Source organism: Pseudomonas sp. IT-P12 (genome assembly GCF_949767465.1).
Taxonomy (GTDB): domain Bacteria; phylum Pseudomonadota; class Gammaproteobacteria; order Pseudomonadales; family Pseudomonadaceae; genus Aquipseudomonas.
Genome location: NZ_CATKPY010000025.1, coordinates 1 through 55,387 on the forward strand (window position 1 = coordinate 1; position 55,387 = coordinate 55,387).

A 55,387-nucleotide genomic window follows, 5' to 3' on the forward strand; every position below is an offset into this window, starting at 1 on the left:
TCCGGATTCGTCCTCTCACAAATTTGCACAGTTATTTTCGCCCCGTGACACTAGAATAGGTCGATATTTTTCGGAGTCAGAGCCTTTATGGCAGATCCAGTTCGCGCCCCGGGGCTGTCAGAATTACCGCTGGACGACTTGGTGGCGTGTCATGAGTGCGACTTGCTGATGCGCAAGCCCACGCTCGCCCACGGCGAGAAGGCCCTTTGTCCGCGCTGTGGTTACGAGCTCTACGCACATCGACACAATGTCGTGCAGCGAAGCCTCGCCCTGGTCCTCGCCGCGCTGTTGTTATATGTCCCGGCGAACTTTTTACCCATCATGCAGCTCAATCTTCTCGGGCAGGCGTCGCAAGACACTGTCTGGACGGGCGTTGTGGGCTTGTTCGATACCGGGATGCAAGGTGTTTCGGTGATTGTCTTTCTGTGCAGCATGGGCATCCCGTTACTCAAGTTGCTGTGCCAATTGGCCGTGCTGTTGAGTATTCGTTTTGATGTCGGACGTAGTTACGGATTGTTGCTCTACCGTATTTATCACCATTTGCGCGATTGGGGGATGCTCGAGGTCTACCTCATGGGCGTACTGGTGGCGATCGTCAAGCTGGCAGATATGGCAGCACTCACTGTCGGTCTTGGTTTGGCGTGCTTTATCGGATTGCTGTTGGTCCAGGTTTGGTTGGAAGTGGTGATGTCACCTCATCAGGTCTGGCAGGCCTTATCAGGAGAGGATGCCCATGCGGGCGATTGATGCGGGCATTTTGATTTGTGCCGAATGTCATGAGTTGAACCGGCAGGAAGCTGACACAAAGGAGCAAGCCTGCACCCGTTGTGGTGCGCAGGTCCATGCTCGCCGACCGAACAGCATCGTACGCACCTGGGCTTTGCTGATCACTGCCGCGATTCTCTACGTTCCGGCGAATGTCTTGCCGATCATGACAGTGCGATCTCTGGGGCAGGGCGATCCGAGCACCATCATGTCCGGTGTGATCCAGCTGGTTCAGCACGGCATGATTCCGATTGCCGCCGTGGTTTTCATCGCCAGCATCCTGGTACCGACCTTCAAACTGGTGGGCATCGCGTTGCTGTTGTTCTCGGTACAGCGCCATCAACCACTTTCCGCCCGGCAGCGCATCTGGATGTACCGCTTCATCGAGTTCATCGGCCGTTGGTCGATGCTCGATATCTTTGTGATTGCCATCCTGGTGGCTGTTGTGAATTTCGGACGGCTTGCCAGTGTCGAAGCCAATCTTGGCGCCATCGCTTTTGCCAGTGTGGTGATTCTGACGATGCTTGCCGCAGTAACTTTCGATCCCCGACTGATTTGGGATAACACGGAGTCGGACGACGACCATGACTGATTTGCCTACAGCGAAAACCCGACCGGCTTCGAACTGGTCTGCGATCTGGGTATTGCCTCTGATCGCCTTGATCATCGGTGGCTGGCTCGGCTGGCGTGCCTACAATGAAACCGGTATCGAGATTCAGGTGCGTTTCGAAAGTGGGGAAGGCATCCAGGCCAACAAGACGGAAGTGGTCTACAAAGGCATGCCGGTGGGCAAAGTGAAAACCCTCAAACTCGACGACGAAGGCGCCTCCAAAGCGGTGATCGCCACCGTTGAAATGAACAAGGACGTCGAGCAATACCTGCGCACCAGCACCCGTTTCTGGCTGGTCAAGCCGAGTGTGACCCTGGCCGGTATTTCCGGCCTGGAAACCCTGGTTTCGGGCAATTATGTGGCGATCAGCCCGGGGGAAGGTGAGCCCACGCGCAAGTTCAAGGCATTGGCCGAGGAGCCACCGCTTTCAGATGCGCAACCGGGCCTGCACCTGACCATCAAGGCTGACCGCCTCGGTTCGCTGAACCGGGGCAGTCCGGTGTTCTACAAGCAGATCAGGGTCGGCCAGATCAAAAGCTACGTGCTGTCCGATGATCAAAGCACCGTTGAACTCAAAGTGTTCATCGAGCCGACCTACGCCAAGCTGGTGCGTAAACACACGCGTTTCTGGAACGCCAGCGGCATCAGCATCGACGCCAACCTGTCCGGTGTGAAGGTGCGCAGTGAGTCCCTGGCCAGCATCGTTGCCGGCGGTATAGCCTTTGCCACGCCGGAAAACCGCAAGGACAGCCCTCCCACCGATCCGAGCCTGCCATTTCGTCTCTACGAAGACTTCGATGCGGCCGCCGCCGGGATTCGGGTCAAGGTCAAGCTCAGCGACTTCGAAGGGTTGCAGGCCGGCCGCACGCCAGTGATGTACAAGGGCATTCAGGTCGGCAACCTGAAAGCGTTGAAGATCGATCCTGATCTGTCCGGTGCTTCTGCCGAGCTGACCCTTGATCCACTGGCTGAGGATTATCTGGTCGAGGGCACGCAGTTCTGGGTGGTCAAACCATCGATCTCCCTGGCGGGTATCACTGGCCTGGAAGCCCTGGTCAAGGGTAACTACATCGCCGTGCGCCCCGGTGACAAAGGCGCTTCGCCACAACGTGAATTTGTGGCCCGGGCCAAGGCGCCGCCGCTTGATTTGCGCTCACCGGGCCTGCACCTGGTGTTGTTTACCGACACCCTGGGGTCGCTGGAAGTGGGCAGCCCGATTCTCTACAAACAGGTCAAGGTCGGTTCGGTACAAAGCTACCAATTCTCGCGCACCAAGAAGCAGTTGGTGATTGGCGTGCACATCGAGAAGGAATATGAAGGCCTGGTCAACGCCTCGACCCGTTTCTGGAACGCCAGTGGCGTCACACTCACGGGCGGGTTGACCGGGGGCATCCAGGTCAAGAGTGAGTCGCTGCAAAGCCTGATGGCAGGCGGAATCGCCTTCGAAACGCCTCTGGCGAAAGCGCCCCTGCAGAAACGTATTCCGCGCTTCCGCCTGTTCGCCAACCATGACGAAGCCAATCAGAAGGGCGAAGTGGTCACGATCAAAGTGGATCGCGCCGATGGTTTGCGCAGTGGCACGCCGATCCGGTTCAAGGGCCTGGATGTCGGCAAGGTCGAAGATGTCGATCTCAGCGATGACCTGCAATCGGTGCTGCTCACCGCCCGCATTACCGAAGTGCCGGAACGCATTGCCCGGGCTGGCAGCCAGTTCTGGGTGGTCAAGCCGGAGCTGGGCCTGATCAAGACGTCGAACCTGGAAACCCTGGTGACCGGTCAGTACATCGAAGTGCAGCCCGCGGCGAAGAACCTCGGCCCGCAGAAGAACTTCGTCGCCCTGGCCACGCCACCGGAGCTGGCCAAGTCGGAGGACGGCCTGAGCCTGGTATTGAGCGCGGCTCGCCGTGGTTCGTTGAAAACCGGGGTGCCGGTGACGTATCGCGAGGTGACCGTGGGCAAGGTGACGGGCTATGAGTTGGGCCAGACCGCGGATCGCGTGCTGGTGCATATCCTGATCGAGCCCAAATACGCGCCGCTGGTGCGCAGTGGCACGCGGTTCTGGAACACCAGTGGTTTCGGTTTCGACTACGGCTTGTTCAAGGGCGCGACGGTGCGCACCGAGTCGCTGGAGACGCTGCTTCAGGGTGGCATCGCGTTTGCCACGCCGGACGGTGACCGGATGGGCAGTCCGGCGCGTCCGGAGCAAACGTTCCCGTTGTTCGACAAGTTCGAGGATGAATGGCTGACCTGGGCGCCGAAGATTTCGCTCGGCAAGTAATTCGTCGAGACCTTCGCGGGCAGGTTCTGCCGGCAACGCCCAACCCTGTGGGAGCGAGCCGGCTCGCGATGAGGCCTGCAGGGCAGCCACAAAAAAGGCCGCGATCCATTGGATCGCGGCCTTTTTATTGCCTTGGATTCAACGCCGATCAGACCGCATCCAGCTCCGGTTCATCTGACTCCACGCGAACCACAGCCTTCACCTCGTCATGGCGACGGATGTACTTCCAGTCTGCCTCGTCGATGTAGATGCCGCTCGGCCCGCTGCCGCCTTCCAGGTCGATCGCCACACTGGCGCAGACCTGTGGCTTCACACTGGCCAGAATCGGCACGAAGCCCAGTTGCAGGCTGGTTTCCAGCAGCGCTGCCTGGTTCTTCTCATCGATGTCCGCCGCTTCGTCCAGGTAGTACGGCAAGCGCACGCGACCTGCCTGGTCGCGGTCCATCAAGTGCAGCAACAGGTACATGTTGGTCAGCGCCTTGATGGTCATCGTGGTGCCGTTGGACGCCGCGCCGTCGATGTCGGTGTGAATGACCGGCTGACCGTTGACCTTGGTGATTTCGAACGCCAGTTCGAACAGGTCCTTGAGCCCGAGCTGGTTGTGGTTCGCCGCCACCAGGCGTGCCAGGTATTCCTTGGCCTCCTCGTTCCGGTTGTCCTGCTCGGCACTCTGGCTCAGGTCGAACACGGAGAGGGTCTCGCCCTCTTCGTACTGGCCGGCGCTGTGGATGATCTGGTCGATGTGCTTGAGCGCTTCCTTGTTCGGCGCGAGCACGATGCGGAAGCTCTGCAGGTTGGACACCTGGCGCTTGTTGATCTCACGGTTGAACAGCGCCAGCTGATGCTCGAGGCTGTCGTAGTCGCTGCGAATGTTGCGCAGGGTCCGGGCGATGTCGGTGACGGCGGCACGACGCGCCTTGCCCAGGGTCAGGGCTTCGTCGGTGCGATGCGCATAAGCGTTGATCAGCAGTTGCAGGCGACGTTCCATATCGTCTTCGCTATCAAACTTGGCCACGCCCTTGAGGCGCACCTGGGCGTACAGCGCCTCGATTTGACCGTCGCTGCGTTGCAGGCCTTGCCAGCTGTCCTGATAGTCATTGAGCAGCGGCAGCAGGTTGTCCATGGAGTCGTCGATCGGGTCCATGAACGGTGTGCCGAACGGCATGTCCGCCGGCAGCAGCTGACGGCGACGCAGGGCATCGTCGAGGGTGCGTTGCTTGGCTTCCATGTCGCCGATCTGGCGGCCGACCAGTTGCAGCTTGGCCGACAGTTGCTGGACGCGCTCGGTAAACGCATCGCTGGAGCGCTTCAGCTCGTCCTGCGCGGCTTCCATCTGCGCCAGTTGTTCCAGCTTGTCGCCTTCTTCGGCGCTCAGGGTTTGCGAGCGACGGAAATCTTCCAGGGCCTTCTGAGCATCCAGCACTTGCTGATACAGCGCTTCGGTCTGGGTCTTGCTCGCCGCGCGGTCGGCGGCCACGGCTTGCTGGGTTTTCAGTTGCTTGAGTTCTTTTTCCAGACGCTCTTTCTGATCGCGCAACGCCGCACGGTCCGCCAGGGCTTGCAGCGCTGGAGGCTCGATGTGCGAGAGGTCGATGGACAGGCCCGGTACTTCAAAGCGTTCGCCCTTGAAGCCGTCGAGGATCAGCTCCATGGATTTGACCCACTGCCCGTCTTCGTCCAGCGCGATCCCGTGCTCGCCCAGCGGCAGGCTGAACAGCGCGCTGTTGAACAGGCGCATCAGGCGCTCGACGTCCTGCTGCGAGAACTCTTCGCGCAGGCGTGCATAGCTGTTGTTGTCGGCATGATCGAGTTGCTGCTTGACCGACTTCAGGCGTTTTTCCAGATCCCGCAGGCGCTCGTCCAGGTCTTCGGCAGAGAACTGTCGCGATTGTGCCAGCGCACCGGCCAGTTCGTCGTGCGCGTCCTTGGCCGCGAGCAGTTGTTGCTCCAGAACCTTGACGTCGTCGACCAGGGCGAAGCGATTCTTCAGTACCGAGAGCTCGCCCAGCCAACGCTGGATACCGCTGATTTCCCGCTCCAGGCGCATCAGTTCCTGGGTGCCACTGCGCTGATCGTTTTGCAGGGCGTCCTGCTCGTTGCGGTAATGCTCGGCCTGAATGGTCAGCTCTTCCTTGCGCGCACTGGCGTAGTCCGACCAAGTGCCCAGCAACGAGTCGAGGATCGGAGAAATCCGGTGCAGTTTGCCGCGCAGGATGTTGCGCTGGACTACGCCTGCCGACAGGGCTTCGACCAACGGGCCGGCGGTGACCAGCGAGTTGTAGTCCTGCTCCATGCGCCGGACATCGCGGAAGGCTTCCTCGCACGCGGCGATGTAATCGACGCTGCCGGAACGCAGGCTGTGTTCGAAGGCATCGAGAAACAACTGCTTGAGCTTGGCCGCGGTGATTTCGCGCATGTGCAGCAGGTTGATGAACAGCGCGCGGAAGGTCTTCAGGCTCTGTTCGCTGGTGGAGCGCAGCGGGATCAGGGTCAGGTCCAGGGGAATCGACGTGTGGCCACCGACCAGCAAGCGCCGCAGTTCATCCGGCTTGAGCTCGTAGGCTTTCAGGCCTTCGCGCTCAAGGTTGGTGAACAGTTCTTTCTGGCGCAGGCAGGTGTCGTTTTTCTGGTAATGCGCCAGGTCCAGCTTGCCGGCATAGGCAAAGAACTGGTGACCGAAACCACCGCCCGGGCCGCGACCGACCACGCCGATCACGTGCGGGCCGTGGGGCAGCGACACTTCGACGAGGATGTAGCTGGTGTCCGAGGCGAAGTAGAAGCGCCGGGATTGTTCCAGGCTGTACTTGCCGAAACTCATGTCCGACATGCGCGCCAGGATCGGGAACTGCAAGGCGTTGATCGACGCAGACTTACCGAGGTTGTTGGCGCCGTAGACCGACAGCGGTTCTTCCAGCGGGAAAAGCCCCAGGCTGTAACCGGCCGTGTTCAAAAGGGCAAAGCGGCGAATGCCGTAGCGTTCCTTGCTCATGCGTCGGTCTCCTGTTCTTCGGCAATGGCGCGAGCGAGGGCGTCTTCTTCGCTTTCCTCGACGTTCTCTGCGTCAAATTCGCTCAAATCCAGCGGATCATCGGTTTGCAGCAGTTTTTCATCGCTGTCTTCATCGATCAGCACCGGCGCCGGCAACGGCAGCACGCTGTGCAGGCTGGCCGCCAGGTCACGGTCCTGCTGGACCGACAGGCAGACGTCGAGGAAGCGGTGCATCGGCGGCAGGAAACGGTAGACACCGTTTTCTTCGCTGGCGAAACCGAGTTGAGTCATGCGACGCATGATTTTTTCTTCGAGTTCTTCCTGGGTCTGTACTTCGGCCTGGATGAACAGGTCGCGGTACTTTTCCAGCAGCGATGGCAGTTCGTCACGACCGAGGCTGCCGCCGTCGAGCACGGCAATCGGGTCACGGCCCTGGTCGGCCAGGTGCTCGACGAGGATGAAGGTGAACAGCGCCAGGCGTTGCGCGGTCTTGTTCACCGCTGCCGCGGCGAGGTCCGGCACGAAGTAGTAGAAACCCCGGGTGTCGCAGACCAGCTCGAAGCCCAGTGCCTTGAACAGGGTGCGGTACTGGTCCTGGAAGTTTGACAACTGGGCGTACAGCTCCGGATCGCGGCGACTGACGTGGTAACCCTTGAACAGCTCGCGAAAGATCGGCGCCAGCTGGGACAGTTCGGATAGATCAAGATGCATGGGGAGTGCTCGCAGAATCCTCGGCGGCGGTGTCGCTGGCCGAGAGCAGGGCGAAGGAGCGCAGGCTGACCTGGTGCTCGTGAGTGTGGTAGTCGCGGCGTTCCAGACGCTCGCGTTTGAAGCGTTTCTCCCGCGACAGGCGCGAGAACCAGTACAGCAACTCGTCGGTCGCGCCGTCCGGTTCCTGTTCCAGCAGCCAGGTCATCAGGTCCGGCATCGGCAGGGCGTCTTCGCAGCGCTCGAGCATTTCCCGGACGGTGCGTGGTGCGCGCGGCGCGCTGCCGCCCGTGTGGGATTTGTGGGCCTTGGGGAAGCGTGCCGGTTTCGGTTCGAAACGGGCCAGGGCATAAACGTAGGCTTCGACCTGGCTGGCGCTGCCGAGGAAGGTGCTTTGCGGCCGGGTGAACATCGGCATCGCCGCTTGCGGCACCGCGTCGATACCCTTGCGTCGGATGGCTGCCAGGGCCAGGGCGGCGCCTCGGGTCACGGCGTTGTGGCGACGGGCTTCCTCACGCAGTGGCAGCAACAGCTCGCGGGCGTGACGCAGGGTCAACTGGGCGCTGGTCTGCATTTCGAGGATGCGTGCGTGAGTACGCAGCAGCATGTCGTCATCGACCAGGTGTCCGAGGCGCTGCTGCTCGGTGAGCATTTTCAGCAGCACGGTCTCGACCTTGCGCACGCCTTGTTCGAAGGCGCCGTCGGCGTTCACCAGTTGAATCATCGGTTCGACGTATTCGTCCCAGGTCGCCAGCACCTCGGCGTAACGCTGGCGCAACGGGATCTGCCGGTCGCTGGTTTTCGCCCGTTCGGCGACGGCCACCAGGGCCTGTTCGTCGTTGGCGAGTTTCTTCAGCACATCGCGTACGCGCATGTCGAGCAGGCGCAGCTGGCGCGCCAGGTCGTGGCCGTCGCGCACGTCGAAGGCGTCCTGGATGTAACCGGCCAGGCGTTCGAGGTGACGCAGGTAGGCTTCGATTTCCAGGCACAGGCCCAGGCGGTGCTCGCGACGCAGGTAGGCGAGGAAATCATGGATCTGTGCGTTGAGTTCGAAACGGTTCGGGCTTTTCGCCACAGGAACCAGGATGTCGAGGCGGATCCACACGTCCAGCAGGTGGGTGATGTCCTGCGGCGTGCTGTCGATCTGCTGGGTGGCCAGTTGCGTGCGCAGTTCGTTGAGGCTCAGTGTGCCTTGGTCGAAGTGCTCGCACAGTGGCTCCAGAAGTGCCCAGTGTTCAGCGAGGGCGCGCAAGACGCGCTTGGGTTCGATCATCGGAATGGCCGGCTGGTTGGCGATTAAAAGCCGCGATTGTACTGCATCGCAGCCATGTCGATTCACTCTCGGGACGGGCTGTCGCCATTTTTCATCGGTGCAAAGGCTATCGGGTGCAGCCTGTCGATCAACAGCGCGGGCGATCTTGAGCGAAGGGCGGTAGAATCAGCGCACTTTAGTTATCCACAAGTGGCCGACCTTTGCTTATCGAGTCTCGTCGCCGTGCCTATCTGACCGCTATGCAGGTGGTCAACTGGCTGCCGCGCACTGAATTGCCCTTTGCCGCCCCATCGCGGCCCGAGCTGCTGGAGATGCCTGCGCCGCTGGCCGAGGCTCCGGTTGCGCCGGCGCCTGTGGCCGAAACGCACGTTGCACCCGTGGTCAAACCGGCCGAACGGGTGAAAATCGAGGTGCCCCGGCCAACGCTGGCCAGCACTCGCACCAACGCGAAGGTCGAGGAAGAGGAGGCCCCGGTCGCGGTCAAGGCCCCGGTCGTACCGCCGCCGCGATTCGCCCTGCAACTGCTGCGCGCCGGCCGTTGCCTGCTGCTGGTGGAGTTACCCACAGGGGAGTCCTTCCAGAGTCGCGATCCGGCCTACCTGCTGCTCAAGGACATGCTGCGCGCCGCCGGTTTGCCGGACAGCCCGCAGATTGTCGGTGAACCGGTGCGCTGGCCGTTGCTGGCCCGTGGCACGATGGATCAGGGGCCGGAAGCGGCGCGCGACTTCGTGCAGGGCTTTCTCGCGGCCCGGCTGGAAGATGCACCCTGTGTCTGCGTCTGGCTGATCGGTCTGCCGGCGGTACGTTTCGCCGGTGAGGCCAACGCCGAATCGTTCAACCGCGAACTCCAGGTCGACGGCCTGGGCTCGGTCTGGGCCCTGCCGGGCCTGGAGTTGTTAATGGAAGAGCCACAGCGTAAGGCTGATGTCTGGCAAGCCATGCGTCGGCTGATGGCGCGCTGGAAAGAATCGAATGAATGACGCTGTAACGTTTCGCCCGATGACCGAGGCTGACCTCGACGCTGTGCTGAAAATCGAATATGCGGCGTACAGCCATCCCTGGACTCGCGGCATTTTTCTCGACGGACTGGGCAAATACCAGATCTGGCTGATGTTCGAGGGCTCGCAGCAGGTCGGGCACGGCGTGGTGCAGATCATCCTGGATGAAGCGCACCTGCTGAACATTACCGTCAAGCCGGAAAACCAGGGCCGGGGCCTCGGTTTGACCCTGCTCGAACACCTGATGTCGATTGCCTGCGAAGCCGAGGCGCGGGAGTGTTTCCTGGAAGTGCGCGACAGCAACCGCTCGGCGTTTCGGCTCTACGAGCGTTTTGGCTTCAACGAGATCGGCCGACGCCGGGATTACTACCCGGCGGTGGGTGGGCGTGAGGATGCCGTGGTCATGGCCTGCACCCTGGTGCCATAGGCTTCACACAGCATTGCCAGCAGGCTCGCTGCCACAATGAAGTTCTGTGGCAGACAGAACCTGTGGGGGCGAGCCTGCTCGCGATGGGGGGCTATCGATTCCCATCCAGAGGGTCGCGCCGCGCCAGTTCCTCTTCATCCAGCCCGTTACCCCCGCCGATGTCATCCTCATCGACGATGCTCAAATCCCAGTCGGCGCGGCGGTCCTCACCCGCCTCATGCGCATCCCGCGCGCCATCTTCACGGATCAAGGTCTCCGGGCTCAGGTCGTCGTCGGTGGATTCATGGTCAGGCGTCGATGCGCCGGTCATGCCCGCTTCACGCCCCCGTTCCTCCGGCAGTTTTTGTCGGCGTTCCGTTTCCGGCAGTTCATCACCGATTCTGGCGCTGGGTTCTTCCTCGTCGAAATCCAGCTCATGCATCGAGCCCATGCGGTCTTCGTTGTCGTCGATGGGCTCCGGTTGCGCCGCATCGTACGGACGTCGTGAATCAGTCATGGCAATTCCTCATACTGTGGTCCTTACTTCGGTGGACCCACTGGGCTGCCCAGAATTCCACCGACTTGGAACACCGGTAAAATGCATCAGCGGCAATCTGCATCGGATGCGTGACCCCGACGGGCGGTTGTCTGTCAAACCAGCGCACCATTATCGAGGCTTCATGCATGAACGAATTACAAGATCTGATTGAAAACAACGCGCGCTGGGCTGACGCGATCACCAAGGAAGATCCTGATTTTTTCGCCAAACTGGCTCGTCAGCAGACACCTGAGTACCTGTGGATCGGCTGTTCCGATGCCCGTGTGCCGGCGAACGAGATCGTAGGCATGCTGCCCGGCGACCTGTTCGTCCACCGCAACGTGGCCAACGTGGTGCTGCACACCGATCTCAACTGCCTGTCGGTGATCCAGTACGCGGTTGACGTGCTCAAGGTCAAGCACATCCTCGTCACTGGCCACTATGGCTGCGGTGGCGTACGGGCCTCCATGCAGGATCGTCAGTTCGGCCTGATCGATGGCTGGTTGCGCTCCATTCGCGACCTTTATTACGAAAAGCGCGAAGAACTGGCCACCTTGGCGACCGAGGAAGAGCGGGTCGACCGTCTGTGCGAACTCAACGTGATCCAACAGGTGGCCAACGTCGGGCATACCAGCATCGTGCAGAACGCCTGGCACCGTGGGCAGAAGCTGTCGATTCACGGCTGCATCTACGGCATCAAGGACGGTCGATGGAAGAGCCTCAATGCCACCATTAGTGGCTTCGAGCAGTTGCCGCCGCAATACCGCCTGCGACCGCTCGAACCCCAGTAAGCCCCTTCAACCCAGGCGCGGGCGTCGCCAGTTGCGAAAAAACAGCTGGCCGTTGGCATTCGGCATTTCGTCGTAGCCGGTAATCCAGCCTCGGCAACACGGACAACCGCAGCGGCAGGCGAACTGCCGCTGCAGTTTGTCTTCCGTCGTGGCGAGATCCATCGTCAACCGGTCGCCTTTGCTGATGTCTTTCAGCGCCCATAACCATAACTCACCCATGTCGAGGAATACGCTGGGGTCGCAGCTGTGGTTGAGCAGGCTGCAGAAGAAAGGGTCGTAGACGTGGACTCCCGGCGCAAGCTGGCGCGTGTGCGAGCAACGGTAGGGGAGCAGTTGCCCGGAAACCCGGCAGATCCGGCTCAGGCGCAGGAAATCGCGAAGAGCGGTGACAGCGATCGGGAAGCCCCTGGCGTTGTAGACGATTTCGAAGTCATTCTTGGACGGGAAACCCCGGTGGACGGGCAATTTCCTGATGGGATAGATGCCGTCGGGTGGCGGTCTGGTCACCGGCTGCTGCGTTTGGGCTGTCATAACGGTCCCTGTTGGCTAAGTGCTGCGACCTCCTTCAGCTGACATCCTGTCAACCCTGCGGCACATGGGTGTGGCGAAAGCGTCTCGCAAAAAAGCCAGCGGGTCTACTGTCATAACTGACAGGAGAAATTGGCGCATTCCCATGTCAGCCTGGACTTACACGGGACTGCGCACGCGTTGCTTACAGGTGCGCTTCCACCGGGATCGCAGTGGCGGGCGCCGGAGCCTTGAGTTGTTTGAGTTGAACCTTGACCGGTGCCGATGCGCATTTGGCCGAGGCTTGCGCGGGCGTCAGGTTGCGAATCGAGGTGTAGAACAGCTGGCAGGTTTTTTCAGCCTGGGCCACTTGCCAGGTTTGCGTGCAGCTTTTCAATTCAAGGTCTGGATTGCTGTCGAGATCGCGCGCCATGGCGGCCTGCCAGCACGCCGCACTCAGGTCTTGACCCATGGTTTTCAGGCCCGCTGCGTCGGCCTGAGCCTGGGCATCCTTGCCGGTATAGCTGGCCGGATCGGCGGCATACCAGATATAGCTCGGGTGGTTGGCGCCCAGCACCGGCACCTTGAGCGCCCCCGTCGGATTGATGCTGACCAGGCCCAGTACGTTGACGGTCGGCCCATATTGTTGCTTTATCCAGGTGCGTACGGGCGAACCGAAGGCGACCATGGGCAACGCCGTGCCGCTGGCGTTCTGGCTGAGTTGCTTGACCATGGTGGTCTGGTAGTCCTTGAAATAGTCATAGACCCCTTCCAGATCCTTGCCGGCATTGGAGGGCGCGGCAATCGGCGCGATGTCGATGATGGTCTGGTAGGCCGGCGTCTGTTCGGCCGCGACGCCGTTGACCGTCAACAGTGAAGCCCAGCGATCGGTGGTGGCCGACTTCAGATAGTCCTGCGCCTGGGTCAACGAATAGTCCGGGGGGAAGTGCAGCAACTCGACGCTTCTACGGTTTTCCAGGGCCATGCCCAGCGGCAGGAACAAGTACCAGTTATAGGCCCACTTGCCATCGGCATTCAGTTTGCTGGCACCGGTGTAGGCCAGGTCGCCGGCCTCGAGCAGCGCTGCCAGGGGCTTTGCATAGCCGCTGGGCACGCCGGTTATTTCGGCGTGAAGCTGACCGTTATCGCTCTTGACCAGCACCTTCGCGTCGCCATAGCCATCGCGCTGCACACTTTGTGTCAGGTAGTGCTCGACGGTCTGTTCCAGCGTCCAGTTGCGAAAGCAGATCACGTTACAGTTATTGGGATAGGCGAACAGCCGGGTGACGCGTTCGGTGCTGCCCAGCTTCAGGTCGGTGGCGGCGTGAGCGGCGGTGCTCAGCGTGAGCGCGGCAAGAGTGAGTCCAGCGAGTTTCAACATGCTCAGATCCTTTTCAGCTCGATCCCGTTGGTAGGAGATGCACAGCATAGTGGATCAATTGCCTGATACAGAAGTGCGGGCGCAGGCTGCCTTTTGCAGGGTGTTCTCGTTGTCCCGGCTCGCCGCCAGGTGGCGGCGAGCCGGGCGAGGGTAAAAAGGTTACAGCAGCTTCAAGGCCAGGTGGGTGCCGGCGCGCAAGTACTCGACCTGGGCGAAGACGGCATCCTTGACGATCGCTTCTCCCGTGTCGGTCAGCTTGGCTTTCTTGGCATCGATGATGGCTGTCTGCGCCAGTTGCATCACCACGTCCATGGCTTTTTGAAGGGCGGTCAGGTTGTTGTGCTGGCCAAACTCACGAACGACAGCGTCCATTCGCCGGTCTGCTTCATCGCGCAGTTGTTTGTATTCGGTGAACGACACCCTGCCGTCCGCATAGGTTTCGTTGAGCAGCTCTTCCAGCGTTTTTGATAGTAAAGACATGTGCGAAATCATCCTGGGTCCGTGCTGTTGAGGCGTTGAAGGGTTGAGTTGTCGGAGTCTACTCAACGCGTCACGGGCAAGAGATAGGACCCGCCCGAGGTTGATGTCAGGCGTAATCGAACGGGTCTGTAGGACGAGTTGCACCCACACGGCGATGGGTGCAATCAACACCCTTTATGGCATCACGGGCGGCGTATACGTCAGTGTCGTGCCCAGCGCCCAGAGCAAAAACAGCACCAGTGGCGTGTGCACCAGCAGTTGCACGAAGGAGAAGCCGATCAGGTCCCGCGCCTTCAGACCCAGCACACCCAGCAACGGCAGCATGTAGAACGGGTTGATGAGGTTCGGCAGCGCCTCCGCCGCGTTGTAGATCTGCACGGCCCAGCCCAGGTGGTAGTTGAGGTCAGTGGCCACTTGCATCACATAGGGTGCCTCGATGATCCATTTACCGCCGCCCGACGGAATGAAGAACCCGAGGATCGCCGAGTACACACCCATCAGCAGCGCGTAGGTGTCGTGAGAGGCGATTTGCACGAAGAAGGTCGAGATGTGGTGCGCCAGGGTCTGCGCGTCGGTGCCTTTGACGGTGGTCATCAGCGCGGCGATCGATCCATACAACGGGAACTGGATCAGCACACCGGTGGTGGTCGGCACCGCGCGCGCCACCGCATCGAGGAAGCTGCGCGGGCGCCAGTGCAGCAGCGCGCCCAGCATGATGAACAGGAAGTTGTAGGTGTTCAGCCCGGAAATCGCGGTGATTGCCGGTTTGGTCGAGAACTCGTGGAACAGCCAGCCGGCGGCCAGCAGCACCAACACGATGGTCAGCAGCGGGCTGTGTTCCAGCCATTCGCCGGGACGGGTGCGCGGTTGCAGCGGCGGCAGGTTGAAGCTCGGGTCAACGCCACAGGCCTGGGCATCACGGGCCGATTTCGGTCCTGGCGCGGTCGCGTAGGCAATGATCAGCGAGATCACGATCAGCGCCAGCAACATCACACCGGACTGCCAGAGGAAGATCGTTTGCGTGAACGGGATGACCCCGGTAATCGACAGGATCGACGGCGGCAGGCTGCCCGGGTTGGCCTGCAATTGCGCGGCGGACGACGACAGGCCCAGGGCCCACACGGCACCAAGGCCCAGGTACGCGGCGGCACCGGCGGCGCGGTAATCCATTTTCAGGTCGGTACGGCGGGCGAGGGCACGCACCAGCAAGCCGCCGAACACCAGCGACAGGCCCCAGTTCAGCAGGGACGCGACCATGGAGATCAGGGCGACCCAGGCCACGGCAGAGCGGCCGTTCCTGGGGATTCGCGCCAGTCGATCAATCAGTTTCACGGCCGGTGGCGAGCTGGCCACCACATAACCGCCAATCACCACGAACGCCATCTGCATGGTGAACGGGATCAGGCTCCAGAACCCGTCACCGAAGGCCATCGCGGTGTCGGTGGGTCTGGCACCCATGAACAGGGTGGCGACGGCAACGATAATCACCGCCAGTGCGGCAAAGACCCAGGAGTCGGGGAACCAGCGTTCGGCAAAACTGGAGCAGCGCAGGGCAAAGCGGGCGGAGCGGGTATCTTCGATATCAGCGGCCACGGGAGTACCTCGATTTTTATGTTTGTCTTGGTCTTCAGGGCGTCAGGACCCCTCTGGACAGGTGTCCACATTAAATCAATCGCTCACATTTTGTGACGATGTTTCGGCGTGCCGGGACGATGGTCTAACGGGTTGTCCGCTGGCGCATTTGCGTAGACCATGGGCACCTTGGTTTTATGCCCATGCCTGAGTTCTTTTTGATGACTGCCCACAACGAATCGCGCCCGGCACCCTTCAGCCGCTCGGACTACAAGACCCTTGGCCTTGCAGCCCTCGGCGGTGCGCTGGAAATCTACGATTTCATCATCTTCGTCTTTTTCGCCCTGACCCTCAGCCAGTTGTTTTTCCCGCCGGAAATGCCTGAATGGCTGCGTCTGCTGCAGAGTTTCGGGATTTTTGTCACCGGTTACCTGGCCAGGCCCCTGGGCGGGATCCTGATGGCGCATTTCGCCGACCGGTTGGGGCGCAAAAAGGTGTTCAGCCTGAGCATCCTGATGATGGCGCTGCCCTGTCTGTTGATCGGCATCATGCCGACCTATGCCCAGATCGGCTATTTCGCGCCGCTGCTGCTGTTGGCCCTGCGTATTCTGCAGGGGGCCGCAGTGGGCGGCGAGGTGCCCAGTGCCTGGGTGTTCGTTGCCGAGCATGCACCGGCCGGGCATCGTGGCTATGCCCTGGGCTTTTTGCAGGCGGGGCTGACGTTCGGTTACCTGATCGGCGCATTGACCGCTTCGTTCCTGGCGCAGGCGTTTACCCCGGAACAAATCCTCGATTACGCCTGGCGCTACCCCTTCCTGCTGGGGGGCGTGTTTGGCGTGATTGGTGTGTGGCTGCGTCGCTGGCTCAGTGAAACCCCGGTGTTCATGGCGATGCAGGCCAAGCGCGAGGCCGCGGTCGAATTGCCGTTGCGCACGGTATTGCGTGAGCATCGCCTGGCGATTCTGCCGGGCATGATCCTCACCTGTGTCTTGACCTCCGCTGTGGTGGTGTTCGTGGTCATCACTCCGACCATGATGCAGAAAACCTTCGGCATGACCGCCAGCCACACCTTCGCGCTCAGTGCCCTGGGCATTGTGTTTCTGAACATCGGTTGCGTGCTGGCCGGTTTGCTCGTCGACCGCATCGGTGCCTGGCGCACGGTGATGCTGTACAGCCTGCTGTTGCCGCTGGGCATTGGCCTGCTTTACACCTGCCTGATCATCGGCGGTAACTGGGCCGGGCTGGCGTATGCGATCGCCGGCCTCGGCTGCGGGGTGGTCGGTGCGGTGCCGTCGGTGATGGTCAACCTGTTTCCGGCGCGGGTGCGTGTCTCGGGGATTTCCTTCACCTACAACATCGCCTACGCCGCGTGGGCGAGTGTCACGCCGCTGTTGTTGATCGGCCTGATGCCCTGGAGCCCGTGGATCTGCGTGATTTTCTGCACCGTGATGGGCGCGGTGGGCGTCAGCAGTGCAATGTATTTCGGGGCACGGGCGCCAAATAACGCGAGTTGCCCGGCGACTGGCGTCATCTGACGCCAGGTTGACGCTTGCCGCTGTAACACTCTTTCTGTCGGACAATCCTGAAATACGCTTCAGAAAATACTGTGAATGCCGATGGCTAAGCTGTAAGCCGCTTTCCATTACTGCCATCGGTGCTTTCCCATGTTCAACAAACGCTTGAAGCAAGAACTGTCGGATCTTCGCGAAGAACTTTCCTGCCTGAAGCAAGTGAAGGAAAGCCTGGAAAGCGAGATGCTTGTTTTCACGCTTGACGCCGATGCACGGATTCAATCGGTCAACCCGAATTTCATCAGTGAGATGCTCTATACGGAGCACGACCTGGTCGGCCGCCCGCTCGAGGACTTCGTGCCTGCCCACGTCAAGTCCAACGAGTTCCACCTGCGCTTCAAACAAGCGCTGACCCGTGGCGAGCATTTTGTCGGGGCGGTGCGCCTGTTGCGGGGCAATGGCCAGGAAGCCTGGTTGCGTTCGATCCTGCAACCTGTGCGGTCCTCGGATGGCAAGATCAGAAGTTTCTCGATTTTTTCCAGCGACCTCACCCGCACGATCGAGGCCTCACGTGAACACGAGAACCTGATCGGCGCACTGGTGCGTTCGACGGCCGTGATCGAGTTCGATCTGCAGGGCAACGTGCTGACGGCCAATGACCGGTTCCTCAATGCCATGGGTTACAGCCTGGCGCAGATCAAGGGCAAGCATCACCGCACCTTCTGTGAGGCGCAGGAATACAACAGCCCCGAGTACCAGGATTTCTGGCGTCGTCTGAACGCCGGCGAGTTCGTGGCCGGTCGCTTCAAGCGCGTCGACAACCATGGGCGTGCAGTGTGGCTGGAGGCGTCCTACAACCCGGTGATCGACGCCAACAACAAGCTCTATAAAGTGGTGAAGTTCGCCACGGTGATCACCGATCAGGTCAATCAGGAGCTGGCGGTCGCCGAGGCGGCCAACATTGCCTACGGCACCTCGCAACATACCGACCAGAGTGCGCAGCGTGGCACGACCGTAGTGACCCAGGCGGTCAATGTGATGCGCGACCTGGCCAAACACATGCAAACCGCCGGCGACGGCATCGAAGCGCTGAACGAGCAATCGTTGGTGATCGGCACCATCGTCAAGACCATCAGCGGTATCGCCGAACAGACCAACCTGCTGGCGTTGAACGCCGCCATCGAAGCCGCCCGTGCCGGTGAGCAGGGGCGCGGTTTCGCGGTGGTGGCGGACGAGGTCCGGCAACTGGCCTCGCGGACCAGCCAGGCCACGGATGAGATCGTCCTGGTGGTGCGTCAGAACCAGGACATGGCGCGCAACGCCGTGTCGCTCATGACCGAGGGCAAGCTCCAGGCCGAACAGGGCCTGGCGCTGGCGGCGGAAGCCGGCACAGTGATTGTCGAGATTCAGGACGGCGCGCAGAAAGTGGTGAACGCCGTCGGCCAGTTCGCCAATCAGCTATCGAGTTGATGCCTGCCGACCGGGCGGAAATCGCTACAATCGGCGCTTTTCCCAGGAGCAGATGCCCATGAGCGCTTCCCATCGCCGCCCGGTTCCCTTATCCAAGGCCTATCGCCTGCTCAATCATGGGCCAACCGTGCTGGTCAGTGCGGCCCATGGAGGGCAGCGCAACATCATGGCGGCAGCCTGGGCCATGCCACTGGATTTCGAACCTCCGAAGATTGCCGTGGTGCTCGACAAATCCACCTGGACCCGACAATTGCTGGAAGCGTCAGGCACGTTCGCGCTGAACGTGCCGTGCGCTGCACAGGCCGATATCGTGCAGACCGTCGGCTCGACGTCGGGTCTGGAGCTGACCCGGGAGCAGGGCCGGGACAAGTTTCAGGCCTACGACCTGCAGACGTTCGACGGCGCGTCGGTCGACGCACCGCTGCTCGAAGGCTGTGTGGCCTGGCTGGAGTGCCGACTGCTGCCGGAGCCCGGCAATCACCAGCGCTACGATCTGTTCCTGGCTGAAGTGATCGCCGCCCACGCGGACGATCGCGTGTTCAGCGACGGCCACTGGCATTTCGAGGGGCACGATGCCCTGCGCACCTTGCACCATGTGGCAGGCGGGCATTTCCTGACCATCGGCGATCCGGTGGACGGCAAGACGCTGACGCCGTAACGCCAGCGTCCTCAGATCCAGACGTCGTTCTGCGCGGTGCGCTCACCGCCTTCACCGCCTGTGTTCAAGACGCCCCTGGGTTCGATCAGCAGGAGTTTGACCTCCTGCTCGGCCGAGGGTTTGTGCTCGATTCCCCGGGGCACCACATGCATTTCGCCGGCGTTCACCAGGACGTGGCCATCGCGAAAATCGATGCGCAGCTGGCCTTCAAGCACGATGAAGGCCTCGTCGGTGTCGGCGTGGTCATGCCAGATGAAATCCCCCAGCAGCTTCACGACCTTGAATTGGTAGTCGTTCATCTCGGCGATGACTCGCGGGCTCCAGTGCAGGCCGATCCGGGAAATTTTCTCAGCGAAGTTCAGGCTGTGGTAAGTGTTCATGAAACGGCTCTCGTGATTGTTCGTGCAACCACGGTAGCCAGCCGGTCGGCGTGTTTCTTGAACGATTGTGCGTGGCTCAGCGACGGTGCATTTTCATCCAGCGCGCCGGCGATAACCCGAAGGCCTTGCTGAACTGGCGGGTCATGTGGCTCTGGTCGGTGAAGCCGGCGATCAGCGCTGCGTTGACCAGTGGCTGGCCCTGTATCAGCAACGAGCGGACCAGGTCCAGGCGGCGCATGGTCAGGTAGCGATAAGGGCTGGTGCCGAACAACAGGCGGAAATCCCGCGACAGGCTCCAGCGATCCCGTCCGCTATGGTGCGCCAGCTCTTCCAGCGTCACCGTGCGATCCAGTGCGCTGTGCATGTATTCCCGGGCGCGCTCGGCGGCCACGTAGTCGAAGTGATGGCGCGCGCCAGGGGCACCGCCAACGCTGTTCAGGGCCTGCGCCAGATCGAACAGCGCATCCTGCGCCTCCAGGGGCTCCAGTGGGCATTCGAGGCTGCGCAGCAGCACGGCACTGGCAGCGAACAAGCGAGGGTCGTTCGACATCCCGTTCCTGATGAAGGGCAGCGGCTGGCCGCCGAGCATCTGCTGGATCAGGGCCGGTTCGATGTACATCATCCGGTACTGGAAACCGTTGTCGGTCCCGGCTTCGCCATCGTGGGCTTCGTCCGGATGCAGCACAATCGTCCCGCCGGGCAGGCTGTGGCGCCAGCTACCGTGATACTGAAAACGCTGCACGCCGCTCAGGGTGTGACCGATGGCGTAGGTGTCGTGGCGGTGCATGTCGTAGCCGTGGCCGGCGAAAAAAGCCTCGAAGCGCTGCATCCCGGCGACATCGGGTGCGCGGTGGAACCAGTCATTGCGCGGGGAGGGGCTAGCCATGGGAAGCGGGGTCGTTGGGGTGATACGCACTACGTTAACCCACTGAGCGACCCACTGTCTTGCGACCGAAGCAAGGACTGCACCCGTAGAAAATCAAAGGTAAATGTTGCACTGTGTGACGCATCTTCTGAAGCCACGAAAGGAGTCCCGCCGCATGGAGCTTTCCTACCTGGGCTACGCCGCCCCCCTGTTGTCGCTAGCGCTGCTCTGGACGGTCGCCGTGGTGACGCCGGGACCCAACTTTTTCAACGTCGCGCAACTGGCGGCCAGTCATTCCAAGCGTCACGGCGTCGTCGCCGCCCTGGGCGTGGCCACCGGCACGGTGATGTGGGGATTGGCGGGAGGCCTGGGCATCAAGTCGCTGTTCAGCGCGGCACCGATGCTGTACCTGAGTTTCAAGATTGCCGGCGGCTGTTACCTGATCTACCTGGGGCTGAAACAGTTCAAGCGCAAACCGCCCATCGTTGCCGGCGATCCCCGCCTGATGGACGGAGCGGGGCGTACGCTGTGGTCGGTGTACGGCCAGGGTTTTCTCGGCAACATGACCAACCCGAAAGCGGCGCTGTTTGTCGCCACCATCTTCGCCACGGCCATGCCCGCCGTGGTGCCGCCGAGCTTGCTGGCGCTGGCGGTCCTGACCATGGCGACCTTGTCTTTCAGTTGGTATTGCAGCGTGGCGCTGCTGTTTTCCAGTCGCCGGATGGCGCGGGGCTACGAGCGTTCGCGCAAATGGCTGGATCGCTTCGCCGGCAGTTGCTACCTGTTGTTCGGTGCGCACCTGGTGGCCAATCGTTGAGGAACCGTGAATGAGCAAACTGCGGGTAGGCATTATTTTTGGCGGTCGTTCGGCTGAGCACGAAGTGTCGTTGCAATCGGCGAAAAACATTGTCGATGCGCTGGACCGATCGCGCTTCGAGCCGGTGCTGATCGGTATCGACAAGCAGGGTCACTGGCACCTCAACGATCCGTCGAACTTCCTGCTCAACCAGGAAAATCCGGCCCTGATCGCGCTCAACCAGTCCAATCGCGAACTCGCCGTGGTGCCGGGCAAGGCCAGCCAGCAACTGCTGGAGACCGCCAGCCAGGAATTGCTCGGCCATGTTGATGTGATCTTCCCGATCGTTCACGGCACCCTGGGTGAAGACGGCTGCCTGCAAGGGTTACTGCGCATGGCCGATCTGCCGTTTGTCGGCTCCGACGTGCTCGGATCGGCGGTGTGCATGGACAAGGACGTCAGCAAACGCCTGTTGCGCGATGCCGGGCTGGCGGTGACGCCGTTCGTGACCCTGACCCGCGCCACGGCCAGACGCCAAGGGTTTGCCGAGGTCCGGGGCAAACTCGGCCTGCCGTTGTTCGTCAAGCCGGCGAATCAGGGGTCTTCGGTGGGTGTGAGCAAGGTCACCGACGAAGCCGAGTACCTGGCGGCGGTTGAACTGGCCCTGGGTTTTGACGAAAAGGTGCTGGTCGAGTCCGCCGTCAGCGGCCGTGAGATCGAGTGTGCGGTACTCGGCAACGAAGACGCCATCGCCAGTGGCTGTGGCGAAATCGTGGTGCGCAGCGGCTTCTATTCCTACGACAGCAAGTACATCGACGCGCAGGCCGCGCAGGTGGTGGTCCCGGCGGATATCAGTCGCGAAGCCAGCGAACGCATTCGCTCCATGGCCGTCGAGGCGTTTCAGGTACTGGGCTGCTCAGGTTTGGCGCGGGTCGATGTGTTCCTGACCGACAGCGGCGAGGTACTGATCAACGAAATCAACTCGCTCCCCGGCTTCACCCGCATCAGCATGTACCCCAAGCTCTGGCAGGCCACGGGCATGACCTACAGCGAACTGGTCAGCCGCCTGATCGAGCTGGCGCTTGAGCGGCACAAGGCGCGGCAGGCGTTGAAGATTTCTCGCTAGGTGAGGATCAAGCCTGCGTGACAGGCTTGATCAGACGTTCGGCGGGTCGGCCGAACGGATCAGGTCTGCGTCAGCGTACGGTTGCCGTTGAGCACCTCGTAGACGCGGTTTGTCCGGCCAATGGCCCTTTCAAGGCTGCGCAGGACTCAATCCCCCAGCGCTTGCCCCTCCCGTCGCGGGTCGGCGCCACCCGCCAGCGACGCGTTGCCCTGGGCATCCTTGACCCGAACAATCGCCTGGGTCCCGCTGGTCATGTCGATTTCGTTGATGCTGTGCCCCTTGTCCTTCAGGGCCTGGATCAACCCTGGACTGAATTGCCCCTGTTCCAGTTCGGTCGGGCCGTTGCGGCTGCCGAAGTTGGGCAGGTTGATGGCGGTTTGCGGGTCGAGCTGCCAGTCGAGCAGGCCGATGGTGGATTTGGCGACGTATTCGATGATTTGTGAGCCACCGGGCGAGCCGAGGGTGGCGAGGAATTCGCCGCTCTGGCGATCGAAGATCAGGGTCGGCGCCATGGAGGAGCGCGGGCGTTTGCCGGGTTCGACGCGGTTGGCGACTTTTTGTCCGTTTTCTTCGGGGATGAACGAGAAGTCGGTCATCTGGTTGTTGAGCAGGAAACCCTGGACCATCAGGTGGGAGCCGAAGGCGGATTCGACCGTGGTGGTCATCGACACCGCGCCTCCCTCGTCATCGACCGCCACCACTTGCGAGGTGGAAATGCGCAAGGGCGAACGGTCCGGCGCGTAGGCGACCTGGATCCCGGGCGGGGTGCCGGGTCTGGCCGTGCCCATGCTGCGATCGCCAATCAGGGCGGCGCGGCTGGCGAGGTAGGTGGGGTCCACCAGGCCTTTGACCGGGACCGGTACGAAGTCGCTGTCGGCGACGTACAGGGCACGGTCGGCATAGGCGAGGCGCTCGGCTTCCGAGATCAGGTGCACGGCTTGCGGTGCCGGTTCGATGCCTGCGGGCTTCGTGCTCGCGAGCGGTTTCAGTGGCGCCAGTGCGAGGCGCGGGTCGCGGGTTTCCAGTGCTTGCAAGGTGCCGAGAATCTGCGCCACGGCGATGCCACCCGAGGAGGGCGGCGGCATGCCACAGACCTGCCAGCGCTTGTAGTCAGTGCACAGCGGCGCGCGTTCCCTGGCGGCGTAGCCCTTGAGATCGTTCAGCGACAGACTGCCGGGGTTGGCATGGCCTTGAACCTTGGCAACGATTTCCTCGGCGATGGGGCCTTTGTAGAACGCATCGGCACCTTCCTTGGCGATGCGCCTTAACACCGCCGCCAGTGCCGGGTTTTTCAGCGGCGTGCCGACGGCTTTCGGGCTGCCATCGGCGTTGCGGAAATACTCCATCATGTCCGGAGAGCGTGGCATTGACGAATCCGAGGCAATCAATTGATGCAGGCGTGGCGAAATGGGGAAGCCGTGTTCGGCAAGTCTGATCGCCGGTTCGAACAGCTGCGCCCAAGGCAGCCGACCGTGTTGCCGATGGGCCAGCTCCAGCGCGCGCAACACGCCCGGCGTGCCCACGGAACGACCGCCAATCTGCGCCTGGGTGAACGGCATCGGTTGCCCGTCCGCCTGCAGAAAAAGCTTTTCGGTGGCACCGGCCGGCGCGGTCTCGCGGCCGTCGAAGGTGCGTACCGCCTTGCCGTCCCAGAACACGATGAAGGCGCCGCCGCCGATGCCTGACGATTGCGGCTCGACCAGGGTCAGCACTGCTTGCATGGCAATGGCCGCATCGATCGCCGAACCGCCCTGGCGCAGCATCGCACGTCCGGCTTCGGCGGCTAGCGGGTTCGCGGCGGCGGCCATGTGCCTTGTGGAGTGGCGGGTTTGCAGGTCGGTGCGAAAGCCCGAGGCGGCTTCCGGTGCGACCGGCAAGGTCGAGGTCGGCGGGGCGTTGCATGCGACAAGTGCAGCCGCGATCAGTGAAAGGGCTGACAGGCGATAGCGATTCAGATGAAGGGCTGAGATCACGTTAAGGCACTCCGTCCTTGGGTAAGGTCAGGGGACTTTATCGGCCGACAGGAATGGACGCAAACCAGGGGTGGTACTTGTTCTTCGTCCATTGATCTGCACGCCTGCGCTCTGGCGGTTGGCGCAGGCAGTTTTCTTTGGGCATAAAAAAACGGCCTACCTTTCGGTAAGCCGTTTTTAGTACTTGGTGGCTACACAGGGACTTGAACCCCGGACCCCAGCATTATGAATGCTATGCTCTAACCAACTGAGCTATGTAGCCAAGTGGCGCGCATTATTCGCGGGAAACGAATAGGCGTCAAGCGCTTTTTTAAAAAATTTATCTACGCTATCAACCGTTTATCAAAATCCTCCTTCGATAACGTCACCGACCGCAGACCGCGACAACCTCAACTCAAGCGAAACCGTCCGGTGTTCTCGCTGAGCACCTGGCTGCCATGGCTCAAGGTGTCCGCCGCCAGGTTCACCGCCCGTGCGCCTTCGAGCAAGCGCACCGCTGCCTGGTCGACCTGTTGGATGTTGCCGCTGACTTCGTCGGCGGTGCTGGCTTGTTCGTCGACTGCCGTGGCGATCTGCGCGAGGGTGTCGGTGACGCTCTGCACGGCACTGGCAATTTCCCCCAGGCGTTCGCCGAGGCCGGTGACCGCTTGTGCATCGGATTGCGCCTGGCCGCAGGCGGCTTCCATCAGACTCACGGCTTCATCCACCGTGTTACGCAGGCTGTCGACGGTGCCGGCGATCTGCGCGGTGGACGACTGGGTGCGTTGCGACAGGCTGCGCACTTCATCGGCGACCACCGCAAAACCACGGCCCTGTTCACCGGCTCGCGCGGCTTCAATGGCGGCGTTGAGCGCGAGCAGGTTGGTCTGCTCGGCAACCCCGCGAATGGTATCGACCACCAGCTGAATCTGCTGGCCCTGTTCGCTGACGCGCCCGAGGGCCGCGGCCGTGTCGTTCAGACGCTGATTGAGCTGCTGGATGCTCGCGGTGGTGCGCTGGCTGTCGCGACTGCTGTCGGCGGCAATGCGTTGGGTGTGCTGGGCGCTGCCGGAGGCCTGTTCGCAACTCTGGGCGACGCCCTGGGACGTTGCCGCCAATTGCGTCGCGGCGGCGGCGATCTGGCTGATCTGCAGCTGCTGCGCTTCGACTTCGCTCAGGGCGCCGCTGGAATGGTGGTTGAGTGTGCGTACCGCGTTGCTCAGTTGCAGGGTCTCATGATCGACACCCAGCAGACTGTTGCGCAGTTGCACCACGGCGACGTTGAGCGCGGTGCTGATCGCCGCCAGCTCGTCGCGGCCTTCTACCGGCACTTGCAGGCTCAGGTTGCCATCGCGCAAGGCTTCGGCCAGCAGCGTGATGCCGCTGGCGCTGCGGCGGATCGAGGCTTGCAGGCAGACGAACAGGTACAGCGCGGCCAGCAGCAGGCAGCCAAAGATGATGGCGACTACGATGAACTGGCGGATCGCCGAACCGTGGTAGTAATCCAGGCGCTGATCGAGGGACACCAGCGAGTGCTGGCGCAACGCTGCGAGGTCGCCGAGCAGGGCGTCCAGGCCGCGCTCGAACTCGTCGGGCTTGAGCTGGATGCTGCCGCCAAACACGCCGTCATCAAGCACTTTGAGTTCGACATCGAGGTTTTTCAGGCTGTCATGGTATTGCCCGGCCCAGGCTTTCAGTTCGCTGGGCAGGCGCGCTTCCAGCAGGCCAGCAGTTTTAACAAGCTGTTCGCGGGCATCGCCGATACGGCTGCGCAGGTCGCGCAATTGCAGACGGCTTTGCAGGGTGAATTGCCCGGACACCACCGACGCCTGGCCGACGCTGGCCAGGCGGCCCACGCGCTCGATCAGGTCCGGCGCGTGCTGGGTGGAAATTTGCGTCAGCAGGTAGGTTTCCAGCCAGGGCGCGAGGGTCAGCCGATTGTCCATGGCGATCTGTTCGCGCAGGGCTTGCAGGGCGCTCAAGGCATTGGTGAACCGGTCGTAACCGTCCGGCCACCAGCCGACGCTGCTCAGGCTTTTCGAGTCGAGGCCGTTGAGCGCGGTTTGCAGGGCTTGATAACGGGCCAGGGTCTCGCCCTCGGCACCTTCGGTTTGCAGGGTATTGCCCAGGTCCGTGGTGGCCTGGGCGACGGCTGGCTGTACCGCATCGAACGCCGACATCGCCGCGAGGGTGGCCGGTGTCGGCTGGCGATTGGTCTCGGTGGCGCGCCAGCGGGCGGCGCGGTCACGCTGGGCGGACAGCAGGTTATCCAGCGTATCGAGTGCAAGCAGTTGCCGCACGCCGGCACGTTCGCCGGCAATCAGGCTCAATTTGGCGCGATAGTCCTGGCCGATCATCAGCAGGCTGCCCGCGAGCGGCAGAATGAACAGCAGGAACAACAACTGAAATTTGCGGGCGAAGCCGAAACGGCCCAGCAACCCGATCCCCGGAGATAAAAAAGCCTGCATGCCCCACGACTCCTGTGGGCACCACGCACCATTGGCGTGCGTCGAAGCCGTTGCGACCGCGACTAGTGCCCCTTTTAAAGGCCTCGGTAGTTCACCCTTGCCAGCTCTGTAGGCCGACTCTGTAGCGAAACTTCCCATTCTCGGTGCCCTTTGTAAGGGCGCCGCGTTGAAGTGAATAACAAGGCAAGATTCAGACCATGGCGATGCGCTATTACCGGGCTCGGCCCGGTAGGCGCGAGCTTGCTCGCAAAGGTCGAACGATTGCTGCGGGGTGTCGGACGTCCCGCATTGTCGTCGATGAACATCGCAAGCAAAGAAAGTCTATTTACTTCGTTAGCTGGCTAAGGGGATGGCGCTGCTGCACTGAAAAATGGCACATTGATGCACCTGCCTGTGTGCACCCATCTGTTGTACGGAATATCCCATGGCTATCAGTAACGCCCAGACCGGCACGACGCCGGCGTCCGCGACCCCGCAAAGCAGCCCCCTGGTCATGCACATCATCGGCGCCGTGGCGCTGGCGCATTTGATCAATGACCTGATCCAGGCCGTGCTGCCGTCGATTTACCCGATGCTCAAGGAAAACTACGGCCTGACTTTCACCCAGGTCGGCCTGATCACCCTGACGTTCCAACTGACCGCCTCGCTGTTGCAGCCATGGGTCGGATACCACACCGATCGTCATCCCAAGCCCTGGCTGCTGCCGGCCGGTACGGTGTGCACCCTGGTCGGTATCCTGATGATGTCGGTGGTCGCCAACTTCCCGTTGATCCTGTTGGCGGCGGCTTTGATCGGTATCGGCTCCTCGACCTTTCACCCGGAGGCCTCGCGCATCGCGCGGCTGGCTTCGGGCGGGCGGTTCGGCCTGGCGCAATCGACCTTCCAGGTGGGCGGTAATGCCGGGTCGGCATTCGGTCCGCTGCTGGCGGCGGCGATCATCATTCCGTTCGGCCAGGGGCATGTGGCGTGGTTCGGGCTGTTCGCGGTGTTTGCGCTGTTCGTGCTCTACCGGATCAGTCGCTGGTACGCCAACCACTTGAACCTGTTCAAGCTCAAGCAGGGCCATGCAGCGACCCACGGCCTGTCGAAGGGCAGGGTCATCAGTGCGTTGGTGGTGCTCGGCCTGCTGGTGTTCTCCAAGTACTTCTACATGGCCAGTTTCACCAGCTATTTCACCTTTTACCTGATCGAGAAGTTCGACCTCTCGGTGGCCAGTTCACAGCTGCATCTGTTCCTGTTCCTGGGCGCGGTGGCGGCCGGAACCTTCTTTGGCGGGCCGATTGGCGACAAGATCGGTCGCAAGGCAGTGATCTGGTTTTCGATCCTGGGCGTGGCACCGTTCACCCTGATCCTGCCGCACGTCGACCTGTTCTGGACCAGCGTCCTGAGCGTGGTGATCGGCTTCATCCTGGCCTCGGCGTTCTCGGCCATCGTGGTCTATGCCCAGGAGCTGGTGCCGGGCAACGTCGGGATGATTGCCGGGGTGTTCTTCGGCCTGATGTTCGGCTTCGGCGGGATTGGCGCGGCATTGCTGGGGCATCTGGCGGACATCCACGGCATCGAGTACGTGTACTTCCTGTGCTCGTTCCTGCCGTTGTTCGGGGTGCTGGCGATTTTCCTGCCAAGAACCCAAAAGGCCTGATCGGCTCCCTGCCTGTGAAAAACTCTGTGGGAGCGAGCTCCCACAGTGGTCAAATTTCAGGCATAAAAAAGCCGCGTATCGAACGCGGCTTTTTCATGGGTAAAGCGTTTAGACGTTGAAGCGGAAGTGCATCACGTCGCCGTCCTTGACGATGTAGTCCTTGCCTTCCAGGCGCCATTTGCCGGCTTCCTTGGCACCGGCTTCACCCTTGAACTGGATGAAGTCGTTGTAGGCGATGACTTCGGCACGGATGAAGCCTTTTTCGAAGTCGGTGTGGATCACGCCAGCGGCTTGTGGTGCGGTGGCACCGACACGCACGGTCCAGGCGCGGACCTCCTCGACACCGGCGGTGAAGTAGGTCTGCAGGTGCAGCATTTCGTAGCCGGCGCGGATCACGCGGTTCAGGCCAGGTTCTTCCAGGCCCAGGGCCTCGAGGAACATGTCTTTTTCTTCGCCATCATCCAGCTCGGCGATTTCCGCTTCGATCTTGTTGCACACCGGTACCACCATCGCGCCTTCTTCTTCGGCGATGGCCTTGACCACGTCCAGGTGCGGGTTGTTTTCGAAGCCGTCTTCAGCGACGTTGGCGATGTACATCACCGGCTTGGTGGTCAGCAGGTGGAAACCCTTGATGATCGCCTTTTCCTCGGCGCTCATGTTCTTCATCAGGCTGCGTGCAGGCTTGCCTTCGGTGAAGTGCGCGATCAATTGCTCGAGCAGGGCCTTTTGAGCGACTGCATCCTTGTCACCGCCCTTGGCGTTGCGCGCGACTTTCTGCAGTTGCTTCTCGCAACTGTCGAGGTCGGCGAAGATCAGTTCCAGGTCGATGATTTCGATGTCGCGTTTCGGGTCGACGCTGTTGGAGACGTGAATCACGTTCTCGTCTTCGAAGCAGCGGACCACGTGGGCGATGGCGTCGGTTTCACGGATGTTGGCCAGGAACTTGTTGCCCAGGCCTTCACCTTTCGAGGCGCCGGCGACCAGGCCCGCGATGTCGACGAATTCCATGGTGGTCGGCAGGATGCGTTTCGGATTGACGATGGCTGCCAGGGCATCCAGACGCGAATCCGGCATCGGTACGATCCCGCTGTTGGGCTCGATGGTGCAGAAGGGGAAGTTCTCGGCCGCGATCCCGGATTTGGTCAGGGCGTTGAAGAGGGTGGACTTGCCGACGTTAGGCAGGCCGACGATGCCGCAATTGAATCCCATGGTGTTTCCCCTCGGAAAAGAGTCAGGCCTTCTGGCTGTGCAGGTTTTTCATCGCGCGGTTCCATTCACCGGCGAGGATATCCGGCAGCACGCCGAGGGCAAAGTCGATGCTGGCATCGAGTTTTTCCTGTTCGGCGCGAGGCGCGCGACCCAGGACGAAATTTGAAACCATACTGGCTACGCCCGGATGGCCGATGCCAAGCCGCAAGCGGTAGAAGGTATTCTGATTACCGAGTTGCGCGATGATGTCGCGCAAGCCGTTGTGACCGCCATGGCCGCCGCCCTGCTTGAGTTTGGCGACGCCCGGAGGCAGGTCGAGTTCGTCGTGCGCCACCAGGATTTCTTCGGGTTTGATGCGGAAGAAACCGGCAAGTGCCGCGACGGCCTGGCCGCTGCGGTTCATGTAGGTGGTGGGAATCAGCAGACGAACATCCTGACCCTGATGCGAGTAACGCCCGGTCAGGCCGAAATACTTGCGATCGGCCACAAGATTCACACCTTGTGCGTTCGCGATGCGCTCAACAAAAAGGGCCCCTGCGTTGTGCCGGGTCTGTTCGTATTCAGCGCCTGGATTTCCCAGGCCAACGATCAGTTTGATGGCAGTCACGATAGGGGCCCTTCCTTGAAGTGGTGGATGACATCGCTGCAAACGGTGCAAGCGTTGAAAGTGGACGAAAAATGCTCATTTACCATGAATGTAAACTCCGCGTTCCCGCCCGCTTTCTCGCTACGTTCCAGTCCGCGATGTTTCCGTCACTCCGGCGAACAGAGTGAAATTACTCTGCAGCGCCTTCTTCGGTAGCTTCTGGAGCAACACGTGGAGCGTGGACGTTGGCAACAGCCTTGTCATCGCCGTGTGCCAGAGCAACGAACTCAACGCCTTTAGGGGCTTTGAGGTCGGACAGGTGAACGATCGAACCGACTTCGGCGTTGGCCAGGTCGACTTCGATGAACTCAGGCAGGTCCTTGGCTTCGCAGGAAACTTCGATCTCGTTCACAACGTGAGAGATTTCGCCGCCTTTCTTGACCGGGGCTTCTTCGTTGACGAAGTGAACCGGTACTTTGGCAGTCAGTTTCTGGCCAGCAACAACACGCACGAAGTCAGCGTGCATGATGAATTGCTTGGCTGGGTGACGCTGCATGGCTTTGACGATGACGTTTTGCTTGGTGCCGTCGACGTTCAGTTCGATCACGTGGCTGTAGGCCGCTTCGTTTTCGAACAGCTTGGCGATTTCCTTGGCCAGGATGGTCACGGATTCAGCAGGCTTGTTGCCACCGTATACAACGGCAGGGATGTTCAGAGCGTGACGCAGGCGGCGGCTCGCACCTTTCCCCAGGTCAGTACGCGCTTGAGCGTTCAGAGTAAAGTCAGTCATTTTGTATCTCCAAAATAGCCATTCCCGGTTGGCGTTTGCGACCAGCGCCAGACACGGTATGGGCAAAAAAGCCCCGCCCCGGCAGGAATGCCGGGGCGGGGCGCTTTTCGTCAACGGGACGTTCGAGAAGGGCAGGGCCCTTAGCGGAACATCGCGCTGATCGATTCTTCATTGCTGATGCGGCGGACCGCCTCGGCAACGACCGGTGCGATATCCAGTTGACGGATACGCGCACAGGCTTGTGCTGCAGCGGACAACGGGATGGTGTTGGTCACCACCAGTTCGTCCAGCACGGAATTTTCAATGTTCTCGATCGCCCGACCCGACAACACAGGGTGCGTGCAATAGGCGAAAACCTTGGCCGCGCCATGCTCTTTCAGGGCCTTGGCCGCGTGGCACAGGGTGCCGGCGGTATCGACCATGTCATCGACCAGAATGCAGGTACGCCCTTCGACGTCACCAATGATATGCATCACTTCGGAGTGATTGGCTTTCTCACGGCGTTTGTCGATGATCCCGAGGTCCACGCCCAGGGATTTGGCAACGGCACGTGCACGCACAACGCCGCCAATGTCCGGGGACACGATCATCAGGTTTTCGAAGCGCTGATCTTCAATGTCATCCACCAGAACCGGGGAGCCGTAGATGTTATCTACCGGAATATCGAAGAAACCCTGGATCTGGTCAGCGTGCAGGTCAACCGTGAGAACACGGTCGATGCCGACGACGGTCAGCATGTCAGCCACGACTTTCGCGCTGATAGCCACACGTGCGGAACGCGGACGGCGATCCTGACGGGCATAACCAAAGTAAGGAATAACAGCAGTGATACGAGTCGCCGAGGAGCGGCGGAAGGCATCAGCCATCACTACCAGTTCCATCAGGTTATCGTTGGTCGGAGCGCAAGTCGGCTGAATAATGAAGACATCTTTACCGCGGACGTTTTCATTGATCTCGGCAGTAATTTCGCCGTCGGAGAACTTACCGACAGAAATGTCACCGAGAGGGATATGCAGCTGACGTACGACACGCCGAGCCAGATCGGGGTTAGCGTTCCCCGTAAAGACCATCATCTTGGACACGCGCAGTACCTGAAGGCTGAGGGTATACCTGGATGAGTATAGGAAAATGGCAGGGGCGGCTGGATTCGAACCAACGCATGGCAGGATCAAAACCTGCTGCCTTACCGCTTGGCGACGCCCCTGTATCTGTTGCAACGAGTACCCAGTACTCGGTTCCTTTAGAGCAGACTTTGCAGCTTGCGATGCAACATCGAAACGTTGCTTCCTTTTGCTACAAACCCTGTAAGGGTCTCTGTAAGAAGGGCCGAGACTTTATCAGCTTCAGCTTTGCTTGGGAAGCCCCCAAACACACAACTTCCAGTTCCGGTGAGTTTTGCTTCGGTAAAATTACCTAGCAAATTCAAAGCGTTACGAACATCTGGATAACGCCTCGCTACCACCGGTAAGCAGTCGTTTCGACTGTTTCCCTTGGGAACGGGGCGCACTTTAATGGGAGGAGAGTTACGTGTCAACAGTGGATCTGAAAAAATTTCTGCTGTACTTACAGATACTTGCGGAACAAGTACGAGATACCACGGTTCTTCGGGTTCAACCGGGGTGAGTTTCTCCCCCACGCCCTCGGCGAAAGCCGCGTGGCCACGCACGAAAACCGGGACGTCGGCACCCAGCGTCAGGCCCAGTGCGGCCAGTCGGTCTTCATCCCAACCCAGTTGCCAGAGGTGGTTGAGGCCTAGCAGCGTCGTCGCGGCATTGGAACTGCCACCGCCGATCCCACCGCCCATGGGCAGAATTTTTTCGATCCAGATGTCGATCCCGAGCGAACAACCGGAGTGCTCCTGAAGTTTTCTGGCCGCACGAACGATCAGGTTGCTGTCGTGGGGAACGCCCTCGAATTCGGTGTGCAGTCGAATCACGCCGTCGTCGCGTACGGCGAAGGTGATTTCATCGCCGTAGTCGAGGAACTGAAAAATCGTCTGCAACTCGTGGTAACCGTCTTCACGACGCCCGAGGATGTGCAGCATCAGGTTGAGCTTGGCCGGGGAGGGCAGGGTCAAGCGTGGGGGCGTCATGTCATTGCCCCAGCTTGCGAGGTTGCCATTCCTTGATCACCAGGGTGACATCAAGGTCGGCGCCATGCAGTTTGATCCGCTCCGGCAGCCAGAAACCGTTCTGTTCGGCGTAGCTCAGGTATTCGACCTGCCAGCCATCCTGGTCGAGGTTGGCCAGGCGGCTGTCGGCGTCCAGGGTCAGGCGACTCTTGCTGTCAGGCGCCGGTAGCCCGCGTACCCACCAGTTCAGGTGCGACACCGGCAGGTTCCAGCCCAGTTGTTCTTCCAGCAGCACTTCCGGCGTCGGCGCTTCGTAGCGCCCCTGATTGGCGACCTCCAGCGAAACCTTGCCCGGGGAGCCGGTCAAACGGGCCGCGCCGCGACCCAGGGGACCGGAGAGGCGAATGTCGTAGTAATCCTGGCGCTGCAGCCAGAACAGCGTCCCGCTGCCCGAATCCTTCGGGGCGCGAATGCCGATCTTGCCATTGATCTGCCAGCCATCGATGCCGGTCATTTGCGCTTTGTGTTCACGCCATTGGGCCTGGTTGCCCTGGCCCTGAACCGACTCGCGGGCGCCGAAGCCCGCGCAACCGGCGAGTAGGGCGATGAAGCTGAAAACGATGAAGTGGCGCAAAAACATAATCTTAAAGAGTCTCTGATCCGGTCAGGCGCTTGATGGTGTCGCGCAAGATGGTGCTGTCGGGTTGTTCGGCGAGGAACTTGCTCCAGATCTGTCGGGCTTCGCGCTGTTTGCCGTTGGCCCACAGGACTTCACCCAGGTGAGCGGCGACTTCCTGGTCGGGGAAGCGCTCCAGCGCCTTGCGCAACAGGGACTCGGCCTCGTCGAGGTTGCCCATGCGGTAATTCACCCAGCCGAGGCTGTCGAGTACTGCCGGGTCTTCCGGGTTGATCTGGTGGGCCTGCTCGATCAGGGCCTTGGCTTCGACATAGCGCGTCGTCCGGTCGGACAAGGTGTAGCCGAGCGCGTTCAGTGCCATGGCATTGTCCGGATCGCGTTTGATGATCAGGCGCAGGTCTTTTTCCATCTGTGCCAGGTCATCGCGTTTTTCCGCCTGCATGGCGCGGGTATACAGCAGGTTCGGATCGTCCGGGTATTGCTGAAGGGCCTTGTGCAGGACATTCCAGGCCTTGTCCTCCTGTTTGTTGGCGGACAGGGTTTCGGCTTCGATCAGGTACAGCTGGATGGCGTAATCAGGCTGCTCGTCGCGTTCTGCGGCCAGGCGGCTTTGTGCTTCGGCGGTCCTGCCGTTGTTCATCAGGATGTCGGCCTGGCGCAATTGCGCCGGCAGGAAATCGTTGCCAGGCCCTACCTGGGCGTATTCGATCAGCGCGCCCTGGGGATCGTTGCGCTCCTCGGCGATGCGCCCGAGGTTCAGGTGTGCCGAGTCGACATGGCTGTCCCGGGCGATCAAGTCTTCCAGATAGCCCTTGGCCTCTTCCCAGGCCTTGGCTTCCAGGCACACCAGCGCCAGGGAGTAACGCAGTTCGTCATCTTCCGGGTATTGCTGAACCAGGCTCGAAAACTCGGCCTTGGCGTCGTCCATGCGGTCCTGTTCGACCAGTGTGCGTGCGTAGGTCAGGCGCAGGCGTTTGTCGTCCGGGTATTTCTTGATGCTTTTTTGCAGGAGCGGCAAGGCTTCATCGCCGCGCCCCAGGGTTTGCAGCAGGCGCGCGCGCAGCAGGATCGGCGCGATTTCGCCTTCGTCCGGCGGATTGTCTTCCAGCAGGGCCAGGGCGCCCTTGCTGTCGCCGTCCTGTTGCATCAGCAGGGCCTTGCCGAAAATCAGCTGGCTGTTGTTCGGATGGCGTTGCAACAGGCGATCAAAACTTTTCATCAGGCCGTTGCGGGTTTCCTGATCGGTATCGGCCGCGGACAGGGCGAGGAAGTCGAAATGCGTGTCACCTTTGCCTTGCAGGACCTTCTCCATATAGACCATGGAGTCGTCGTAGCGTCCGGCGCGCGCCAGTTGCACGGCGGCAGCCCGCTGCGCCTCGAGATCGTCGGGTGCGTTTTTCGCCCAGATCAGTGCGGTGTCCAGGGCGGGCTGGTCGGCGCCCAGGTACTCGGCAATACGGAATGCCCGCTCGGAGATGCCCGGATCCTGGGTGTTGATGGCCTGGGTCACGTAGTTGTCCAGGGCAATGTCGAAGCGATTGCGCTGGCCAGCCAGTTCGGCGCTCAACAGGCTGAAGATGGTTTCTTCGCTGAAGGAGCTGTAGACCTTGGGCTTTTCAGGGGCCGGAGTGCTGTCTTCGACCGGCGGCGTACCGTCCGACGAAACGGGTGCCATGGCCTGGCAGCCGCTGAGGAAGACAAAAGCGAGGAGCAACGCGGAAGATCTATTCATATAGGAAGAGGACGACTAACCTGCGGTCGGATCATCATGACACAAGCCTTCGAGCAAACATAACCGCCCGACCAATTTCCCATTTGCACGGGACCTGGCGGGTGGAGGCGTGGTGTAAACGAGAACCGCTCGCAAAGCGGGACGTGGCCTACCGGGTCAATAGAAATGGAGTAGTTGTTCTCGGTGTGTCGAAGTAGGACAATTGCCGGCTTCACGTCACCATCAGCGACTTTGAATGGCCTTCCTTGCACTCGGTATTAACCACAAGACTGCTTCAGTAGACGTCCGCGAGCGCGTGGCCTTTACCCCTGAGCAACTGGTTGAGGCCTTGCAGCAGCTCTGCCGACTCACCGACAGCCGCGAAGCTGCGATCCTCTCCACCTGCAATCGCAGTGAGCTCTATATAGAACAGGATCAGCTTTCGGCTGACGTCGTGCTGCGCTGGCTGGCCGATTACCATCATCTGAGCCTCGACGAGCTGCGTGCCAGCAGTTATGTGCATGAAGATGATGCGGCAGTTCGTCACATGATGCGAGTGGCCTCCGGGCTCGATTCGCTGGTGCTGGGCGAACCGCAGATTCTCGGCCAGATGAAATCGGCGTACGCCGTGGCCCGGGAGGCGGGTACCGTGGGGCCGTTGCTCGGGCGCCTGTTCCAGGCAACGTTCAACGCCGCCAAGCAGGTGCGCACCGACACGGCCATTGGCGAGAACCCGGTGTCCGTGGCTTTCGCCGCCGTCAGCCTGGCCAAGCAGATCTTCAGCGACTTGCAGCGCAGCCAGGCGCTGCTGATCGGCGCCGGCGAGACCATCACCCTGGTCGCCCGCCATTTGCATGACCTGGGGGTCAAGCGCATCGTCGTTGCCAACCGTACCCTCGAGCGCGCGAGCATCCTCGCCGAGCAGTTTGGTGCCCACGCCGTATTGCTGTCGGATATTCCCGCCGAGCTGGTGCGCAGCGACATCGTCATCAGTTCCACCGCCAGCCAGTTGCCGATCCTCGGCAAGGGCGCGGTGGAAAGTGCCCTGAAGCTGCGCAAGCACAAGCCTATTTTCATGGTCGACATCGCTGTACCTCGGGATATCGAACCTGAAGTCGGCGAGCTGGACGACGTTTATCTTTATAGCGTCGACGATCTCCACGAAGTGGTCGCCGAAAACCTCAAGAGCCGCCAGGGCGCGGCGCAGGCCGCAGAGGAAATGGTTTCGGTCGGCGCCGAGGATTTCATGGTGCGCCTGCGTGAGCTGGCGGCGGTGGATGTGCTCAAGGCCTATCGTCAACAGAGCGAGCGCCTGCGCGACGAAGAATTGCAGAAGGCCCAGCGTTTGCTGGCCAACGGCAGCAGCGCCGAAGAGGTGCTGGTGCAACTGGCGCGCGGCCTGACCAATAAACTCTTGCACGCACCCAGCGTTCAATTGAAAAAGCTCTCTGCCGAAGGTCGCCTCGATGCACTGGCCATGGCCCAGGAACTTTTTGCCCTCGGTGAGGGCTCATCGAACAGCTTTTCGGATAAAAAACCGCAATGAAAGCGTCACTGCTCAATAAGCTGGACGTGCTCCAGGACCGTTTCGAGGAATTGACCGCCTTGCTGGGCGATGGCGAAGTCATTTCCGACCAGACCAAATTCCGTGCCTATTCCAAGGAATACGCGGAAGTCGAACCGATCGTCGAGACCTATAAACAGTTGCTCAAGGTCCAGGGCGACCTGGAGGGGGCCCAGGCCCTGCTCAAGGACAGCGACGCCGACATGCGCGAGATGGCCGTGGAAGAAGTCCGCGAAGCCAAGGAGCAATTGATCGAAATCGAGGCTCGCCTGCAGCGCCTGTTGTTGCCCAAGGACCCGAATGACGGACGCAACGTGTATCTCGAAATCCGCGCCGGCACTGGCGGCGACGAGGCGGCGATTTTCTCCGGCGACCTGTTCCGCATGTATTCGCGCTACGCCGAGCGGCGTGGCTGGCGGGTGGAAATCCTCTCGGAAAGCGAGGGCGAGCATGGCGGTTACAAGGAAGTCATCGCCCGGGTCGAAGGCGAGAATGTCTACGGCAAGTTGAAGTTCGAATCCGGCGCGCACCGCGTGCAACGGGTCCCGGCCACTGAATCCCAGGGCCGCATCCATACTTCGGCCTGTACCGTGGCGGTGCTGCCCGAGCCGGACGAGCAGGAAGCGATCGAGATCAACCCGGCGGATTTGCGTATCGACACCTATCGCTCTTCCGGAGCCGGTGGTCAGCACGTCAACAAGACCGACTCGGCGATTCGCATCACGCACTTGCCGTCCGGCATCGTCGTCGAGTGCCAGGAAGAACGGTCCCAGCACAAGAACCGTGCCCGGGCGATGTCCTGGCTGTCGGCCAAGCTCAATGACCAGCAGACCAGCGCCGCGGCGAATGCCATCGCCAGCGAGCGTAAGTTGCTGGTGGGGTCCGGGGATCGCTCCGAGCGCATCCGCACCTACAACTATGCCCAGGGCCGGGTGACCGATCACCGGATCAACCTGACGCTGTACTCCCTCGACGAAGTCCTCGCCGGCGGTGTCGACGCAGTGATCGAACCGTTGCTGGCCGAATACCAGGCCGATCAACTGGCGGCCATCGAATGACGATCATCGCCAGCCTGTTGCGCGCCGCCGATCTGCCCGACTCGCCGACGGCGCGCCTGGATGCCGAATTGCTGCTGGCCGCAGCGTTGGGCAAGTCGCGCAGCTTCCTGCACACCTGGCCGGAACGCATCGTTCCCAGCGAAGCGGCGCTCAAGTTCGCCGAATATTTGCAACGCCGCCGTGGCGGTGAGCCGGTGGCCTATATTCTCGGTCAGCAGGGTTTCTGGAAGCTCGACCTGGAAGTCGCGCCGCACACGCTGATCCCGCGCCCGGACACCGAACTGTTGGTGGAGGCCGCGCTGGAGCTCTTGCCGGCGACACCCGCCAGGGTGCTCGATCTTGGCACCGGCAGTGGCGCCATTGCCCTGGCCCTGGCCAGTGAACGCCCGGCTTGGAAGGTCACAGCGGTGGATCGGGTGATCGAGGCCGTGGCCCTGGCCGAGCGCAATCGCCAGCGGCTGCAGTTGAACAACGCCACGGTGCTGAGCAGTCATTGGTTCAGCGCACTGGCCGGTCAGCGCTTTCAGTTGATCATCAGTAACCCGCCTTATATCGCCTCGGCCGATCCGCACCTGGCGCAAGGCGATGTGCGCTTCGAACCGGCCAGTGCCCTGGTCGCGGGTCCGGACGGGCTCGACGATCTGCGCCTGATCGTCGCCCAGGCGCCGGAACACCTCGAGGCGAGTGGCTGGCTGGTGCTCGAGCACGGTTACGATCAAGCCGAGGCGGTGCGCGACTTGTTGCACACCCGCGGTTTTGAAGAGGTCCACAGCCGCACCGATCTGGGCGGTCATCAACGAATCAGCCTGGGACGCCTGCCGTGCTGAATGATCAGGAATTGTTGCGCTACAGTCGGCAGATTCTGCTGCAACACGTCGATGTCGACGGCCAGTTGCGCCTGAAGCAGAGCCGCGTGTTGATCGTGGGCCTTGGCGGCCTCGGTTCACCCGTGGCGCTGTACCTGGCCGCTGCCGGCATCGGTGAGCTGCATCTGGCTGACTTCGACACCGTCGACCTGACCAACCTGCAACGGCAGATCATTCACGACACCGACAGCGTTGGCCAGACCAAGGTCGACTCGGCGCTTCGTCGACTGAGCGCGATCAACCCCGAGATTCAACTGGTCGCCCATCGCACCGCGCTGGACGAGGACTCGCTGGCCGCCGTCGTGGCGGCGGTGGATCTGGTGCTCGACTGCTCCGACAACTTCTCCACCCGCGAGGCGGTCAATGCCGCGTGCGTGGCTGCCGAAAAACCCTTGGTCAGCGGTGCGGCGATCCGTCTTGAAGGGCAATTGTCGGTGTTCGATCCACGGCGGCCGGACAGCCCGTGCTACCACTGTTTATACGGTCACGGCAGCGAAGCCGAGCTGACGTGCAGCGAAGCCGGGGTAATCGGGCCGCTGGTGGGCCTGGTGGGCAGCCTGCAGGCACTGGAAGCGATGAAGCTGCTGGCCGGCTTCGGCGAGCCCCTGGTGGGAAGGTTGTTGTTGATCGACGCGCTGGGTTCGCGCTTCCGTGAGCTGCGGGTCAAGCGTGATCCGGCCTGTCGCGTCTGTGGGCCGAAACATGCGTGAAGCGCCGATCGGCGTGTTCGACTCCGGCGTCGGAGGGCTGTCGGTGCTGGCCGAGATCCAGCGACTGCTGCCCAATGAAACGCTGCTGTACGTCGCCGACTGCGGCAATGTTCCCTACGGCGAGAAGACCCCGGCGTTCATCCGTCAGCGTTGCAGCGTGATGGCTGGATTCTTCCAGGAGCAGGGCGCCAAGGCCCTGGTGCTGGCCTGTAACACGGCGACGGTCGCCGGCGTTGCCGACCTGCGTCGCGATTATCCCCAATGGCCCATCGTTGGCATGGAGCCCGCGGTCAAGCCGGCCGCTGCCGCCACCCGCAGCGGCGTGGTCGGCGTGCTCGCCACCACCGGCACCTTGCAAAGCGCCAGATTCGCCGCGCTGCTCGACCGTTTCGCCACGGACGTGCAAGTGATTACCCAGCCGTGTCCGGGACTGGTCGAGCTGATTGAGAACGGTGACCTGCGCAGTCCCGCCCTGCGCGAGCTGCTGGCCAGCTATGTCAGGCCGCTGCTGGCTGCCGGTTGCGACACGATCATTCTCGGCTGCACCCATTACCCCTTTCTCAAGCCGTTGCTGCGGCAGATGATCCCCGAGGACATCAGCCTGATCGACACCGGCGCTGCGGTGGCACGCCAACTGCAACGTCTGTTGTCCGAGCGCGACCTGCTCGCCAATGGCCCGGCCGGGGCGGCGCAATTCTGGACAAGCGCCGATCCGCTTCATTTTAAGAATGTGTTGCCCGTGCTGTGGAATTCGACCGGGATTGTGCGAAGCTTCAGTTTGTAAAAAAAATGTGAAATAACGTTTATCCGGGCTGAACTTCTGAATAAGCGCCGACTTCTATAGCTTGACGGTTGGGCTTCAAATAAAACTTAACGTAATGATCGAATAGGGATGTTTCTAGTGAAGAGACTATTCTGCTTGGCCGCGATTGCGGCCGCACTGATGGGGCAAAGCTTTACTGCACAGGCGGCAGGTGTGGAGTTTTCGGTCGGCCAGACCAGCGACTCGACCATGACCTATCGACTGGGCATGCAATTCGACTGGGACCAGAGCTGGCTGCAAAGTGACGTCGGTCGCCTGACCGGTTTCTGGAGCGGCGCCTACACCTATTGGGACGGCGACAAGACCTCCACCAACAACAGCCTGTCGTTCTCCCCGGTGTTCGTTTATGAGTTCGCCGGCCAGAACGTCAAGCCCTACATCGAGGCGGGGATCGGCGTCGCGTTTTTCTCCGACACCAAACTCGAAGACAACAACATCGGCCAGTCTTTCCAGTTCGAAGATCGTCTGGGATTCGGTCTGCGCTTCGCGGGCGGACATGAGGTCGGCATTCGTGCGACTCACTATTCCAACGCCGGTCTGAGCAGCAACAACGACGGCGTCGAAAGTTACGCGCTGCACTACACGATGCCGTTGTAAGCTTTAAGTGGTCAACGTGGGAGCGGGCTTGCTCGCGAATGCGGTGTATCAGTCGCCATTGTATCGACTGATACACCGCATTCGCGAGCAAGCCCGCTCCCACATTTCTTATAGGCTGACTTAAGAATCAGCGATACGCCGTGATAATCCCCTGGCGCTCATCGATGCACTCCGGTGCACCCATTTCGAACTCCCGGCAGATCAGCGGGCGTTGCTCGTAGATCGTGCACAGCATGCTGTTGCGGTCCAGCGCGGCGCACCAGCCGTCGTCCAGGCGCCGCATGACTTCCCCGCCCCAATCATCGGTGTCGATAAAACGTTCGGGCACGCCCGTGTCGGTGATCAGCATGACTTCGAGCTGGCAGCAGCAGGCTGCGCATGTCGAGCAGGTGATCGCCGGCTCGACGATTTGCGTGTGGGGGATGGTTTTCATGGGGCGCAGTGTAAGTCAGTCGATCATCGCTGTGTGAAAGGTCTGACGGACGCTTAGCGGGATGACAGGCGGGGGGCCAGCCGGCGGGCCATGAGATGCAGGGTGGGAAACAGCAGCGACCAGAGCAGGCCCAGGCCGATCAGGGTCGGCCATGGCCCATAGGGAAATTGCACGCCGGCCAGTCGCCCTCCGGCGTAATACGACAACGGGCCCGCCACGGCGCCCAGCAGGCTCCCCAGCCACCACGGGCGGGCGGTCCACTGCAGGCAATGACGCAAGGTTGTGGCCAGAAGCGCCCACAACAGCATCAGCCACAGGGGAATCAGCGGCGCGACATCGTTGAATTCGAACACTCCCAGCCAGCGTAATGCACTGTCGACGGCGGTACCCAGCAGGACCACGCTGAGGATCAGGCGGCCTTCATCCGCCCATCGACTGATCCACAGCAGATGAACCACCACGATCCCCAGCGCCACCAATAGCCACAAACTGTTGCCTCCGATCACGCAGGCAAACCAGCCGAGCTGGAACAGCAGGGCATTGGCCAGACGCTCAGGCATCGAAGCGGCCGAGCAGCGGCGCAGGCATCGCCGCAGGTTTGGCCAGCAGCAACTGGGCGGTCCCGATGGTGCGCTCCAGAAAACCACCTTCGCAGTAGCACAGGTAAAACTCCCACAGCCGCAGGAAGCCGTCGTCGTAGCCCAACTCGCTCAGACGCCCCTGGGCACGGCGAAAATTCTCATGCCACAGGCGCAGGGTTCGCGCGTAGTGCAGGCCAAAATCCTCCATGTGCAGCAGGTTCATGTCGGTGTCGCGGCTGACGATTTCCAGCATCTTCTGCACACAGGGCAGGGCTCCGCCGGGGAAAATGTAGCGCTGAATGAAATCCACGTTGTTCCTGGCCTGTTCGTAACGCTGTTCGCGAATGGTGATGGCCTGCAACAGCATCAGGCCGTTGCTCTTGAGCAGGTGCGCGCATTGCTTGAAGTAAACGGGCAGGAACCGATGACCCACGGCTTCGATCATCTCGATCGACACCAGCTTGTCGTATTGCCCGGTGAGGTCGCGATAGTCCTTGAGCAACAGTGTCACCTGGTCCTGCAGCCCCAGCGCCTCGATGCGTCGGGCGGTATAGGCGTACTGCTCTTTGGAGAGTGTGGTGGTGGTGACGTTACAGCCATAATGCTGGGCCGCGTACAGCGCCATGCTGCCCCAGCCGGTGCCGATTTCCAGCAGGTGGTCGCTCGGCTTCAGGTCGAGCTTCTGGCAGATCCGTTCCAGCTTGTTCAACTGCGCCTGTTCCAGGCTGTCCTCGGGGCTGCGAAATTGCGCGGCCGAGTACATCATGGTCGGGTCGAGAAACTGTTCGAACAGGTCATTGCCGAGGTCGTAATGAGCGGCAATGTTTTTTCGCGAGCCCTCGCGGGTATTGCGGTTGAGCCAGTGCAACCCTTGAACCAGCGGCCGGCCCAGCGTGGCCAGGCCACCTTCCAGGGCATCCAGCACCTCAAGGTTGCTGACGAATACCCGGATCACGGCGGTCAGGTCCGGTGAGCTCCAGTAACCATGGATGAAGGCCTCCCCGGCGCCGATCGAGCCGTTGCTCGCCACCAGCCCCCACGCGGCAGGGTCGAGGATCTGGATTTCACCCAGCAAGGAATGGCCGGTGCTGCCGAACACCAGGCGCTCACCGTCCTCGACGATCACCAGTTGCCCATGCTTGAGGTGCGCCAGTTGGCGCAGGACGCAGCGGCGCAGCAGCGAACCGCTCAAACCGTTGAGGGCGAGCAGGTTGGTTTTGGCCGAAATGCTAATGGACTTCATGACGATGATCCTTGGGCGCAACGGTGGCGGTCTGGAAACTGCCATCGGCAGCCTGATGGGAAAAGATCGGTACGCGTTTGAACAGCAGGCGCATCGCTTGCCAATAGATCGCCAGACCGGTTTTCGCGGTCATCCACGGGAAGCGCCTCAAGTAACGGTGCAGGTTGGCGCGGTCCAGCGCTTCGCGTTTGAGGCTGAGCGTGGCGTCGAACAGTTTCAGGTCACCCTGCCAGTCGGCCATGTGCACGCCGAGTTTTCGCGCAACGGGGCTGAAGCTCATGTGGTGCTCAAGATCACGCGGCAGAAAGGGCGACACATGGAAGGACTTCGCCACGGCAAAGTGCTGGTGAAAATCGTGCAGGTGTTCAGGAACCCTGGCCGGCAAGACGTAGTGATAGCGCTCGCGCCAGGGGGTGTTGGTGACCTCGGCGAGGATCGCCGCCAGTTGGCCATCCACTTCATGGCAGTAGAAAAAACTCACCGGGTTGAACGACAAACCCCAGCTACGCGGTTGGGTCAACAGGCAGATCGAACCTTGCGGTGCATGGCCAATTGCCTGGCGGACCTGTTCGCGCACCGCATCGATCAGGCGCATGCCGTTGCCGGTAAAGGCCTTGAGGTAATCGCTTTCACGGAATGAAAAAGGTGAAAAGCGCTGGTTGCCGGCCAGTGGCGACAACCCGAGCACGGCGTCCTGCTCGTCGAGATCGAGGTACAGCAGGCCGATCCGGTAACGGAATTGATGCTGCCGGGGGGCGAATCGCCGATGGCGGATCCAGCCGCTGTAGAGGGCGCTGTTCACAAGGTCTGCCCCAATGAGCTGGCCACGCGCAGGGCACTGACCACGCCATCTTCATGAAAACCGTTGGCCCAGTAGGCCCCGCAATAATAGGTGTGCAGTGCGCCGTTCAGTTCTTCCCAGCGTTGCTGTGCGGCCACCGCTGTCACGCTGTATTGCGGATGGGCGTAGGTGAATCTGTGCAGCACCTTCGATGGGGTGATGCCGGCGCTCTGGTTGAGACTGACGCAGAACGTCGTGTCGCTCTGAATACCCTGGAGAATGTTCATGTTGTAGGTCACGGCGGCCCGGGTATGACCGCTGCCGCCGAGGCGGTAATTCCAGCTCGCCCAGGCCAGTTTCCTCGAAGGCAGCAAACGCGTGTCGGTGTGCAGCACCACTTCGTTGTTGGCGTAGGGCAGGGCACCGAGGATCGACTGCTCGGCGGCACTCGGGGCGGCCAGCAGGTTCAACGCTTCAACGCTGTGGCAGGCGAACACCACCTTGTCGAAATGCGCGCTGCCGGCGGCACTGTGGATCACCACGCCATCGGCGGAGCGCTCGACCCGTGTCACCGGGCAATCGAGGCGTATCCGGTCTTTGAACGAGCGGGTCAAGGGTTCGATGTAGGCGCTTGAACCACCCTCGATCACACACCATTGAGGGCGATTGCTGACCGACAGCAAGCCGTGGTTCTTGAAGAAACGGACAAAGAATTGCAGCGGGAAACCGAGCATGTCGGCCATCGACATGGACCAGATCGCGGCGCCCATCGGCACGATGTAATGCAGGGTAAAGCGCGCGCCGTAGCCGTTGGCGGCCAGGTAATCGCCCAGCTTGGTATGGGCGGCGATCCGGCCTTCGGCAAGGTCGCGTGGGGCTTGCTTGTTGAAGCGCAAAATGTCTCGCAGCATGCCCAGGAACCCGGGCGAGAGCAGGTTGCGGCGTTGCGCGAACAGGCTGTTGAGGGTGTTGCCGTTGTATTCCAGGCCCGTCTCGGGGTCGGTGACCGAGAAGCTCATCTGCGTCGGCTTGAAGCCCACGCCGATCTGGCCCAGCAATCGAATGAAGTTGGGGTAGGTCCAGTCGTTGAACACAATGAAGCCGGTGTCCACGCAGTAGGTCCGGCCATCGACGGATACCTCCACGGTATGGGTATGGCCGCCGAGGCGAGCATCGGCCTCGAACAGGGTGATCTCGTGGTTTCGATTGAGCAGGTAAGCACTGGTCAGCCCCGAGATGCCGCTGCCGATGATGGCGATGTTCATGTCGGATCCTTGATCGGCGGGCTGCTGCGCACCATGCGTTTGCCGATGGCGAATTTCACCCCGTTGGGCATTTTCGACAGGGGCCAGAGCGCTGCCATGAACAGGGCGGGGAACGCGATCTCCAGGGGACGATCCTTGAGCTTGTTGAAGATGTGGCGCGCGGCTTTGCCCACTGGCCAACTGAGCGGCATGGGAAAGTCGTTTTTTGCCGTCAGGGGCGTATCGACGAAACCCGGGCTGACCACGGTGACGTCGATGCCTTCCGGCGCCAGGTCCAGGCGCAGGGACTCGAACAGGTAGCGCAGCCCGGCTTTCGAGGCGCCGTAGGCTTCGGCCCGGGGCAGCGGCAGATAGGTCACTGAACTGGCGACCCCCACCAGGTGAGGCGCGACACCTTTGCGCAACAGAGGCAAGGCCGCTTCGATGCAGTAACTGCTGGCCAGCAGGTTGGTACGCACCACGTGCTCGATGATCGACGCGTCGAACTGGCGAGCGTCGACGTATTCGCAGGTCCCTGCGTTGAGAATCACGGTATCCAGCGTGCCCCAGGCGTCGGCTATCTGCTCGCCGATTTCGCGGACGGTCTGGCTGTTGGTCAGGTCGCCGGGCACCACCAGCACTTGTCCCGGATAGCGTTGCGAGAGGATTTTCAGCGGTGCGACCGAGCGCGCGCTGGCGGCCAGGTGAGCGCCGGTTTTCAGGATCTCTTCGGCCAGCGCGGCGCCAATCCCGCTGCTGGCACCGGTCAACCAATAGCGTCTCGGAGCTGTACGACTCATCCCATTCTCCTTTTCAGCCAGGCAATGGCCCTGCCCAGTACGGGTAAATGCTCATAAAGCAGGGCGCCGGCATCGAAGTAATCCCGGTGCCGATAGACCTTGTCGCGCCAGCGCAGGTGGGAGCAGCCGTCGACGCGAATCAGCCGGCCACCAGCCAGGCGCGGATGGCGATAGCTCATGACCCAGCGCAGGTAGCCTTCGCCCTCGGCGACCTGGTCAAAGCCATGGAAGTCGAAGCGCAGTTCACTGACATTGGCGTAGAGATCATTGAAATAGCGCCGCAAGTCCCCAAGCCCCTGCACGTCATGCAGGGGGTCGGTGAAGTGCACATCGGCGCTGTACAGCTCGTCCAGGCGCTGCAGGTTGTCCTTGTTCAGGTCGGCGAACTGCCGGGCAAAACGCCACAGAAAATCACTCATACCCTTCTCCGGCGTGCTGCCGTGACGGCAGGTTCTTGAACGCGGCCAATGCACGGGCGCGGGAGGCGCCGAGGTCGACGATCGGCGAAGGGTAGTCCGCGACCCCGAACAGGCCGCCGAGGTTGGCCGGGTTGTGCACGTCCTTTCGACCCAGGCCCGCCAGCTCCGGGAGCCAGTGCTTGATGAAGAGGCCTTCGCGGTCGAATTTTTCCGATTGGCTGAGCGGGTTGAATATCCTGAAGTAGGGCGCCGAATCGGTGCCGGTGGACGCACTCCATTGCCAGCCGCCATTGTTCGCTGCGAGGTCGCCATCGATCAGGTGCCGCATGAAAAAACGTTCGCCTTCGCGCCAGTCGATCAGCAGGTTCTTGGTCAGGAACATCGCCACGACCATGCGTAAGCGGTTGTGCATCCAACCGGTTTCCAGCAATTGGCGCATCGCCGCGTCGATGATCGGCAGTCCGGTGCGCGCTTGTTGCCAGGCCAGCAGCTCCTGCGGCGCCTTGCGCCAGGCCAGTGCCTCGGTTTCCGGGCGGAAGGCGCGGTGCCGCGAGACACGCGGATAACCCACCAGAATGTGTTTGTAGAACTCGCGCCACAGCAGCTCGTTGATCCAGGTGACTGCACCGACCTTGCCGCTTTCGAACTCGCCCTGATTACTTTGCAAGGCGGCGTGCAGGCATTGGCGCGGGGAAATGACACCCGCCGCGAGGTAGGCCGAGAGCTGGCTGGTGCCGGGCTTGGCCGGAAAATCACGTTCGCTCTGGTAATAGTCGATCTGCGCATCGGCGAAGGTGTCGAGGCGCCGCTGGGCTTCGCGCTCACCGGCGGGCCACAGGGCGCGCAGGGCCTCGCCGGGTGTCTCGAAACCTTCCACGGCGGCGGGAATGTCATCGCTGTCGATGTTCAGCTTCGATTGCGCCATCGGCGCGGTCACCCGGTTGGGCAGCGAACGGTGCAGGCGCTCGTAGCACACCTTGCGGAACTGACTGAACACTTGAAAGTAGGTGCCGGTTTTGGTCAGCACGGTGCCAGGCTTGAAGAGCAACTGATCGAGATAGCTTTGCAAACCGATGCCGTGACGTTGCAGCAGGTCGGCCACTGCCGCGTCGCGACGACTTTCGTTGATGCCGTATTCCTCGTTGACGTGCACCGTCTGGATGCCCAACTGGCGGCACAGATCGAGCACGACCTGCGGCGCTTCATCCCAGCGAGCGGCCGTGCGGATCAGCAATGGAATGTTGAGTTCGCCAAGGGCCTTGCTCAATTCGCCGAGGTTGCGCAGCCAGAAATCCACCTTGCAAGGCGCGTCGTCATGGGCCAGCCATTGTTCAGGGCTCAGCAGATAGACCGCGACACACGGACCGCGTGCGGCGGCGGCCGAGAGGGCGGTGTTGTCATGTAGGCGCAAGTCACTGCGCAGCCAGATCAGTTGCATGGTGGTGTCTGCGCTCATCTTAGAAAAGCCCACGCTGAACCCATTGCCGATGCGCCGATAACGGGTCTTCGGCCAGGGACAAATCAGCGATCTCGGAGGTTTTTGCGAACAGCTCGGTGTGATGGATGCACACCGTGGGCCCGGCAATCATTTTTGGGCAATTGACGCCATTCAACAGTTTCGGCAACTGCGACAGGTTGATCGCCATGCTGGAGTACAACAGGACGCCTCGGGCTTGCAGGTGATCGACGGCCAGCGCCAATTCGCCTGGCGGCAGCGGCCAGTCGAACACCTCTACCGCACAATCGGCGCTGCTGATCAGCCACGCGGTCAACCACAGGCCCGGTTCCAGGGGCCGGTCCGAATGATTGATCAACAGCAGCGGTGTGCTGCGCAACTGGCGGTTGTTGTGGTAAACCCGCGCGCCGAACTTGCTGCGCAGCCAGGAATGAACGAACACCCGCTCCATCTGCGCGCCGAACTGCCCTTGCCAGCGCTGTTCCAGATCGGCCAGCAACGGCATCAGCAGGTGTTCGCACAGGGTTTGCGGCGGGTACAACGCGATGGCCTGATTGACGGTGTCATCCAGGCTGCGCTCATTCAACTGCATGATTGCCTGCAACAGGGTATTGCGCAGCACCTGCCAGTCGTTCTCCACCGGGACGCTGGTCGCCTGGGGCGTGTCGAGCAAATGCTTGACCTGGCTGACGGCCACGCCGCGATTGAGCCAGGTGAGAATCGTCAGGATGCGTTGCACGTGCTCGGCATTGAACAGCCGATGCCCCTTGGGTGTGCGTTGCGGCACGATCAGGCCATAGCGACGCTCCCAGGCGCGCAGCGTGATGGCGTTGACCCCGGTCTGCCGGGCGACTTCGCGAATCGGCAGCCAGCCTTCGTCGAGGGCTTTTTTGAAGTCGGCGCCGAGGTCTTCGCCGGCACTGCTGTCAATGGCACTTTTCATTAGATGGCGTTTCGCAGGCTGAGTTTTTCCGGGTGCGGTTGCAGGTACACCTGCTGCGCGATGTACGGATCCGGGTGTTGCCGAAAGTAGTGTTTGAGCAGCGTCAACGGCACCACCAGCGGCACGATGCCGTGGCGGTACTGACCGATGACGTGCTGCATTTCCTGCTTGTCCTCAGCGCTGATGACCCGCTTGAGGTAGCCACTGAGGTGTTGCAGCACGTTGCTGTGGGTACGGCGCGTGGCGCATTGCTTCAACGCCGCCATCAACTCGCTGAAATAGCGTGGGCCGAGTTCTTCCGGATCGGTGTGGCCCATGTTGCCCAGCAGATTGCCCAGGGTTTTGTACTGCACAGGGTGATGGGCCATGAGCAGGTATTTGTAGCGCGAGTGGAAATCGATCAGTGCGCGTCGAGTCAGGCCATCCCGTCGCAACTGCTGCCAGTCGCTGTAGGCGAACACGCGGGTGAGGAAGTTTTCCCGCAGCACGGGGTCATTCAGCCGACCCGCTTCTTCCACCGGCAGGTCCGGGTGCCGGGCACAGAACGCCTGGGCATAAATGCCACGGCCGCCACCGTCGACCGGCGCGCCGTTGGCGTGATAGACCTTGACCCGTTCCAGGCCGCACGATGGCGACTTCTGCATGAAGATGTAGCCGCAGATATCGTTCAGCTCAGCGGCCATCTTCTCGCCGTACTCGGCCAGCGGCCGGGTGACGTTCAGGTCGGACTGAGTGGTGCCGACGGCTTCGGGTTGGCCGGCATCGCCCACCAGGCGAATCGGTTGCCGGGGGATGCCGAGCCCGATCGCCACTTCCGGGCAAACCGGCACGAAATCGAAGTACTCGGTGAGGGTGCGGCTGCACAGGTCCGACTGCTTGTGTCCGCCGTTGAAACGGACCTCGGCACCCATCAGGCAGGCACTGATGGCGATTTTTGGTTTCACGGTAGCGTCGGACATCGGAGCACCTCGAATCTAAACCTGTACAGATTGCTAAATCTGTACAACATGACTTCATCATAGATTCAAAGGTGTACAAGTCAAATCATTTGTATAGGTTTTAAAGGGCCATTGTGGGAGCGAGCCTGCTCGCGATGGTCGCAGGATCAACGCGGGTATTCGGACAGCCAGCGTTACTGTTGACGACCGCTCCCACGGAAATCTTTCACAGGGATCTATTTCCAGCCCAGCCGCCAGGCGTCGCTGTCTTTCAGGGTCTGCCAGGCGAGCCGTTGACTGCGCTGGGTCAACACCGCCTGCAACTCGACGTCCAGCACCGTGCCTTCTTCATCGCGGTACAGTTCGGTCACCAGAAAGTGCTTCTCACGGTTTTGCGGATGGGCTGCTGTCCATTTCGACAGCAGCAATTTACGCGGGTTGATGCGGTTCATTGCAGGTGGGCGTGCAAGCGCCGTGCAGCCTCCTGACCACTGAGCCAGGCGCCCTCGACCCGACCTGACAGGCACCAGTCGCCACAGGCGTAGAGACCCAGGTCGGCATCGGCCAGCGTGCCCCATTCATGGCTGCTGGCAGGGCGCGCATACAGCCAGCGGTGCGCCAGACTGAAGGAAGGCGCCGGCATGCTGCTGTGCAGCAGTTCGGCGAATGCACCGTGCAATTGCTCGATCACGGCTTCCTTGGACAGGTCGATGTGTTGCCGGCTCCAGCTGCTTGTCGCGTGCAACACCCAGGTGTCCAGCGCGTTGTCGCGCCCCGGCTTGCTGCGGTTGCGGGCCAGCCAGTCGAGCGGGCTGTCCTGCACGAAGCAGCCTTCCATGGGGGTGTCCAACGGTGTATCGAACGCCAGCGCGACGGCCCAGGTCGGGTCCATTTTGACCCCGGCGGCGGCACCGGCGAGCTTCGGCGCGGAGGCCAGCAGCGCGGTGGCCTGAGGCGCTGGCGTGGCGATGATCACGTGGCTGAACGGGCCGTGGGTGAAGCCCTCGGCGTCCTGCAGATGCCAATGCTCTTCACCGCGATAGACTTCGGTGATGCGGCAGGCAAACTGCACTTGCGAATCACCGAGCAGGCCACGGGTGATAGCGCTCATGTGGGGCGTGCCGACCCAGCGGGTCTGTTCATCCGGCGACAGGTTCAACTGACCGCCGTGGAACGTATAGAGCTGCGGCGTCCACTCGTCGACCCAGCCTTTGCTTTGCCAGCGCTGGACTTCCGTGACAAAGCGACGGTCGCGCGCGGTGAAATACTGCGCCCCCATGTCCAGGGCGCCGGCATCGCTGCGCTTGCTCGACATGCGTCCGCCGCTGCCGCGGCTTTTATCGAAAAGTTGAACGACATGCCCGGCCTCCGTAAGGGCCTGAGCGGCCGAGAGTCCGGCGATGCCGGTGCCGATGATTGCGATAGGTACAGTCATGGGGGCCTCGTTTGCCTTTCTGTACAGACTACGCTGTGGATGAAACCTGTACATAATTATTTTTTGGTATAACTTTTAGCATTATCGTTCTGATAGCTTGGCCTATTGTTAAACACAGAGCCTGTCCGATATCAAAGATTCCCTGCTTATAAAAATAGACTAGTGATCAGGGTAAAACGCCACGCGAGGAAGATGTCATGCACATATTGCTGACCGGCGGTACTGGTTTGATAGGACGTCAACTCTGCCGACACTGGTTGAGTCACGGGCATCGTTTGACCGTCTTGAGCCGTACGCCTGAAAAAGTCGCGAAAATCTGTGGTGCCGGTGTACGCGGTGTCGCGCTGCTCGAAGACCTCGGGCAAGAGCCTGTCGACGCAATCGTCAACCTTGCGGGTGCACCGATTGCCGACCGACCCTGGACATCCCGGCGCAAGGCTTTGCTGTGGAGCAGCCGGATCACCCTGACCGAAACCCTGCTGGCCTGGATGGAACAGCGTGAGCACAAACCGCAGGTGTTGATCTCGGGGTCGGCGATCGGTTGGTACGGCGACGGGGGTGAGCGGGAGTTGACCGAAGACTCGGCACCGGTGATCGACGATTTCGCCAGCCAGTTGTGCATTGCCTGGGAGGAAACCGCGCAGCGTGCCGAAGGGTTGGGAGTGCGGGTGGTGTTCATTCGAACCGGGCTGGTCCTGTCCGCCGAGGGCGGCTTTTTGTCGCGGCTGCTGCTGCCGTTCAAACTGGGGCTGGGCGGGCCTTTGGGCAATGGTCGGCAGTGGATGCCCTGGATCCATATCAAGGATGAAATCGGCCTGATTGATTTTCTTCTGCATCAGAAAAGTGCAAGCGGTCCTTATAATGCCTGCGCGCCCAAACCGGTGCGCAATCGCGAGTTCGCCAAGACGTTGGGCAGCGTGCTGCACCGACCGGCGTTCATGCCGATGCCGGCGCTGGCGTTGAAAGTCGGCCTGGGCGAATTGTCATCGTTGTTGCTGGGCGGCCAGAAGGCCTTGCCGGCTCGCTTGCTGGAAGCGGGCTACACCTTTGAGTTCACTGATCTGCGCGCGGCTCTGGACGACTTGTCCAGCCGCCTTTGAAATAGGAAGTTGCATGACCGATCACGCGTTGCTCCTGGTCAACCTGGGTTCGCCGGCCTCCACCTCGGTGGCGGATGTGCGCAGCTACCTCAATCAATTTCTGATGGACCCCTACGTGATCGACCTGCCATGGCCGGTGCGACGCCTGCTGGTTTCGCTGATCCTGATCAAGCGCCCGGAGCAGTCGGCTCACGCCTACGCCTCGATCTGGTGGGAGGAGGGTTCGCCGCTGGTGGTGCTCAGTCGTCGCTTGCAGCAGGCCATGAGCACCCAGTGGCGTCATGGGCCGGTGGAGCTGGCGATGCGCTACGGCGAACCCTCGATTGAAACGAAACTGGTGCAGCTCGCTGCCCAGGGGCACAAGCGCGTGACCCTCGCGCCGCTTTATCCCCAGTTCGCCGACAGCACGACGACCACGGTGATCGAGGAAGCCAGGCGCGTCGTGCGCGAAAAGAAGCTCGACCTGCAGTTCTCGATCCTCGAGCCGTTTTATGATCAACCCGAATACATCGATGCGCTGGTGGCCAGTGCCACGCCGCACCTGGAGCAGGATTACGATCACCTGCTGTTGAGTTTCCATGGGTTGCCGGAGCGGCACCTCACCAAGCTGGACCCGACCGGTCAGCATTGCCTGAAGAATCAGGATTGCTGCCGCAATGCTTCGCCGCAGGTGTTGGCCACCTGTTATCGCGCGCAATGCCTGCGCACGGCGGCAGCGTTCGCCAAGGGCATGGGCTTGCCGGAGGGCAAGTGGTCCGTGTCGTTCCAATCGCGCCTGGGGCGGGCGAAATGGATCGAACCCTACACCGAGGCCCGCCTGGATGAACTGGCCAAAAGCGGCGTGAAGAAAGTGCTGGTGATGTGCCCGGCGTTTGTTGCCGATTGCATCGAGACCCTGGAAGAGATCGGCGATCGTGGCAAGGAGCAGTTCCGCGAGGCGGGTGGAGAGGAATTAGTGCTGGTGCCGTGCCTCAACGATGATCCGCAGTGGGCGCGGGCGTTGAACACGTTGTGCGAAAGGGCGCCGTTGGCGCTTTAGAGGCTTGCTCGGATCGCTGCCCGCAGCAAGCCCGCTCCCCCATTGGATGTGTGATGCTACAGATCCAGTGTGGGGGCGAGCCTGCTCGCGATAGCGACGTCAGTCACAGCAAATACTTGCAGCCTTACAACAAAGGCTCATCCGCCTTCTTGTTCTTCCAGCCGTCATTGCCCGGCAAAATCAGGTTCAGCCCGATCGCCACCACCGCGCACAGCGCGATGCCTTTGAGGCCAAAGTCGTCCGGGCCGGTGCCGGTGCCGACCAGCACGCCGCCAATCCCGAACACCAGCGTGACTGAGACAATCACCAGGTTGCGCGCCTCGCCCAGGTCGATCTTGTGGCGAATCAGCGTGTTCATGCCCACTGCCGCAATCGAGCCGAACAACAGGCACAGGATTCCGCCCATCACCGGCACCGGGATGCTTTGCAACAACGCGCCGAATTTGCCGATGAACGCCAGGCTGATGGCGAAGATCGCCGCCCAGGTCATGATTTTCGGGTTGTAGTTCTTGGTCAGCATCACCGCGCCGGTCACTTCGGCATAGGTGGTGTTGGGTGGGCCGCCGAACAGACCGGCTGCGGTGGTGGCAATGCCGTCGCCGAACAGCGTGCGGTGCAGGCCGGGTTTCTTCAGGTAGTCGCGACCGGTCACGCTGCCGACGGCAATCACCCCGCCGATGTGCTCGATGGCTGGCGCCAGTGCCACCGGTACGATGAACAGGATCGCCTGCCAGTTGAACTCCGGCGCAGTGAAGGCCGGAATGGCGAACCACGGTGCGGCGGCGATCCTGGCGGTGTCGACCACGCCGAAATAGAACGACATGGCGAAACCCACCAGTACGCCGGAAATGATGGGCACCAGGCGGAAAATGCCCTTGCCGAACACCGCGACGATCAGGGTGGTCAGCAGCGCCGGCATCGAGATCAGCATCGCGGTCTGGTAGTGGATCAGCTCGGTGCCGTCCCCCGCCTTGCCCATCGCCATGTTGGCGGCGATCGGGGCCATGGCCAGGCCGATGGAAATGATCACCGGGCCAATCACCACCGGCGGCAGCAACCGGTCAATAAATCCGGTGCCCTTGATCTTCACGGCCAGGCCGAGGAAGGTGTAGACGAAACCCGCCGCCATCACGCCGCCCATGGTCGCCGCGAGCCCGAACTGGCCCTTGGCGAGAATGATCGGGGTAATGAAGGCGAAGCTCGATGCCAGGAATACCGGCACCTGGCGTCCGGTGACGACCTGAAACAGGATCGTCCCCAGGCCCGCGGTGAACAGCGCCACGTTGGGGTCGAGGCCGGTAATCAGCGGCATCAACACCAGGGCGCCAAACGCCACGAACAGCATCTGGGCGCCGGACAGCACCGTGCGCCAGAGCGGATCGTTGAACTCCTGCTGCATGGTCACGCGTCCTTCTGCTTGGTGCCGAAGATCTTGTCACCGGCATCGCCCAGGCCAGGAATGATGTAGCCATGTTCGTTGAGCTTCTGGTCAATCGAGGCGGTGTAGATGGTCACGTCCGGGTGAGCCTTCTCGACGGCGGCGATGCCTTCGGGCGCCGCGACCAGGACCATGGCGCGGATGTCACGGCAACCGGCCTTTTTCAGCAGGTCGATGGTGGCGACCATGGAGCTGCCGGTGGCGAGCATCGGGTCGATGATCATCGCCAGGCGCTCGTCGATTTCCGGAACCAGTTTTTCCAGGTAGGTGTGGGCCTGCAGCGTCTCCTCGTTGCGGGCCACGCCCACGGCACTGACCTTGGCGCCCGGAATCAGGCTGAGCACGCCTTCGAGCATGCCGATACCGGCGCGCAGGATCGGCACGACGGTGATTTTCTTGCCGGCGATTTTTTCCACCGACACGGTGCCGCACCAACCCGGAATATCGTAGGTTTCCAGCGGCAGGTCCTTGGTGGCTTCATAGGTCAGCAGGGCGCCGACTTCCTGGGCGAGTTCGCGAAAATTCTTGGTGCTGATGTCTGCGCGGCGCATCAGGCCGAGTTTATGACGGATCAGCGGATGGCGGATCTCGAGGATGGGCATGGGAAAGGCTCCGGCGGCGGGCAAAAAAACCGGCCTAGATTAATCTATCCGAGGGTGTTGTCCTATAGACATAGAGTACGTTAGTCCACAAACGCTTGATCTGACCTCGCGGGATGCGTACCTTTGCCCGCTTTTCCTGAACCGCCACCC

Annotated in this window: 52 protein-coding genes, 2 tRNA genes and 3 pseudogenes; 21 read left to right on the top strand and 36 right to left on the bottom strand. The window is 61.4% G+C overall.

Going from position 1 to position 55,387, the window contains the following annotated elements; genetic code table 11:
• Positions 1-87 precede the first annotated feature (87 nt).
• The 3 genes from ACM6IM_RS23420 to ACM6IM_RS23430 are packed head-to-tail and all read left to right on the top strand — an operon-like array spanning position 88 to position 3,653.
• Entirely contained in the window at positions 88-747 is a 660-nt protein-coding gene (locus ACM6IM_RS23420; protein ID WP_192304899.1) for a paraquat-inducible protein A, read from the top strand.
• Positions 734-1,357, top strand: a complete 624-nt coding sequence (locus ACM6IM_RS23425; protein ID WP_192304901.1) for a paraquat-inducible protein A — start codon at positions 734-736, stop codon at positions 1,355-1,357. The genes ACM6IM_RS23420 and ACM6IM_RS23425 overlap by 14 nt, the downstream gene beginning before the upstream one ends.
• Entirely contained in the window at positions 1,350-3,653 is a 2,304-nt protein-coding gene (locus ACM6IM_RS23430; protein WP_414866437.1) for an MlaD family protein, read from the top strand. The genes ACM6IM_RS23425 and ACM6IM_RS23430 overlap by 8 nt, the downstream gene beginning before the upstream one ends.
• Before the next feature lie 148 nt (positions 3,654-3,801).
• Here the strand turns inward: ACM6IM_RS23430 and mksF are convergent, their stop codons facing one another.
• Genes mksF through mksB form a run of 3 tightly spaced genes read right to left on the bottom strand, consistent with a single transcriptional unit; the run spans position 3,802 to position 8,622 of the window.
• Positions 3,802-6,642, bottom strand: coding sequence for an Mks condensin complex protein MksF (gene mksF / locus ACM6IM_RS23435; RefSeq protein WP_414866438.1), 2,841 nt, complete (start codon positions 6,640-6,642; stop codon positions 3,802-3,804).
• Positions 6,639-7,352: an Mks condensin complex protein MksE gene (mksE, locus tag ACM6IM_RS23440; RefSeq protein WP_192304907.1), complete on the bottom strand. Its 714-nt coding sequence runs from the start codon at positions 7,350-7,352 to the stop codon at positions 6,639-6,641. The genes mksF and mksE overlap by 4 nt, the downstream gene beginning before the upstream one ends.
• Complete coding sequence (gene mksB / locus ACM6IM_RS23445; protein WP_192304909.1) at positions 7,342-8,622, bottom strand: Mks condensin complex protein MksB; 1,281 nt, start codon at positions 8,620-8,622, stop codon at positions 7,342-7,344. Before mksB ends, mksE begins: the two co-directional genes overlap by 11 nt.
• Positions 8,623-8,861: 239 nt before the next feature.
• On the opposite strand from mksB, the gene ACM6IM_RS23450 reads away from it, so the two are divergent.
• Positions 8,862-9,602, top strand: coding sequence for an energy transducer TonB (locus ACM6IM_RS23450; RefSeq protein ID WP_414866605.1), 741 nt, complete (start codon positions 8,862-8,864; stop codon positions 9,600-9,602).
• The gene (rimI, locus tag ACM6IM_RS23455; RefSeq protein WP_201196924.1) at positions 9,595-10,047 is read left to right on the top strand and encodes a ribosomal protein S18-alanine N-acetyltransferase; all 453 of its coding nucleotides are present in this window, start codon (positions 9,595-9,597) and stop codon (positions 10,045-10,047) included. Before ACM6IM_RS23450 ends, rimI begins: the two co-directional genes overlap by 8 nt.
• Positions 10,048-10,138: 91 nt before the next feature.
• Here the strand turns inward: rimI and ACM6IM_RS23460 are convergent, their stop codons facing one another.
• Entirely contained in the window at positions 10,139-10,543 is a 405-nt protein-coding gene (locus ACM6IM_RS23460; RefSeq protein ID WP_414866439.1) for a serine kinase/phosphatase, read from the bottom strand.
• Between the two features lie 167 nt (positions 10,544-10,710).
• Between ACM6IM_RS23460 and can the strand changes: the two genes are divergently transcribed.
• Positions 10,711-11,355 carry a carbonate dehydratase gene (gene can, locus ACM6IM_RS23465; protein ID WP_192304915.1) on the top strand — a complete coding sequence of 215 codons (645 nt, stop codon included), beginning with the start codon at positions 10,711-10,713 and terminating at the stop codon, positions 11,353-11,355.
• 6 nt (positions 11,356-11,361) lie between these two features.
• Here can and ACM6IM_RS23470 read toward each other — a convergent pair whose 3' ends face one another.
• The 4 genes from ACM6IM_RS23470 to ACM6IM_RS23485 form a co-directional block, all read right to left on the bottom strand.
• Positions 11,362-11,886: a lysine methyltransferase gene (locus tag ACM6IM_RS23470; RefSeq protein WP_414866440.1), complete on the bottom strand. Its 525-nt coding sequence runs from the start codon at positions 11,884-11,886 to the stop codon at positions 11,362-11,364.
• 181 nt (positions 11,887-12,067) lie between these two features.
• Complete coding sequence (locus ACM6IM_RS23475) at positions 12,068-13,243, bottom strand: hypothetical protein (protein WP_414866441.1); 1,176 nt, start codon at positions 13,241-13,243, stop codon at positions 12,068-12,070.
• A gap of 159 nt (positions 13,244-13,402) precedes the next feature.
• Positions 13,403-13,723: a hypothetical protein gene (locus tag ACM6IM_RS23480; RefSeq protein ID WP_414866442.1), complete on the bottom strand. Its 321-nt coding sequence runs from the start codon at positions 13,721-13,723 to the stop codon at positions 13,403-13,405.
• A gap of 174 nt (positions 13,724-13,897) precedes the next feature.
• Positions 13,898-15,316 carry a short-chain fatty acid transporter gene (locus ACM6IM_RS23485; RefSeq protein ID WP_192304923.1) on the bottom strand — a complete coding sequence of 473 codons (1,419 nt, stop codon included), beginning with the start codon at positions 15,314-15,316 and terminating at the stop codon, positions 13,898-13,900.
• A 200-nt stretch (positions 15,317-15,516) separates the two neighbouring features.
• Between ACM6IM_RS23485 and ACM6IM_RS23490 the strand changes: the two genes are divergently transcribed.
• The 4 genes and pseudogenes from ACM6IM_RS23490 to ACM6IM_RS23505 all read left to right on the top strand — a co-directional run bounded on the left by ACM6IM_RS23490 (position 15,517) and on the right by ACM6IM_RS23505 (position 18,934).
• Positions 15,517-16,830 carry an MFS transporter gene (locus tag ACM6IM_RS23490; protein WP_414866606.1) on the top strand — a complete coding sequence of 438 codons (1,314 nt, stop codon included), beginning with the start codon at positions 15,517-15,519 and terminating at the stop codon, positions 16,828-16,830.
• Between the two features lie 219 nt (positions 16,831-17,049).
• Positions 17,050-17,730: pseudogene (locus ACM6IM_RS23495) on the top strand (PAS domain-containing protein); the annotation flags it as partial.
• Between the two features lie 111 nt (positions 17,731-17,841).
• Positions 17,842-18,276: pseudogene (locus tag ACM6IM_RS23500) on the top strand (methyl-accepting chemotaxis protein); the annotation flags it as partial.
• Positions 18,277-18,334: 58 nt separating this feature from the next.
• The gene (locus ACM6IM_RS23505) at positions 18,335-18,934 is read left to right on the top strand and encodes a flavin reductase family protein (RefSeq protein WP_414866443.1); all 600 of its coding nucleotides are present in this window, start codon (positions 18,335-18,337) and stop codon (positions 18,932-18,934) included.
• 11 nt (positions 18,935-18,945) lie between these two features.
• On the opposite strand, the gene ACM6IM_RS23510 is transcribed toward ACM6IM_RS23505, so the two are convergent.
• Positions 18,946-19,314, bottom strand: coding sequence for a cupin domain-containing protein (locus tag ACM6IM_RS23510; protein ID WP_414866444.1), 369 nt, complete (start codon positions 19,312-19,314; stop codon positions 18,946-18,948).
• A 76-nt stretch (positions 19,315-19,390) separates the two neighbouring features.
• Complete coding sequence (locus ACM6IM_RS23515; RefSeq protein ID WP_414866445.1) at positions 19,391-20,200, bottom strand: AraC family transcriptional regulator; 810 nt, start codon at positions 20,198-20,200, stop codon at positions 19,391-19,393.
• Positions 20,201-20,354: 154 nt separating this feature from the next.
• Here ACM6IM_RS23515 and ACM6IM_RS23520 point away from each other — a divergent pair, with 154 nt between their 5' ends.
• Both ACM6IM_RS23520 and ddlA read left to right on the top strand, forming a co-directional pair.
• Positions 20,355-20,996, top strand: coding sequence for a LysE family translocator (locus ACM6IM_RS23520; protein ID WP_414866446.1), 642 nt, complete (start codon positions 20,355-20,357; stop codon positions 20,994-20,996).
• Between the two features lie 10 nt (positions 20,997-21,006).
• Positions 21,007-22,101: a D-alanine--D-alanine ligase gene (gene ddlA / locus ACM6IM_RS23525; protein WP_414866447.1), complete on the top strand. Its 1,095-nt coding sequence runs from the start codon at positions 21,007-21,009 to the stop codon at positions 22,099-22,101.
• A gap of 7 nt (positions 22,102-22,108) precedes the next feature.
• Here ddlA and ACM6IM_RS23530 read toward each other — a convergent pair.
• The 4 genes and pseudogenes from ACM6IM_RS23530 to ACM6IM_RS23545 all read right to left on the bottom strand — a co-directional run.
• Positions 22,109-22,235, bottom strand: a pseudogene (locus ACM6IM_RS23530) (transcriptional regulator); the annotation flags it as partial.
• A gap of 12 nt (positions 22,236-22,247) precedes the next feature.
• On the bottom strand, positions 22,248-24,074 hold the full coding sequence (ggt, locus tag ACM6IM_RS23535) for a gamma-glutamyltransferase (protein WP_414866448.1): 1,827 nt from the start codon (positions 24,072-24,074) through the stop codon (positions 22,248-22,250).
• A 185-nt stretch (positions 24,075-24,259) separates the two neighbouring features.
• A tRNA-Met gene (locus ACM6IM_RS23540) sits at positions 24,260-24,336 on the bottom strand.
• A 127-nt stretch (positions 24,337-24,463) separates the two neighbouring features.
• On the bottom strand, positions 24,464-26,659 hold the full coding sequence (locus ACM6IM_RS23545) for a methyl-accepting chemotaxis protein (protein ID WP_414866449.1): 2,196 nt from the start codon (positions 26,657-26,659) through the stop codon (positions 24,464-24,466).
• A 286-nt stretch (positions 26,660-26,945) separates the two neighbouring features.
• Between ACM6IM_RS23545 and ACM6IM_RS23550 the strand changes: the two genes are divergently transcribed.
• The gene (locus tag ACM6IM_RS23550; RefSeq protein WP_201196897.1) at positions 26,946-28,163 is read left to right on the top strand and encodes an MFS transporter; all 1,218 of its coding nucleotides are present in this window, start codon (positions 26,946-26,948) and stop codon (positions 28,161-28,163) included.
• 108 nt (positions 28,164-28,271) lie between these two features.
• Here the strand turns inward: ACM6IM_RS23550 and ychF are convergent, their stop codons facing one another.
• The 8 genes from ychF to ACM6IM_RS23590 form a co-directional block, all read right to left on the bottom strand.
• Complete coding sequence (gene ychF / locus ACM6IM_RS23555; RefSeq protein ID WP_192304958.1) at positions 28,272-29,372, bottom strand: redox-regulated ATPase YchF; 1,101 nt, start codon at positions 29,370-29,372, stop codon at positions 28,272-28,274.
• 22 nt (positions 29,373-29,394) lie between these two features.
• On the bottom strand, positions 29,395-29,979 hold the full coding sequence (gene pth, locus ACM6IM_RS23560; RefSeq protein WP_008037207.1) for an aminoacyl-tRNA hydrolase: 585 nt from the start codon (positions 29,977-29,979) through the stop codon (positions 29,395-29,397).
• A 169-nt stretch (positions 29,980-30,148) separates the two neighbouring features.
• Positions 30,149-30,748 carry a 50S ribosomal protein L25/general stress protein Ctc gene (locus tag ACM6IM_RS23565; RefSeq protein WP_192304960.1) on the bottom strand — a complete coding sequence of 200 codons (600 nt, stop codon included), beginning with the start codon at positions 30,746-30,748 and terminating at the stop codon, positions 30,149-30,151.
• Between the two features lie 140 nt (positions 30,749-30,888).
• Complete coding sequence (locus tag ACM6IM_RS23570; protein WP_003171603.1) at positions 30,889-31,830, bottom strand: ribose-phosphate pyrophosphokinase; 942 nt, start codon at positions 31,828-31,830, stop codon at positions 30,889-30,891.
• A 47-nt stretch (positions 31,831-31,877) separates the two neighbouring features.
• Positions 31,878-31,952 (bottom strand) — tRNA-Gln (locus ACM6IM_RS23575).
• Positions 31,953-31,988: 36 nt separating this feature from the next.
• Entirely contained in the window at positions 31,989-32,840 is an 852-nt protein-coding gene (gene ispE / locus ACM6IM_RS23580; RefSeq protein ID WP_414866450.1) for a 4-(cytidine 5'-diphospho)-2-C-methyl-D-erythritol kinase, read from the bottom strand.
• A 1-nt stretch (position 32,841) separates the two neighbouring features.
• Entirely contained in the window at positions 32,842-33,459 is a 618-nt protein-coding gene (lolB, locus tag ACM6IM_RS23585) for a lipoprotein insertase outer membrane protein LolB (protein WP_192304964.1), read from the bottom strand.
• 4 nt (positions 33,460-33,463) lie between these two features.
• On the bottom strand, positions 33,464-35,188 hold the full coding sequence (locus tag ACM6IM_RS23590; RefSeq protein WP_201196890.1) for a tetratricopeptide repeat protein: 1,725 nt from the start codon (positions 35,186-35,188) through the stop codon (positions 33,464-33,466).
• A gap of 235 nt (positions 35,189-35,423) precedes the next feature.
• On the opposite strand from ACM6IM_RS23590, the gene hemA reads away from it, so the two are divergent.
• From hemA to ACM6IM_RS23620, 6 genes are all read left to right on the top strand, one after another.
• A complete protein-coding gene (gene hemA / locus ACM6IM_RS23595; RefSeq protein ID WP_414866451.1) occupies positions 35,424-36,713 on the top strand; it encodes a glutamyl-tRNA reductase in 1,290 nt (429 codons plus the stop codon).
• Positions 36,710-37,789: a peptide chain release factor 1 gene (gene prfA / locus ACM6IM_RS23600; RefSeq protein WP_201196888.1), complete on the top strand. Its 1,080-nt coding sequence runs from the start codon at positions 36,710-36,712 to the stop codon at positions 37,787-37,789. The genes hemA and prfA overlap by 4 nt, the downstream gene beginning before the upstream one ends.
• The gene (prmC, locus tag ACM6IM_RS23605; RefSeq protein WP_414866452.1) at positions 37,786-38,616 is read left to right on the top strand and encodes a peptide chain release factor N(5)-glutamine methyltransferase; all 831 of its coding nucleotides are present in this window, start codon (positions 37,786-37,788) and stop codon (positions 38,614-38,616) included. Before prfA ends, prmC begins: the two co-directional genes overlap by 4 nt.
• On the top strand, positions 38,610-39,365 hold the full coding sequence (locus ACM6IM_RS23610) for a molybdopterin-synthase adenylyltransferase MoeB (RefSeq protein WP_414866453.1): 756 nt from the start codon (positions 38,610-38,612) through the stop codon (positions 39,363-39,365). The genes prmC and ACM6IM_RS23610 overlap by 7 nt, the downstream gene beginning before the upstream one ends.
• The gene (murI, locus tag ACM6IM_RS23615; protein ID WP_414866454.1) at positions 39,358-40,149 is read left to right on the top strand and encodes a glutamate racemase; all 792 of its coding nucleotides are present in this window, start codon (positions 39,358-39,360) and stop codon (positions 40,147-40,149) included. The genes ACM6IM_RS23610 and murI overlap by 8 nt, the downstream gene beginning before the upstream one ends.
• Positions 40,150-40,266: 117 nt before the next feature.
• A complete protein-coding gene (locus ACM6IM_RS23620; protein ID WP_414866455.1) occupies positions 40,267-40,785 on the top strand; it encodes an acyloxyacyl hydrolase in 519 nt (172 codons plus the stop codon).
• 127 nt (positions 40,786-40,912) lie between these two features.
• On the opposite strand, the gene ACM6IM_RS23625 is transcribed toward ACM6IM_RS23620, so the two are convergent.
• From ACM6IM_RS23625 to ACM6IM_RS23680, 12 genes are all read right to left on the bottom strand, one after another.
• Entirely contained in the window at positions 40,913-41,218 is a 306-nt protein-coding gene (locus tag ACM6IM_RS23625) for a YkgJ family cysteine cluster protein (protein ID WP_414866456.1), read from the bottom strand.
• Between the two features lie 53 nt (positions 41,219-41,271).
• Entirely contained in the window at positions 41,272-41,778 is a 507-nt protein-coding gene (locus ACM6IM_RS23630; protein WP_414866457.1) for a DUF2878 domain-containing protein, read from the bottom strand.
• On the bottom strand, positions 41,771-43,042 hold the full coding sequence (locus ACM6IM_RS23635; protein WP_414866458.1) for a class I SAM-dependent methyltransferase: 1,272 nt from the start codon (positions 43,040-43,042) through the stop codon (positions 41,771-41,773). The genes ACM6IM_RS23630 and ACM6IM_RS23635 overlap by 8 nt, the downstream gene beginning before the upstream one ends.
• A complete protein-coding gene (locus ACM6IM_RS23640) occupies positions 43,029-43,844 on the bottom strand; it encodes a DUF1365 family protein (RefSeq protein ID WP_201194406.1) in 816 nt (271 codons plus the stop codon). The genes ACM6IM_RS23635 and ACM6IM_RS23640 overlap by 14 nt, the downstream gene beginning before the upstream one ends.
• A complete protein-coding gene (locus tag ACM6IM_RS23645) occupies positions 43,841-45,088 on the bottom strand; it encodes an NAD(P)/FAD-dependent oxidoreductase (RefSeq protein ID WP_414866459.1) in 1,248 nt (415 codons plus the stop codon). Before ACM6IM_RS23645 ends, ACM6IM_RS23640 begins: the two co-directional genes overlap by 4 nt.
• Positions 45,085-45,867, bottom strand: coding sequence for an SDR family NAD(P)-dependent oxidoreductase (locus ACM6IM_RS23650; RefSeq protein ID WP_414866460.1), 783 nt, complete (start codon positions 45,865-45,867; stop codon positions 45,085-45,087). The genes ACM6IM_RS23645 and ACM6IM_RS23650 overlap by 4 nt, the downstream gene beginning before the upstream one ends.
• Positions 45,864-46,286: a nuclear transport factor 2 family protein gene (locus ACM6IM_RS23655; protein ID WP_414866461.1), complete on the bottom strand. Its 423-nt coding sequence runs from the start codon at positions 46,284-46,286 to the stop codon at positions 45,864-45,866. Before ACM6IM_RS23655 ends, ACM6IM_RS23650 begins: the two co-directional genes overlap by 4 nt.
• Positions 46,279-47,724, bottom strand: a complete 1,446-nt coding sequence (gene phrB, locus ACM6IM_RS23660) for a deoxyribodipyrimidine photo-lyase (protein ID WP_414866607.1) — start codon at positions 47,722-47,724, stop codon at positions 46,279-46,281. Before phrB ends, ACM6IM_RS23655 begins: the two co-directional genes overlap by 8 nt.
• Before the next feature lie 19 nt (positions 47,725-47,743).
• Positions 47,744-48,685 carry a MerR family transcriptional regulator gene (locus ACM6IM_RS23665; RefSeq protein WP_414866462.1) on the bottom strand — a complete coding sequence of 314 codons (942 nt, stop codon included), beginning with the start codon at positions 48,683-48,685 and terminating at the stop codon, positions 47,744-47,746.
• Positions 48,685-49,644, bottom strand: a complete 960-nt coding sequence (locus ACM6IM_RS23670) for a YbgA family protein (protein ID WP_414866463.1) — start codon at positions 49,642-49,644, stop codon at positions 48,685-48,687. Before ACM6IM_RS23670 ends, ACM6IM_RS23665 begins: the two co-directional genes overlap by 1 nt.
• A gap of 215 nt (positions 49,645-49,859) precedes the next feature.
• Entirely contained in the window at positions 49,860-50,075 is a 216-nt protein-coding gene (locus ACM6IM_RS23675; RefSeq protein WP_192304999.1) for a TIGR02450 family Trp-rich protein, read from the bottom strand.
• Entirely contained in the window at positions 50,072-51,058 is a 987-nt protein-coding gene (locus ACM6IM_RS23680) for an NAD(P)/FAD-dependent oxidoreductase (protein ID WP_192305001.1), read from the bottom strand. Before ACM6IM_RS23680 ends, ACM6IM_RS23675 begins: the two co-directional genes overlap by 4 nt.
• Before the next feature lie 197 nt (positions 51,059-51,255).
• On the opposite strand from ACM6IM_RS23680, the gene ACM6IM_RS23685 reads away from it, so the two are divergent.
• Together ACM6IM_RS23685 and hemH are read left to right on the top strand one after the other, a co-directional pair.
• A complete protein-coding gene (locus ACM6IM_RS23685) occupies positions 51,256-52,158 on the top strand; it encodes a TIGR01777 family oxidoreductase (protein WP_414866464.1) in 903 nt (300 codons plus the stop codon).
• 13 nt (positions 52,159-52,171) lie between these two features.
• Entirely contained in the window at positions 52,172-53,197 is a 1,026-nt protein-coding gene (hemH, locus tag ACM6IM_RS23690; RefSeq protein ID WP_201194385.1) for a ferrochelatase, read from the top strand.
• A 124-nt stretch (positions 53,198-53,321) separates the two neighbouring features.
• Here hemH and ACM6IM_RS23695 read toward each other — a convergent pair whose 3' ends face one another.
• Positions 53,322-54,596: a uracil-xanthine permease family protein gene (locus tag ACM6IM_RS23695; RefSeq protein ID WP_201194383.1), complete on the bottom strand. Its 1,275-nt coding sequence runs from the start codon at positions 54,594-54,596 to the stop codon at positions 53,322-53,324.
• 2 nt (positions 54,597-54,598) lie between these two features.
• Positions 54,599-55,237 carry a uracil phosphoribosyltransferase gene (gene upp, locus ACM6IM_RS23700; protein ID WP_192305009.1) on the bottom strand — a complete coding sequence of 213 codons (639 nt, stop codon included), beginning with the start codon at positions 55,235-55,237 and terminating at the stop codon, positions 54,599-54,601.
• Positions 55,238-55,387 lie beyond the last annotated feature (150 nt).

Coding starts and splice junctions, on each gene's coding strand:
- ACM6IM_RS23420 (WP_192304899.1), top strand. CDS start 88: ATGGCAGATCCAGTTCGCGCCCCGGGGCTGTCAGAATTACCGCTGGAC.
- ACM6IM_RS23425 (WP_192304901.1), top strand. CDS start 734: ATGCGGGCGATTGATGCGGGCATTTTGATTTGTGCCGAATGTCATGAG.
- ACM6IM_RS23430 (WP_414866437.1), top strand. CDS start 1,350: ATGACTGATTTGCCTACAGCGAAAACCCGACCGGCTTCGAACTGGTCT.
- mksF (WP_414866438.1), bottom strand. CDS start 6,642: ATGAGCAAGGAACGCTACGGCATTCGCCGCTTTGCCCTTTTGAACACG.
- mksE (WP_192304907.1), bottom strand. CDS start 7,352: ATGCATCTTGATCTATCCGAACTGTCCCAGCTGGCGCCGATCTTTCGC.
- mksB (WP_192304909.1), bottom strand. CDS start 8,622: ATGATCGAACCCAAGCGCGTCTTGCGCGCCCTCGCTGAACACTGGGCA.
- ACM6IM_RS23450 (WP_414866605.1), top strand. CDS start 8,862: ATGCAGGTGGTCAACTGGCTGCCGCGCACTGAATTGCCCTTTGCCGCC.
- rimI (WP_201196924.1), top strand. CDS start 9,595: ATGAATGACGCTGTAACGTTTCGCCCGATGACCGAGGCTGACCTCGAC.
- ACM6IM_RS23460 (WP_414866439.1), bottom strand. CDS start 10,543: ATGACTGATTCACGACGTCCGTACGATGCGGCGCAACCGGAGCCCATC.
- can (WP_192304915.1), top strand. CDS start 10,711: ATGAACGAATTACAAGATCTGATTGAAAACAACGCGCGCTGGGCTGAC.
- ACM6IM_RS23470 (WP_414866440.1), bottom strand. CDS start 11,886: ATGACAGCCCAAACGCAGCAGCCGGTGACCAGACCGCCACCCGACGGC.
- ACM6IM_RS23475 (WP_414866441.1), bottom strand. CDS start 13,243: ATGTTGAAACTCGCTGGACTCACTCTTGCCGCGCTCACGCTGAGCACC.
- ACM6IM_RS23480 (WP_414866442.1), bottom strand. CDS start 13,723: ATGTCTTTACTATCAAAAACGCTGGAAGAGCTGCTCAACGAAACCTAT.
- ACM6IM_RS23490 (WP_414866606.1), top strand. CDS start 15,517: ATGACTGCCCACAACGAATCGCGCCCGGCACCCTTCAGCCGCTCGGAC.
- ACM6IM_RS23505 (WP_414866443.1), top strand. CDS start 18,335: ATGAGCGCTTCCCATCGCCGCCCGGTTCCCTTATCCAAGGCCTATCGC.
- ACM6IM_RS23510 (WP_414866444.1), bottom strand. CDS start 19,314: ATGAACACTTACCACAGCCTGAACTTCGCTGAGAAAATTTCCCGGATC.
- ACM6IM_RS23515 (WP_414866445.1), bottom strand. CDS start 20,200: ATGGCTAGCCCCTCCCCGCGCAATGACTGGTTCCACCGCGCACCCGAT.
- ACM6IM_RS23520 (WP_414866446.1), top strand. CDS start 20,355: ATGGAGCTTTCCTACCTGGGCTACGCCGCCCCCCTGTTGTCGCTAGCG.
- ddlA (WP_414866447.1), top strand. CDS start 21,007: ATGAGCAAACTGCGGGTAGGCATTATTTTTGGCGGTCGTTCGGCTGAG.
- ACM6IM_RS23545 (WP_414866449.1), bottom strand. CDS start 26,659: ATGGGAAGTTTCGCTACAGAGTCGGCCTACAGAGCTGGCAAGGGTGAA.
- ACM6IM_RS23550 (WP_201196897.1), top strand. CDS start 26,946: ATGGCTATCAGTAACGCCCAGACCGGCACGACGCCGGCGTCCGCGACC.
- ychF (WP_192304958.1), bottom strand. CDS start 29,372: ATGGGATTCAATTGCGGCATCGTCGGCCTGCCTAACGTCGGCAAGTCC.
- ACM6IM_RS23565 (WP_192304960.1), bottom strand. CDS start 30,748: ATGACTGACTTTACTCTGAACGCTCAAGCGCGTACTGACCTGGGGAAA.
- ispE (WP_414866450.1), bottom strand. CDS start 32,840: ATGACGCCCCCACGCTTGACCCTGCCCTCCCCGGCCAAGCTCAACCTG.
- lolB (WP_192304964.1), bottom strand. CDS start 33,459: ATGTTTTTGCGCCACTTCATCGTTTTCAGCTTCATCGCCCTACTCGCC.
- ACM6IM_RS23590 (WP_201196890.1), bottom strand. CDS start 35,188: ATGAATAGATCTTCCGCGTTGCTCCTCGCTTTTGTCTTCCTCAGCGGC.
- hemA (WP_414866451.1), top strand. CDS start 35,424: ATGGCCTTCCTTGCACTCGGTATTAACCACAAGACTGCTTCAGTAGAC.
- prfA (WP_201196888.1), top strand. CDS start 36,710: ATGAAAGCGTCACTGCTCAATAAGCTGGACGTGCTCCAGGACCGTTTC.
- prmC (WP_414866452.1), top strand. CDS start 37,786: ATGACGATCATCGCCAGCCTGTTGCGCGCCGCCGATCTGCCCGACTCG.
- murI (WP_414866454.1), top strand. CDS start 39,358: ATGCGTGAAGCGCCGATCGGCGTGTTCGACTCCGGCGTCGGAGGGCTG.
- ACM6IM_RS23625 (WP_414866456.1), bottom strand. CDS start 41,218: ATGAAAACCATCCCCCACACGCAAATCGTCGAGCCGGCGATCACCTGC.
- ACM6IM_RS23630 (WP_414866457.1), bottom strand. CDS start 41,778: ATGCCTGAGCGTCTGGCCAATGCCCTGCTGTTCCAGCTCGGCTGGTTT.
- ACM6IM_RS23635 (WP_414866458.1), bottom strand. CDS start 43,042: ATGAAGTCCATTAGCATTTCGGCCAAAACCAACCTGCTCGCCCTCAAC.
- ACM6IM_RS23645 (WP_414866459.1), bottom strand. CDS start 45,088: ATGAACATCGCCATCATCGGCAGCGGCATCTCGGGGCTGACCAGTGCT.
- ACM6IM_RS23650 (WP_414866460.1), bottom strand. CDS start 45,867: ATGAGTCGTACAGCTCCGAGACGCTATTGGTTGACCGGTGCCAGCAGC.
- ACM6IM_RS23655 (WP_414866461.1), bottom strand. CDS start 46,286: ATGAGTGATTTTCTGTGGCGTTTTGCCCGGCAGTTCGCCGACCTGAAC.
- phrB (WP_414866607.1), bottom strand. CDS start 47,724: ATGCAACTGATCTGGCTGCGCAGTGACTTGCGCCTACATGACAACACC.
- ACM6IM_RS23665 (WP_414866462.1), bottom strand. CDS start 48,685: ATGAAAAGTGCCATTGACAGCAGTGCCGGCGAAGACCTCGGCGCCGAC.
- ACM6IM_RS23670 (WP_414866463.1), bottom strand. CDS start 49,644: ATGTCCGACGCTACCGTGAAACCAAAAATCGCCATCAGTGCCTGCCTG.
- ACM6IM_RS23675 (WP_192304999.1), bottom strand. CDS start 50,075: ATGAACCGCATCAACCCGCGTAAATTGCTGCTGTCGAAATGGACAGCA.
- ACM6IM_RS23680 (WP_192305001.1), bottom strand. CDS start 51,058: ATGACTGTACCTATCGCAATCATCGGCACCGGCATCGCCGGACTCTCG.
- ACM6IM_RS23685 (WP_414866464.1), top strand. CDS start 51,256: ATGCACATATTGCTGACCGGCGGTACTGGTTTGATAGGACGTCAACTC.
- hemH (WP_201194385.1), top strand. CDS start 52,172: ATGACCGATCACGCGTTGCTCCTGGTCAACCTGGGTTCGCCGGCCTCC.
- ACM6IM_RS23695 (WP_201194383.1), bottom strand. CDS start 54,596: ATGCAGCAGGAGTTCAACGATCCGCTCTGGCGCACGGTGCTGTCCGGC.
- upp (WP_192305009.1), bottom strand. CDS start 55,237: ATGCCCATCCTCGAGATCCGCCATCCGCTGATCCGTCATAAACTCGGC.